Genomic DNA, 57,671 nt, shown 5'->3' with positions numbered 1-57,671 from the left:
AGAGTATGAAGGAGCTCATATAAGTTATTATGATTTAACATATAATTTCGCAAAAATAGTTCAAAATCATACCGATACAAGCCATATGGGCTTTGAAAGTGAATATCACTTCGATAAAGTGAATGATTCAATATTATTACATATATTCCCATTTATATTAATATTATTCGTATTATTCCTTGTATACTTGCTTATAAAAAGAATTAGAAGGTTTAGAAAATAAAAAAATTTTTATTAAATGAATCAAAAAAATAAACTGAGGAATTTTTATGAAGAGATATATATCAGAATTAATTGGAACAATGGTTCTCGTTTTATTCGGTTGTGGAAGTGCAGCTATTGCCGGTTCCGTGCTAGGAACACTCGGTATTGCTCTAGCATTTGGTTTATCAATTGTTGCTATGGCATATGTAATTGGAGACATCTCTGGATGTCACATCAACCCTGCTGTTTCAATCGGTATGTGGATTGATGGAAGATTAAAAACACAAGATTTAGTTATCTACATCATATTCCAATGTATTGGTGCAATTATTGGTATTAGTCTTTTAGCTATCATAATCAACTCTGCTCCAAGCCTTGGAGGATATCTTGCTACAGGACTTGGTCAAAATGGATTTGGAGCTGCATCAAGTGTAGGTTTAAATGTTACTGGTGCATTAATTGTTGAGATAATCTTAACATTTGTATTTGTATTTACCGTCCTTGGTGTTACTAAAAAAACAGAAAACGCTACAGTTGCAGGTATAGTTATTGGTTTAACCCTTGCATTCGTACATATTATGGGAATCCCATTAACTGGAACATCTGTTAACCCAGCACGTAGTATAGCACCTGCTTTATTCATTGGTGGACAAGCACTCCAACAAGTTTGGGTATTTATTGTAGCACCAATAATCGGTGCAATTATTGCAGGTGGAGTTTTCAAAGGATTAAACTCAGAGGATGCATAAATCCTCAATTATCCTTTTCTTTTTTTAAATTTTAATACTTCCAATATAAGTATAACCTTTAAGATCATCAAAACTAGTTTTAATTTTAAATTCAAAAGTATCCATATTAGATAAATACATATGAGCTAAAGCTATTCCCATATCAATCATATTCAATTTTTCAATAATTTGACGTTTTAGAATATTCTGTTTTACTTGATAAACATCAAAACCATCATTTACATGTTTAAAATACCATGGCTGTGAATTAATAGCTGATGGAGCAAGTTGTGCAGGAATTAATTTTTCATCTTCAAAATCAGATATTTCAGATAACTCCTTTCTTTTAAATTTAGATAATTCTCTTGTTATATCATCAGAACGACCAAAAGATATTGGAATCACAAATTCAGAAGTTTTATTCTTAGGAACATCTAATCCAACCCAACAAGTTCCAATACCCCTACTTTGAAGATATAAACAAAGTTGCTGGAAAATAAAACCAACATTCATTAAATAATTCTCTTTTTTCTCAGAATATACTGCTAAATAATAAGGAGCAGACCAACGATTACGAACATTAACTTCATCACGTGTTAAAATTTCATAATGATAATTAATTTCATCAATAAGAGGATTGACAGACTCCATAAAATTATGAATCAAATCCATATCAATAGTTTCATCTAAATAGTCACGACAAGATTTTCTAATGTAAATTTGTTTTTGTAAATTCATTATCAATAGTTATTTATCTAATACTTATTAAAATTTAAATAATAATTAAAAGATACACTATAACTAAGGTGAATATATGAAAATTGTAATTGCAATTGGAGGATCAATTTTACTTAAGGAATATGACTCTGAAAAATTCAAAGAATACAGTGCTATTTTAAAAGATTTAGCAACAGAACATGAATTATTCGTTGTTGTAGGTGGTGGAAAACCTGCTAGAGAATATATTAATATTGTTCGTGATTTAGGTGCTAGTGAAGCACAATGCGACGATATTGGAATTGAAGTAACAAGAGTTAATGCTAAATTAATGTTATCTGCACTTGGTGATACAGCATACCAAAGAGTGCCACACAATTTCCAAGAAGCCTTAGAATTCTCAGCTACTGGAAAAATTATTGTAATGGGTGGAACTGAACCTGCACACAGTACAGATGCAGTATCTGCAATCTTAGCAGAATACATTCAAGCAGATAAACTCATTAACTTAACTTCCGTGGATGGAATGTATACAAAAGATCCTAATAAATTTGATGATGCAGAACTTGTCCCTGAAATTACAGCAACTGATTTACTAGACTTTTTAAGTGGTAAAGATGTTAAAGCTGGAACTTACGAATTTTTTGACACCACAGCTGTTCAAATGATTAAAAGATCTGATTTAGAAACTGTTATTACAAACGGTTTTAAACCAGAAAACTTAATCAAAGCAGTTAACGGAGAAAATGTAGGAACAAGAGTCATTAACGAATAGGTGATTTAGTGGATAATCTTGTTGATATTGGCTTAAACTTAATGCATTCTTCATTTAAAAAAGACAGAATTGAGATTATTGAAGAAGCAAAAAAAGTAGGTGTTAACCAATTCATCATAACAGGAACTAATGTAGATTCAAGCCAAATGGCTGCTCAATATGCTTCAAAATATCCTGGGACTTTATTTTCAACATCAGGCGTTCATCCACATGATGCTAAAACATGCAATGAGAATACAATGTTTGAACTTGAAAAAATAGCTAAAAATGATTGTGTTGTAGCTATTGGTGAATGTGGTCTTGATTATAATAGAAACTTTTCACCACAGGATGTACAAAGAAAATGGTTTGAAGCTCAAATAGAAGTTGCTGAAAAGATAGATTTACCTTTATTTATGCATGAAAGAGAAGCACATGAAGATTTATACAACATATTAAAAAGACATGATAATATTATTGAAAAATCAGTAGTGCACTGTTTTACTGGAACAAAACAAGAAGCAGAAAACTACATTGATTTAGGATGTTATATTGGTGTTACTGGATGGATTTGTGATATGAAAAGAGGAAAAGACCTTCAAGAAGCAGTAAGTGCAATTCCTCCTGAAAAACTAATGATTGAAACAGATGCACCGTTTTTAATACCAAAAAACTTCGAATTTAAACCTAAGAAAAATAGAAATGAACCAAAATATTTACCTCACATCCTCAAAACAATTGCACATTACATGGAAATAGATGCAGAAGAACTTGGAGACCAAGTCAGTAAAAATACTAAAAAATTTTTTAAAATATAAGGAGATGAAAAAAATGGCAGTAGAACCTCATAAACATTGTCCAATATGTGGAACACCAATTCCATTAAATGAACTTGTATGCTCACCAGATTGTCAAAAAGTCTGGGATGCAAGATTAGCACAAACTAAAAGAAGTAGACTTATTTTATACGTAGTAATTGCAATATTCTTAATAGTTTGGGCGATTATGACCTTCATGAAATAGGGATAAAATGATTTTAACATCTTCAAATACTCTCGTCACTAAAAAAGTAGTCGAATATAAAGGATTAGTTACTGGCGAATCTCTCATTGGAGCAAATATTTATAAAGACTTATTTTCAGGTGTTCGTGACGTTGTAGGTGGAAGAACTTCAAAATATGAAGAAGAATTAAAAAAAGCAAGGGATATTGCTCTTAAAAGTATGGAAGAAAAAGCTGAAAATTTAGGTGCAAATGCCATAATTGGACTTAAAATATCTTACGATAATCTCGGTGGTACAATGGGAAATACAATTCTTGTAACCGCTTATGGCACTGCTGTAAAATGTGAATAAAATGAAATTTAAAGTACCAAAAAAACCTGAAAACTTACGAGAGAGAATCATATGCATAACTTTTGGTACTTTAATAGGTATCATAGTTTATATAGTATTCTTATACTTACATATAGAAGTTTTTGGCTGGAATTTCGGATTAGTCTTTGGACCGTTGCTTGCAGGATATGCTGAAACAATGCTTGCACGAAAAATGATTAATACAGACACTGGTGCTATAAGTGCATTTATTATTTTTGCAATTACCACCTTTTACAGCTTTATTTTAGTAAATCCTACATTCGGTCCAAATTTTCTCACATTAGGAATAAGCACTATAATATTACAGGCTGCTTTTCCTACACTAATCAATTATATATTACTTGTTATCTTAATTGGAGCAGTTTTTTACATTTTAAGATTTGTTAAAAATGTAATAACAAATATATATATCAAAATAAAACGTATAGTATACAAATACATTCTCAAAAAACCATTTGTTGAAGAAAAACCTAGAATTATTGGATCTTATGATGAACTTGGAAATAATCAATTAATTAATAGCTTAAATTTTATTTTTATAACTAGTACCGATGTTCCTGATAAGCAAATTATTAATTTAGGTCAATTTCAATCAACCGTAATTTTGGAAAAAGAACCTGAACTATTGGATTTAAATCTAAAAGAGCGAGAAACCCACAAATTAAGAATATTGAAAACTGGAAAAGATGAATGTCTAATTGAATTAACTAATAAAATAAAAGCTGCTGGTGGAAATGGCGTTATTAATTTAGATATTCAGTACAACTTAATTGGACTTGGTGGTGACAGCTACCAAATAAGTGCAATGGGAATGGGAGTGTATATTAAATAAAAGGTGAGCATATGGATAAAGAAATGATTGTATCAATTATTGGATACCTCGTAGCATTAATGATTCCGATAGCAGGTTTAGTATTCGGAGCATTTTTGTTTTACTTTAAAAAAGACAACCCAACATATCGAAAACAAGGAAGATTAATTATTTATTTCTCTATCGTAAGAAATATTCTTAAATTTACTATCCTTTTTAGGTTTTGCCTTGCCTTTTATGTTTTTAAGTTTATCAAAAATATCTTCTGCTTTACCTGCATCAAAATTTTCTCCAATTTTTCTATTATCAGACATAAAATCACCTTAAGGTAATATTCCTAACATCTTTAATGCCATGTATAAAATTACTATTGAAAAGATTATTTTTAACTTTTTTTGAGGAACTTTATGTGCCATTTTAGCACCAATTGATGCCATAGGTACTGAAAAACATCCAATCAAAACTAAGTTAATAATACTTATATAACCTATTGAATATGGAAATGTACTTACTCCCCAACCAGAAATCATGTAAGATAAAAATCCTCCAATTGCAGTTAAGCTAATAAATATTGAAGAAGTTCCTATTGCTTCAATCATTGAAAATCCTAAAAATGCTGTTAAAATAGCTATTAAAAATACTCCTCCTCCAACTCCTAAAAGTCCAGATGAAAATCCAACAAGCAATCCAATAATACCTATATTCACCCAGTTGAATGAAAATTTAGCATTTTGCCTTTCTTTATTAATATTGACAATATTATTGAAAGTAATGAACAACAATAAAATACCGAATATTATCTCTAATACTTTTACAGGAAGTGCAACTGCAACCAATCCTCCTATAAAACCACCAACTATTCCAAAAACACCCAATTGAATCCCTGGTTTTAAAATATTATCCATTGATTGTGTATGCCTATATGCACCACTAATTGATGTTGGAATAATAATTGCAAGGCTTGTCCCAAAAGAAATAAGAATAGCAAGATCAGGTGCAACACCAATATATTTTAATAGGAAATATTGAAGTGGAGTTATTAAGAAACCACCACCAACTCCCAAAAGTCCTGATGCAAAACCCGCACATATCCCGATTAAAATTAAACCTATGAAATATCCAACCGTAAACATAACATCACTTATTTAAAGTATTAATATTAAATTATTGGTAATGAAACTTAATAAAACTATCATAGTTGGATTCCTATTCATATTACTTGGAGGATTCATATTTGTATCCGACATATTAAATCCAATCATACGACCAATAACCTATATCATTTTAATGGGATCCTCAAAAGGAAAAGACATTATGTTATTTTGTCTTTTAGGATTATTTTTAATTTTATCACAAGTAATACCTAAAAAAGTTGATGTAACAAAATATTTAAAAATATCAATAGTTCTTGGATGTATCTTACTCATTTTAGGCAATCTCCTAGAAATTATTTTTAGATTACAAATGGGAATCAAACTTAACAGTGTATTTTGCTCCATGTCAAACACAATGACTTCCACAAGCATTCTACATACTCACTTATTAAAATCCATTTTAGGTGAAGTTTTAACTAAAATTATTGGACCTTTTATCCAAAGTGACATTAATACTGCCGTTGGTTTATATTCATATATTCCAAGTATTAGTTTTTTGATAATTCTAATAATTCCAATATTATTCATTACCCTTGTTTTAGCAAATCAAAAAAGACCCTGGGTTACAAATTTTTTAGTTGCACTATTTTCAAGTAGTCTACTTATTGGATTATTTGATGGTGGGCTTTGGGCAACACCATCCCTTGTTGGAATTCTAGGATTATGGCTTATTTATAGAAATGGTTATTACTTAAACTTACATGTAGGAACCATCATGAAAAATAAAAAATTATTAAAAGATAATGAAGCAATCCAACCTCCCTATCGAAATATTGGATTAAGTGAAGCAAGATACATATTTAATAGAATATTACCCATCTTAGTAATCCTTATTGTAGTAGCTTTAAGATTTAGTGTTGCTTTTGCAGGTGCAGAACCAGATTATTATACTGTAGAAATAGAGGGCATATCAGATAATGTTGATTTTGGAGATATTCCAATTAAAAAAATAAACAATGAAACCTACCACGTAGATTCCAGTTATAATGAAATGGAATTACTCAATGATTTAAAAATACCATTAAATAATTCCTGTGAGTATTATACAGTTTCATGGAACATATATTCCTATTTATAACTTTAAATTATTCCTAAAGCAAATTGAAGTACAATACTTACAATAATAATTGCAATCCAACAGGTAGCTCCGAGAATTATTGGTTTTGTTCCAGATTTAACTAATTTAACAATATCAGTATGTAAACCAATAGCTGCCATAGCTAATATAATAAAGAATTTACTTAACTCTTTAAATGGTAAAAATACATTTGCATCTACACCAAAACTTATAGCAACTGTTGTAATAATTGAAGCTATTACAAAATATAAAATAAACATTGGAAATGCTCTTCTTAATGAAAACTCTCCACCTTTATACTCCTCTTTTTTTGAAGTAAAAATAGATAATGCTAAAGTAATTGGAATAATTGCTAATGTACGTGTTAATTTAACTGTACTTGCTTTATCAAGAGTCTCACTTCCAAGTCCCCACATATTATCCCAAGTAGCAGCAGCTGCAGTTACAGATGAGGTATCATTAATTGCGGTCCCTGCAAACAGTGCAAAAGGTTCTGCATTGACTGTTGAAAATCCAATAATCTTTCCTAAAAAAGGGAAAACAATTGCTGCAATAACATTGAAGAAAAAGATTACTGAAATTGACTGTGCAACTTGCTCTTCATCTGCATTGATTACAGGTGCAGTTGCAGCGATTGCTGATCCTCCACAAATTGATGAACCAACACCAATCAATATTGCAGATTTCTCTTCAATATTCAAGATTTTTTGCATAATGAAAGCAACGACCAAAGCAACAGAAATTGTTGCAATGATAATTGGAAGGGATTGGATTCCAGTTAATAAAATTACATTTAAGTTCAACCCAAATCCTAAAAGAACAACAGCAGCCTGCAAGACATATTTAGATGTGAAACTTATTCCTTCATCACATTTCTCTTTATTATGCCATACAAGTGCAATCAGCATTCCTAATACAATTGCAATAATTGGACCTCCAATAACTGGGAATAAATTCCCCAAAAATAAGGAGGGAATAGCGATAATCAAACAAACTATTATACCCGAAGAATATTTAGAAATTGAATCAAACATGAATACACCGAATAAAATTAATTATATCTAAATTAATATATATTTAAATTGTATTATAAAAAATTTTAGTTTTTAGATAAAGTTTTATATATCTAAATTCAATTAAAATTTATGAAAAAAATCTATTTTATTTTACCAATTCTTGCCGGAGTAATGTTTGGATCCGGTGGAGTATTTGTTCGAACATTAATGGCAAATGGAATTAATTCAACAACACTTCTTTTTTTAAGATTTTCAATAGCAATCATTCCAATAATTATAGCCATTTTATTAACCGATAAGAATTTATTTAAAATAGATTTAAGGGACATCCCACTATTTTTAGTTTGTGGAATATCCATTGTAGGACTTAATTTATGTTATAATGAATCTATGGGAAATATTCCACTTTCATTAGCCGCAGTATTATTATCACTTGCTCCAATTTATGTCATTATAATAGCATATTTTGCATTTAAAGAAAAAATAACAAGTAAAAAATTAATTTGTATGACATTAGCTATTTTTGGATGTATATTAATGACTGGAGTTTTAGAAATAAATTTAAATAATCTTCCAGTTTATGGAATCATCGCAGGTATTGGTTCAGGAATCTTTTGGGCAATTTACTTAATAGCTTCCAAAAAATCAATGAAAAAAGGAAATCATACTTTTACAATTCTCCTTTACTCAATTACATTTATTTCAATAGGATTGCTCCCATTTACAAATTTTGAACAAATTACAAATTTCATTTCAATAAATCCAATTTTAGTTATAATATTCTTAATAATGCACTCAACATTACCATTTGCTCTTCCTTACATTTTCTCAACTCTAAGTTTAGATTATGTGGATTCAGGAATAGTCTCAATATTGTTATCTGGAGTAGAACCAATTGCCGCACTAATATTCGGATTAATATTTTACTCTGAAATTCCAACACTTTTAATGTCTTGTGGATTCATATTAAACATCATTTCAATGATGATGTTAAGTAGAAAAGAAGAGAATGAATAAAGCTCATCAATATAATAATTCCCATTGTAATCCTATTAATATATTGAAAACTCAAAAATAGTGAAGTAATCCTTTTTAAAAGCATTAAATAACTTTTAAAATCTTTAAAAGAAACAAACATTCAATGAATGAAATTTATTTACTAAAAGTTAAAATCTTATTTTTTAATAAAACTTTATTAATTTAAAAAATAAACCTTAACATATGATTTTAAGCATTATTATACCCACTTACAATGAAGAAGAGTACCTCCCAATTCTCTTAGACAGTATAAAAAAACAAAATTTTGATGATTATGAGATTATTGTAGCTGATGCAAATTCAACTGATAGAACAAGAGAAATAGCTGAAGAATATGGTTGTACAATAGTAGATGGAGGAATGCCAGGTGTGGGAAGAAATAGTGGTGCTAATGTTGCAAAAGGAGATATTCTACTCTTTCTCGATTCAGACTTAAAATTAACAGATGATTATCTAAGAGATGTTATTTATGAATTTAAAATGGAAAGACTTGGAATAGCTATAACCCGTATGGAACCCCTTTCAAATAAAGTTGAAGATAAATTGTACCATGATTTTGCAAATTTCTTTATGATTAGTGTTGAAAACATCAAACCCCACGGTGCTGGATGTTACGGAATCATTGCAAAAAAAAAATTACACGAAGAATGCAATGGATTTGATGAATCACTAACATTTGGTGAAGATACTGATTATATTGAAAGATTAGCTAAAAAAGAAAAATTCAAAGTTTTAAGAAAAGCAAAAATTGGCGTTTCAACAAGAAGACTTGAAGAAGAAGGAATTACTACATTAATTAAACAATATGGTAGAAGTACTGTTAATGATTTTTTAGGTAAAAGAACTGATATTAATGAGCTAAATTATACATTCGATCATGGCCATGCTAAAATTAGTGAATCTAAAATGCCAAATCTTGAAAAAAGAATAGAAACTATTAACGACATTAAAGAAACTTATGAAGAATCAAAAGAAAAAGTTAATAAAATTAAATCCCAGTTAAAACCTAAAAGAAATAAAAAAAGAGTATTTTATTGTGTTTGCGGTGAAGGAATGGGTCATGCAATAAGAACTGGAGTAATCGTTGATAGGATTAAAGATGAATATGATGTTTATTTATTCTCAAGTGACCGAGCTTACGAATACTTAAAATCTAAATTTGACAATGTTTATAAAATCGGTGGTTTTAACACAGTCTACATTAACAATAAAGTAAATAATATGAAAACCCTTGCAAATGCTTTAAAAAGAAATCCAAGTAATATAAAAACAGGGTATGACAATTTATATAAAAAAGCAAGAGAACTTAAGCCAGATATTATTGTAACTGATTTTGAAATATATGCAACAATGGTTTCTAAACTCCTTAATATTCCTTTAATTAGTTTAGACAACATTCACATGATTACTCAAACTAAAATTGATTACCCAAAAGACAAATATGTTGAAATGGTTAAAGCAAAAGGAGTAATTAAAACATATGTTGTGAAACCAAAAGTACATATTCTTACAAGCTTCTTTTATCCTAAAATAAGACCTAAAAAGAATGCTATAATTTATCCTCCAATTATACGTGAAGATATTTTAAAATTAACTCCTACCCAAGGAGATCATGTAATCGTTTATCAAACAAGTAAAGAAAGTGGAAAACTCGTTCGTAAATTAAAATCTCTTAATAATGAAAAATTTATTGTTTATGGATTTAATAAAAATGAGACAGAAGGTAACTTAACATATAAAGAGTTTAATGAAGATGTTTTCTACGATGATTTAGCATCATCTAAAGCAGTTATTTGTAATGGTGGATTTACATTTATTTCAGAAGCAATATATCTCAAAAAACCAATTTATTCAGTTCCAGCAATTGGAAACTTTGAACAAACATTAAATGGATTTTACGTTCAAAAATTAGGCTATGGAGAATATCATGAAATCATGAATGCTCCAAAAGTTCAAAAATTCTTATCAAGACTTCCAAAATATCAAGAAAAACTAAAAAATGTCAAAAAGACAAACAATGATGGAATTATACGTGAATTAAAATATAGAATTGAAAAATATTCAAAATAATCATCCCAATACTAATAGTAAAAGAAATAATTCTACTAACCCATCAATACAGATATAACCTAAATATTAAATTAATTTTATATATTAAAAACAAGTTATTAAACTATGTAGAAAACTTTTAAAGGAGGAATAATTATGGATGATGAAACATTGAAAAAATTTGCATATGCGAATATTAGCTCATATCGTTCTAGAACAATGAAAGTTCTTAAAGATGATGTTAAAACACCAACTCAAATTGCGAAAGAAGCTGAAATACTTCCAAATCATATTTCCAAAGTCCTTCGCGAATTAAAAGAAACTGGAATGGCTGAATGCATTAATGAAAAAGCAAGAAAAGGGCGTTTATATCGACTTACAAGTATTGGAGAAGAAATAGTTGATAAATTAGATTAATACTGTGATATTAAGTCTAATGTAAAGTTTTATAATAAATACACTTTGAATGCATTAATTAGACGGTTTGTTCTAATGACTTTGAAATAATATATGTCATAGATATAGATTAAATAATCTAACCATTGAAAATAAATACCCTATCATTTAATCATAAATAAGTCAAATACACTAGGATTAACTAAAAAATCCTACTTTAATAAAAATATACGAAAATAAGAAAAATATATTTTATTATAAACTCTTCTCTTTTTTAATATAACTAACAAAGATATTAAAATTCAATAAAAAAAAGCAAGATTAATAGAGCATTGAATATAACGCTCAAATTAACCTAAATAAATTAGTAAGGTAACTATAAAGTAACACCCATTTCTAATTGTTCTGTAAGCTCTTTATACCTATTTCTGATAGTTACTTCAGTAACACCAGCAATTTCAGCTACATCTCTTTGAGTTTTTCTATCTCCAAGTAAAACTGATGCAATATATAATGCTGCAGCTGCTACACCAGTTGGTCCTCTTCCTGAAGTCAATCCTTTTTCCATTGCTTTTTCAATAATTTCAATAGCTTTAGATTGTGCTTCACCAGAAAGTCCAAGTTCTGATGCAAATCTAGGAACATAATCTACTGGAGAAGTTGGTGGTAATTTAATATTTAACTCACGAGTTAAGAACCTGTATGTACGACCTACTTCTTTTTTAGTTACTCTAGATACTTCAGCAATTTCATCTAAAGTACGTGGAACATTACAACGTCTACATGCAGCATATAATGATGCAGCCACTACTCCTTCAATACTTCTTCCCCTAATCAATTTATTATCTACTGCGCTTCTGTATACTACACTTGCAGCTTCTCTTACACTTCTTGGAAGTCCTAATCTTGAAGAATCACGATCAAGTTCACTTAATGCAAATGCTAAGTTTCTCTCAGTAGCTCCAGAAATTCTAATTTTCCTTTGCCATTTTCTTAATCTGTACCATTGTGCTCTGTTCCTTGCAGGAATGTCACGTCCATAGATGTCTTTGTTTCTCCAATCAATCATGGTACTTAGACCTTTATCGTGAATAGTGTAAGTAATTGGAGCACCAACTCTTGTACGTTTGTCCCTTTGTTCATGGTCAAATGCTCTCCATTCAGGACCCATATCCACAAGATTTTCATCAATAACTAATCCACAATGAGAACATACAACTTCAGCCCTTTCATAATCACCAATTAATTCTGTTGATCCGCATTCAGGACATACTGTTGGTTCTTTAGGTCCATCTTCTTGTGCTTTAGCCATTTGAGCTCTTCTTCCACGTCTTCCTCTTCTTGGAATTTCATCTACTTTTTGTGTTGTGGTTTCTTTTGGCGTGATTTCATCCTCCTTTTTCTATTCTTTTTGGATTTTGGCTTTGATACAAATAATTTTTCGCCACAGTTTTTCTCAATTTCTCCCCTATTTGCCTGTTTAAATAATCTAATTGAAACATAAGGGTTCGCAGTAGGTCCAAAAACATAACCTACTTTACCAATTTTCTTTTTATTACTATCAAATACTATAGCTCCAGGTGACGGTGTCTTAGTTGTTCTAGCTATTAATTTTCCTGAATTTGCAATATGCAAACTTTTACCTAATAATTTCATAAAATCAAATCTGTTTCAGTTATATATAATAAAGAGGTAGTATATAAAGTTATCGATATATTTATATATAAATATTGAATTTTATTTAAATGTTTAACTATTTTTTTCCAAGACCAACGATTTGAGATAAAGTACTACCACTTGTAATTTCATCAATAATCATAGACTCTTTAATTTTAACACCTAATGAAGCTACCATTGTTTTTGCAAACATTTCCTGTGGAATTACAACAATACCGGATTCATCTCCAATGAAAAAATCCCCAGAGTTAATTTTAAATCCATCAATGTCCAATTGTTCATTTAAGCTACCTAAACCTAAAGCAGATCCCGCATTAGGACAATAATTTGATGCGAATACTGGATAATCCATATATAATAAAGCATCTAAATCACGTACAGACCCATAAATTACTGTTGCTTTAATCCCATTGTCACGAGCGCAAGTTGAAGCAAGTTCTCCCCAAATAGCTTTATCTTCACTATCAACTTTAAAGAATAATATATCTCCATCATTAGCAGCGTCAATTGCCATTGCAGAAGTTCCCCAATCATCACTAGTAGTTTCTGCTGTAAAGATTCTACCAAATACTTTCTGATTATTAATTGGTTTTATTTTTTGAATAACTCCAGATCTTCTTGAAATTCCATTATAAGCATCTGAAACTTGACATGCAGATACATTCTCTAAAAGAGAATATAAATTAATATATTCTTCATAGTTGTCTCCAGTAAATTTTAAATCATTAATTGTGACATTATCTAAACAAATTTTACTAATTTCTATACGTTTGTTCAAATTTTTATTTTTATTTAATAAATCATTTGGACTAATTGACATAACTTCACCAATTCCCTTCGATATAATACACTTTATATATTAGTTTTACTAATAAATAATAATGTAGTATTTTTAAGAAATACTTATATTATTATATACTCAATAGAGTTAATTTACATATCATTATTATTAAATTCATTATTAATTTATTACAAAAAAACAGGAGAAACAAGATTATTAAGGAAATATAATATTATATAAAAAAACAATCAAAGATTATTAATTATTTTAGATAGTAAAACCTTAATAATGACTCCACTACGTATATAAACTCTTTTTTAGTGTATAATAGGTCTTTAAGACTGATGAATATAATTATCGTATAATTTATGCAAATTTATCGAATAACTTAGAATTACATAAATTATCCCGAATAATAAGCTCAGGAGGCTTAAGAATGGGAAAAGGTGAAGAATTAACTACAACAAAATATTTAATTCACGCTCAAATTACTGCTAATGGTATTGTTGAAAAACCTGATGTTGTTGGTGCTGTATTTGGGCAAACTGAAGGATTACTCAGTAATGATTTAGATTTAAGAGAATTACAAAGAACTGGAAGAATTGGAAGAATTCAAGTTAACATTCGTTCTAACAGTGGAAGAGCAAAAGGAGAAATTGTAATCCCATCCAGTTTAGATAGAGTTGAAACTGCCATCCTTGCAGCATCTCTCGAAACAATTAATCGTGTAGGTCCTTGTGAAGCTGAAATTCAAACTATTAAAGTTGAAGATGTAAGAGCAGTTAAAAGAGAACAAGTTGTTAACCGTGCAAAAGAAATTTACAAAAACATGGTTGAAAGCGTTGGCCCTACAAGTATTAAAATGATTGAAGAAGTCAGAGAAGCAATGAGAGTTCATGAAATCTCTGAATATGGTGAAGATCGTTTACCTGCTGGACCTGCAATCCATTCATCCGATGCAATTATTGTAGTGGAAGGACGTAGCGATGTTTTAAACTTACTTAAATATGGTATTAAAAACACAGTTGCTGTTGAAGGTGTAAGTGTACCTCAGTCCATTGGAGAATTAAGTAAAAAAAGAACTACCACTGCATTTGTTGATGGTGATAGAGGTGGAGAACTCATCTTAAAAGAACTTTTACAAATTGGTGAAGTCGACTTTATTACTCGTGCTCCTAAAGGAAAAGAAGTTGAAGATTTAGAAAAAGATGAAGTTTTAATTGCACTCAGAGACAAAGTCCCTACTGCACAATTCCTTGCTACTACTAATATTCTAAACGACAATCCTAAAAAAGAAAGTGGTAAGAATCGTAACAATAATAGAAACAATAATAAGCATGATAAAAAACAAAAATACAACAATAACCGTCGTAATGAAGAACCACGCATTGAAGAAGAACCAGTTATTGAAGATGATGAAGTAAGTTTAATGAAAGACATGCTTAGAGAATTTGAAGGAACTGGCGTTGGAGCTATCTTAGATGAAGCATTAAATATGACTAAAGAAGTTGAAGTGGAAAATATCTATGAAGAAATTAAAAACATAGAAGGAACTGCTAATGCTGTAATATTTGATGGTGTTATCAGCCAAAGATTAGTTGATGCAGCTTCAGAAAAAGGCATTGAAAAATTAGTCGCATTTAAATCAGTAAATATAGTTAAAAAACCACATAACGTTAAAATTATAACTATTAACTAAATTGAGAATTAAATAATTCTCTTTTTTTGAATTTGGAGGGATAAAATGAATATTGAAATGCAAAACTATTATAATATTAGAAAAAATGTTTTTGAAAGAATTCAGGATGCTAATACAGCAACTAAATTACTCTTATCATTATTAATGGCATGTTTCACAGGCATAATGGCACAAATTATTATTCCTTTACCATGGACTCCTGTCCCAGTTACTGCTCAAACATTTGCAGTATTATGTTCTGGTCTGTTTTTAGGTAAAAAATATGGATGCTTAAGTCAGATTTTATATATTGTTTTAGGTGCAGCATTTATTCCATGGTTTGGAGGAATGACCGGAGGATTAGACATACTACTTGGATCAACCGGGGGATTCTTTATTGGATTTGTTATTGCATCTTATGTTATTGGAGCAATAACTGAAAAATATGTTGAAGCTCGTAGTTTCAAAAAAATGGCAACTGTAATTGGTGTTATAAACTTCACATTAATTTACATTCCAGGATTATTAGGTCTTGCATTATGGTTAAATTTAACTCAAGGTGCAACCGTTGGTATTTTTGAGCTTTTAATGATGGGTCTTGTACCATTTATCCTTGGAGATATTGTAAAAATCCTAGGTGCAGCATCTGTTTCCAAAGTATTTTTACCAAAAGAATAAAAGGTTATTAAACCTTTCTTTTTTCATTTTTATTGATTATAATGAAACTTATTTTAAGAGGACATCACCTGTTATGCCTTAAAGGTTTTCAGGGCTATGGGTATGATGAAAAATTTACAAAAAATCTAACAAATGTTAATTTAAAAAGAAAATCCCCAGATACAATTATCCAATTAACAAACACCCCTGATGATATTTGTAAAGATTGTCCAAATTTAAAAAACAATGTGTGTATAGATAAAATACAAAATGAAAGAATTGTTTTCATGGACAATGAGGTATTAAAACATTTAGATAAAAAAGAATATAATTCTGTTGAATTGTTTGAAGAAATTAATACTATTTTCAATACAAAAGAATCTATTTCTGAAATTTGTTTTAAATGTATGTGGCATGAAAAATGTTTATTTTATCAAAAATTAACAAATAAATAATCAAGTTATTAATTTTTTAATTTTAGTTTTCATTTTATCGGCATGAAGAAAATGATAAATTTTAAAAAAGGTAAAAGTAACCAAAAGATATAAATATTACTTAATAAAAATATATTAAATGTTGTATATACTACAATATAGTCCCGTAGGGTAGTGGTAATCCTTCTAGGCTTTGGACCCGGAGACGGCGGTTCGACTCCGCTCGGGACTATTACTCTTAAAAAACTTTTTTTTACTTGATATTTTATGGAAAAATTATTACTTATTGGAATTGATACAAGAAGTATGATTAATAGTGCACTCCAACTTAATTTTGAACTATTTTCCACTAGTTATTTTTCAACATCAGATACTCCAACCATTAAAAATCAAAAGATTATTTTAAATGAACAGTCTGGAGAGAGTTGTGGTGTTTTTGAAGATCAATTCAATGAAATGAATATTTTAGAATTCTCAAAAGATTATATTGATGAAGTTGATTATATCATTCCTATTTCTGGTGTATCACCAAATGATTTTCCTAAAAAATATCAAAAGAAAATCTTAGGAACCACAGATGTTTCAGATATTGAAGACAAATTTAAATTCTTTAAAAAAATAAAAAATGAATTCTTAACTCCTATGACTTTTAGATTATCTGATATAGATGAAGCTATTGAAATTAATAAAAATTATCCTAATAATCAATTTATTTTAAAACCTGTTAAAGGAAGTGGAGGATATAACATAACTCTATTAGATAATGCAAGTGATTTGCAATTTAATAGGGGAGAGTTCATGATGCAAGAATATGTTACTGGGATTAATGTGAGTTCATCATTATTATCCACAGGAAATGCTGCAAAAACAATAATAAACTCAAGATTACTTACTATGAATGATTTTGGAAAAAAAGACAATTTCATATATGTTGGAAATATCTTACCATTAACAGATAAGTCAATAATGTCAGATATCAAAGGAATAGATAATATAGTTAAAAATATGAATGAAACTTCAGAGAATTTAGCAGTTAAGTTCAATCTCCTTGGTTCAAACGGTGTTGATTATATCCTTAATGAAAATGGATTATATGTTATTGAAATTAACCCAAGACTCCAAGGTACTTTTGAATGTGTAGAAAAAACTCTTGGAATAAATATGCTTGATGCCCATATTAAATCATGCAAAGGTGAAATCGTTGATATTCCAAAGCCAAAATGTTATTCCTATAAAAAAATTATCTACTCACCAACAAGGATGCAATATCAAAAAATAGATTTAAACAACATTTATGACTTGCCTCACATTGGATCTATAACTGAAAAATCAGAACCTTTACTCACCATAATCGACAGTGACAAAGATTGTGAAAAATTATTTGAAAAAGTAGAATTAGCTAGTGAAATAATAAATAAAAAAGCTAAAATACACCGACTAGATGTATAATAAATAATATAACTCCAATTGTAATCATAAAAGTGGTTATAATCATTGCACGTGTCATCCAAATAAATAACTTAGCTTTATTGTCTGGATCTTTCATAAATTGGTCAATTGGATTTCTTTTCATGGTTACACCGTTTTAAAAAAAAATTGGCTTTGTTAAAAATTATGGAACTTTAATTTTTACTTTTATTATTTTATTTTTAAATTAAAGAGTATAAATTAATATAATCCGTGAATATAATATACTTATATGTCTAAAATAAAAATAAAAGCTCTAAATTATAGTTTTAGCATATAACCAATATAAACTTAACGATTTTTGAAGAATTTTTCACTACATATAGCTAATTTATACTATTAATAATTAAAATATTAATAATAAGATTAGAATCTAATTATAAACTCAAAACAAAAAAATAATAAAAAAAACAATGAGAAAAAATAATCATAATATTAATTTATTCTCACTTTACTAAACTTTAATATCAATTGTACTCTGAAATAGAGACAATTTCCATGTTCATCTAAAATATCCACTGTTGTATGAACAATCATCATTAAAATAATTAATAATTAATAATATAAATATTCTCATAATTATCTTTTTTATTCATGCTCCACTCTATTACCAACCATTCATACTTGTAGAACTTACCTCTTTTGAACTAGTTACATTAGCTTCATAATTTACATGATCCACAACATAATAATTAAACATTTGTCCATTAGTATCTATTATTGTAGAATTCTCAATTACATGAGCAGTTATTTTTAATAAATCTCTAGAAGTAGAGAAATCAGTATATTGTGGTGCATTATCCAATGGTAATTTTTCTGCATCATCAGGACTCATTATAATAAATTCATACCTATCATCCCCGAATATTATATAATCATGATAGTTTTGTGCTAAATTAGATGTAAATGATGTAATTGAAGTATAATTAGCTGAATTATTAACTAAAGATGTATCAACCGAATTATTAAGTAGAGATACATAACTTGTTAACATATTGTTCAATGTGATTACTGTAACTCCATTTTGACCATATATTCTGAATGTTTCTTTCTCTTCAAAACCATCAGTTAAAATGACTGCAGCAATAGATGTCATAACAATTATTATGATTACTCCAATGATTACATATTTTTTATTCATATTATTTCACCTTTTATATACATATATCTTTTTATATTATATATACATATTATATACTTTTTTAAAGTATAATAGCAACATTAAAACTATGAATTATATTATTATAAACATAATCAATATCTTAAAAGTGAAAAATAATAAACAGCCATATTAACTTCCAAACAAGTTAAAACAAATAAATATACTCTTTTTAATGAATATTACTAATCTAAAATCCTTTTTAATTAGTAAAAACAACTTTATTTGAATTATAATTATAAAAAAATAAATTTCTAGTAAAAAAAATTATTACAGTAACTAAATTATAATAGTTTATTTTAAAAATAAATAATATTTTAAACTTTAATTAAAAAAATAATAAAAAATAGAAGAAAATGAAAAGAATAAGAAAAATTATTCTGCATTTTCTGCAGCAGCTGCTTCAGCAGCAGCTTTTTCATTTTTTTCAATAGTAGATCTAATCATTTTCAATCTTACGAAGTTTTCCCTTTCCATTTCTTGGAGTCTCATATCAATATACTTTTCAGTATTTTGGAATCTAGGAATCATAATGTGTTCTAAAGCATTAACCCTACGTTTAGTAGCTTCAATTTCCTCAGCAAGTAAGAAAATAGTTTTTTCCACTTCACCAAGTTCAATTAAAAATTTTAATGATTCCTCGAATTTCTTAGCAGCTTCATCTAATTGGATAGTAGTATCAGAAAATCCATAACCTCTGTCAATAATAGATCTTTCTTCCATTTTAACATTGGTTACAGGTACAGCAACACCCATAACACTTCTTGATGTAATTTCTACATCAATAGATTCTTTAACAGATAATGCTGCTTTTCTAACAGATAAATCACCCATAGCAATTTGAGCTTCAAGTAAAGCATCATTTGCTTCTTTAAGACTTTTTTCTGCGTTTTCACGAATACCTTTGACACGATCCAAGATATCAAAAAACTCTTTAATTAAAGCATCTCTTTTTTCCTTGAGTAAACCATGCCCTTTAACAGCAAGTTTAGTTCTATTTTTAAGAGATAATAATTCCATACGAGTTGGATTAATTCCATCTATAATATCTTGTGCCATTTAATCACCTACATTACTGTAATGAGATTATTCATCTTTAGGAAGGTATTGTTCAATAAATTCTTCTTTAACCCTTTTGAGTTCGGATTTAGGTAAGATTTTAAGTAAACTCCAACCAAGATCTAAAGATTCAAAGATAGATCTATCTTCATCTTTACTTTGAGTAATGAATTGGTTTTCAAATGCTTCAGCAAATTCTAAGAATTTTTGATCTCTTTCAGTAAGTGCTTCTTCCCCTACAACCGCAACTAAGTCTCTTAATTCACGACCTTCTGCATATGCAGAATAGAGTTGGTCAGATACACCACTGTGATCATCCCTAGTTTTTTCTCCACCAATACCACCACTCATCAAACGAGAAAGTGAAGGAAGTACATCTACAGGAGGGTAAATACCTTTCCTTGAGAGTTCCCTACTTAATACAATTTGTCCTTCAGTAATATAACCAGTTAAATCAGGGATTGGGTGAGTAATATCGTCTTGAGGCATAACTAAGATAGGCATTTGAGTAATAGAACCTTCTTTACCATCAATACGTCCTGCTCTTTCATAAATACCTGCGAGGTCAGTGTACATGTAACCAGGATAACCTCTTCTTCCAGGTACTTCTTCTCTTGCTGCAGAAATTTCCCTTAAAGCTTCACAGTAGTTAGTCATATCAGTTAAGATAACTAATACTTGCATACCTAAGGTAAATGCATAATATTCAGCAGTAGTTAAAGCCATTTTAGGAGTTAAAATTCTTTCAATAGCTGGGTCGTCTGCTAAGTTCATGAATACTGTTAATTTTTCTAAAGCTCCAGTACGTTCGAAGTCTCTCATAAAGAAGTTTGCTTCTTCGTTAGTAATACCCATAGCAGCAAAGATTACTGCAAATTCATCATCTGCTCCTAATACTTTAGCTTGTCTAGCAATTTGTACAGCTAAATCATTGTGAGGTAAACCAGATCCTGAGAAAATAGGAAGTTTTTGTCCTCTTACTAATGTGTTCATTCCATCAATGGTAGAGATACCAGTTTGAATAAATTCTTCAGGGAATTCACGAGAAGCAGGGTTCATAGGAGCCCCGTTAATATCTAATTCTTCATCAGGAATAATTTCTGGTCCGCCGTCGATAGGTTTACCAATACCATTAAAGATACGTCCCATCATGTCTCTGGATACACCGATTTTTGCGGTTTGACCAGTGAATCTAGTTTTAGTATCTTTAGTGTTTAAGTCATTGGTTCCTTCAAATACTTGAATAACTGCAACATCTTTAGTTACTTCAAGAACTTGTCCACTTCTTTTTTCACCAGTAGGTGTTTCAATATCTACAATTTCATTGTAACCAACGCCTTCTACTCCTTCAACAACCATTAAAGGACCTGAGACTTCGGATACAGTAGTATATTCTCTAGTTTTAATATTTGTATTCATGTTTAAGCCTCACTGCATTGTTTTACAACTGCAGCTTGAATATCTGCAATTTTTGCATCAAATTCATCTTGTGGTATGTATTTCATTTTACCAATTTCTTCTTTAACAGGTAAAGCTGCAATAGTTGCAATTGGAGCTCCTCTGTTCACAGCTGCAAGAGATTCTTTGTAGAATAAGAGAATGGTTTTTAACATTTGATATTGTTTGGAAGGAGCACAGTAAGTGTCTACATCATCAAATGCATTTTGTTGTAAGAAATCTTCTCTTAACATACGGGTAGTTTCTAAAGTAGCTTGGTCAGCTTCAGGTAAAGCATCAGGACCAACTAATTGTACAATTTCTTGTAACTCGGATTCTTTTTGTAATAAACCCATAGCTTGGTCACGAGTTGCTCTCCAATCTGCAGCTACGTTTTCAGCCCACCAACCTTCAATACTGTCTACATATAATGAATAACTTTGTAACCAGTCAATTGAAGGGAAGTGACGTTTATCTGCAAGAGATGCGTCTAATGCCCAGAACACTTTACAGATACGTAATGTGTTTTGAGTAACAGGTTCGGATAAGTCCCCACCAGGAGGAGATACTGCACCAACTACGGAAATAGATGCTACATGAGGTTCTGAACCGATAGTTTCTACTCTTCCTGCTCTTTCGTAGAATTGAGCTAATCTGGATGCTAAATATGCAGGGTAACCTTCTTCCCCAGGCATTTCTTCTAATCTTCCAGAAATCTCCCTCATAGCTTCAGCCCATCTAGATGTTGAATCAGCCATAAGTGCTACATCGTAACCTTGGTCACGGTAATATTCAGCAATAGTAATACCAGTATATACACATGCTTCACGAGCTGCTACCGGCATGTTAGAAGTGTTTGCAATAAGAACAGTTCTGTCCATTAATGGGTTACCAGTTTTAGGGTCGTCAAGGAATGGGAATTCAGTAAGTACTTCAGTCATTTCGTTACCACGTTCTCCACATCCAATGTATACAACGATATCTGCATCTGCCCATTTAGCTAATTGTTGTTGTGTAACAGTTTTACCAGATCCAAAAGGACCAGGAATAGCTGCTGCCCCACCTTTAGCTACAGAGAAGAAAGTATCTTGTGCTCTTTGACCAGTTACTAAAGGTACATCTGGATCTAATTTCCTTACGTAAGGACGACTTTTTTTAACAGGCCATTTTTGGAGCATTTGTACTTTTTGTCCACCAACTTCAGCAATATCTTCTAAAATTGTGTATTCTCCTTCAGCTACAATTTCAGTAACTTCACCTTCAAGTGCAGGAGGAACCATAATTTTGTGTAATACTGCAGAGGTTTCTTGTACTTCACCAAGTACATCTCCAGCTTTTAAAACATCTCCAACTTTAGCAACAGGTTTGAATTCCCATTTTTTCTCTTTATCAATGGAATCTACATCAATACCTCTAGCAATGAAATCACCAGAAGCTTCTCTGATAATTCTTAAAGGTCTTTGAATACCATCAAAAATAGAACTCATTACACCAGGACCAAGTTCTACGGATAATGCTCCACCAGTACATTCAACTACTTCACCAGGTTGGATACCTGCTGTTTCTTCATATACTTGGATAGTTGCGGTGTCACCTTCAAGCTCGATAATCTCTCCAATAAGCTTTTCGTTACCGACCCTAACCATCTCAAGCATCTGAGCCCCTCTCATACCATCTGCTACAATAACAGGCCCAGCAATCTTAATAATATTTCCTTCAATAATCATTTAACCATCTCTACCCCGATAACTCTTTTAATAAGGTCATTTATTTGATCAGATGATCCTTCAGAGGACCCATCTTTATCAGGTATTTCAATTATCATTGGTAAAACACTTGAACCAATTTTCCTATTAATATGTTCTCTTATTTCATTTGCCATTAATTGAGTAATGATAATAATTGAAATTTCGTCTTCTAAAAATTTATCAAAAGCTGCAATAGCTTCTTCAGAAGTTTTTACAACAACTGATTGTTTGACACCACCAAGTCTAAAACCAGAAACAGTGTCAATATCACCAATAACTGCTACTGAACTCATATTAACATCTCCATGATTTTATCATTAGGGAAGTCTGCTTCTCTTTTTGCTCTTGCAATAATTTTTAAATTTTTAATTTCACTTTCTTTTTGACTTAAATAACCAATAATTGGACCAATACCTAATGGTTTTTTAACTGATAAAGATTTTGAATATTCAGAAGCGTAAACATCTAATGCTTTCTCAAATACTGCAACTGATCCAGTTTCATTATAAACTGGCATTACATCGGTTAATGCACTAGCATATTTGGTACCTTCTAATCCAGATACTACATTTGTAACATCAGGAGATTCCATTAAATCTTTAAGTTTCCATTCACGTAATTGGTATCCTTCATCTAATATATAAGGAGAGATTGCATCATAATCAAGGCCATCTTCTTTAGCCCTTATAATTAGTTTAAGATTAGCTACATCCACTTTAGTTCCAACATATGAGTATAAAATTTGTTTGTTTTCATCAGAAGGAACATCAGTAGAACGTAATAATTTGCCCAAGTAATATTTATCTAAAGCAGATTCTAATGGAAGAATCATGTTAGTATTTTCATATTGTGGAAGAGCATCTTCTAAAACTGTTGCATATTCAGTATTATCCAAACTTGTAATGACATCAGTTACATTATCAGTATCAGCTAAAGATACTAAGTCTTTGTATAAAGCACCGCAAGGAATTAATAATTCTTTGGTTTCATCAGCATCATAGCCAACTTCTTTTGCAGTTAAAATACTTTTGATATTATCAATGTCTGCTTTTTTAGACATGATCACAAAAGGAGCTTTAATATCTTTAGGAGCTAACCTTGCAATAAATTCGTAAGTATTAGCACGTTCAACATCTAATGCTTTATCAAGTGGATATTCATCTAGAACATCAGCATATTCAGGAACACCTTTGAGATAATTTTCAACTTCTTCAACGTCATTAGATTCAACAATCTCAGAAATTTGCTTTTCGTCAAATAATCTTCCTTTTCTAGCTCTTACTCTTGCACTTGGATTAAGATAAGGATAAATGTCCAAAATTGGTCTAGATGTAATGATTACTACTACTGCACCAACAACAAGTAATGAGATTACACAAAATACTAAAAATGTTTCCTGTGTAAGTCCTGCAGAACTTATTAAAGTAGCAATTTGATCTGCCATAATTTATCCTCCTAATTTATTTAAATAATACATTAGCAACTTCACTACGTAAGATACTTTTAAATCTTTCTAATCTTGCTTCAATAGTGTTATTTACTTCAATATCTCCATTACTGGTTTTTAAGATTGCTCCACCAATAACATCGATAGGTTCACCTAATTCGAATTTGATTCCTTCAATTTCGAAAACATTACCTGAAGATAATTCACTTTTAAATTGATTTGTGTCAGCTTCATTTAATTGAATAATTAAATCATTAGTACCGATTTCATCAGCAGCTTCTTTAATCATTTTAACTAATGAATCTTCATAATCTGCACTTTTTGAGGAAGCTTTTTCTTTTAATTCACCAACAGCTTGACTGAAAGCTGCTTCAATTACTTCTTCTTTAGCGCCTAATTTTGCTCTACGAGCATTCATCTTAGCTTCAGAGATAATTTGCTGATATCTCATATCAGATTGTTTTTTACCATTTTCTAAGATTCTTGTTTTTTCAACTTCAGCAGTTTTATCAGCTTTTGATTGAATAGCTGAAACTTCTGCAGTAACCTCTTGAATGATTACATCAGCTTTCTCTTGGGCTTCAGACATAATGCTTAAAACAATTTTATCTGTGCCTGAGCTCATATAAAATGCCTCCTTAACCTAAGATTCCACCGAATACCATAAGTAAAATAGCAATCAAGAAACCGTAAATAGCTTGTGTCTCTGGTAATGCAGAGAAAATAATACCACGAGCAAACATATCATTGTCTTCTACAATAGCTCCAACAGATGATGCTGCTGCCATACCTTGTCCCATACCGGAACCTAAACCAGCGAAACCAATAGATGCACCTACACCGATAGCTACAATACCAGCTTCAGTAGGTAATCCTTGACCTCCACCTAATAATCCTGAAAATACTAATAATAAGATTGCAACCAAGAAACCGTAAATAGCCTGAGTTTCTGGTAATGCAGAGAAAATAATACCTCTTGCAAACATGTCATTGTCTTCTGCTACTGCTCCTACAGAACCAGCAGCTGCCATACCTTGCCCTAAACCGGAACCTAAACCGGCAAATCCAATTGCTACTCCAGCACCAATAGCTGCTAAAGCAGTACCTAAAGCAATTTCTACCATATTTAATTCACCTTTGAAATAATATTGATTTTATAATTTAATTTAAATATAAATGAAAAATTTTTAATTTATTTAAGTTTTGTAAATATTCTATTTGCTTTGAAAGCTTCGAATTTTCCTTTACCACTCATGAAGAATTGTGAAAAGAACTCTACATAGTTAAGACGTAAAGCGTTAATAAATGCACCTAATACTTGGAAAGCGAAGTTTGCAATATGTCCGAATATAAAGATTAGTATCGCAATTACAATACCTACAACTGGAACCATATTATTTAACATTACTGCTAAAATGTTTACTGTCATAGCAATACCACCAGTAGCTAAACATAATGCTAAAAGACGTGCGTAGGATAAAACATCCCCCATGTAACCAAAAATATCCATTACACCATATGCACCATTAGCCCATATTAACATTCCAATAGTTGCAATAATTAAAATTCCTCCTAAAACCATTCCAATCATACCTACTGCAGGCATCATGAAACCTAAAGCGAGGAGAACAATACCAGCTTCGAAAACAAACCAACAAATTTGAGATCCGATAGCCTCTTTCACTTTACCGTATCTTAAGTTGTCGATAGCACCAATAATGAAACCAATGTTGGTGTAAAGAAGACCAAGTCCAATAGCTATTATTAAAATAGTATCAGGGTGTTTGAATGCTTCAACAGGAGCAAATACGGTTGGTAAACGGAATCCTAAAATCCTTTCTGGGAAATCCCCAATAAAACCATTAGTTATCAAACCTAAAACAACTGCCCACAGACCAGACCATACCAAAATCCAACCAAATGAGCGCATAGATTCTTTAACTTTACCTAAACCTTTAATTAATACAACACCAATTAAAGATACAACTAATCCATAAACTGCATCGGTCAAACAAAAACCGAAGAATAATGGAAATGTGATTGCAACAAAGATTGTTGGGTCGATTTCATTGTAACGTACTGGAGAGTACATATCTACAAGGAATTCGAAAGGTTTTGAATACCATCCATTTTGTTGTAAAACAGGAACATCTTCATCGTCAGTACCTTCAATTTCAATAGTTTCAAAGGCACAATGTCCCTCAGAACTTTTTTCAACTAATTGTTCAACTTCTTCAGTGTCTTTTACAGGCACCCATGCTTCAAGAACATAAGCATCTTTAGTTTGAACAAAAGATGAAAGAATTTCGTTCTTATCTTTTTCATTTTCTAATTGTTCTTTGAGAGCTAAAATTTCATCATCCCATTGCTCAGCGACTGCTCTTAATTCAGTTTTAACAGCAGCACGTTCTGATTCAATAGTTAATAAACGAGCATCAGCACTTGAAATAACATGCTGAGGAGTACCTTCAACATTACCTATTTCAATTTTCTCAAAGTCGAATTTACGAAGTGTTGAATAAACATCATCACTAAATTCTTTTAATGTTACTACAGCAATGATTTCACCATCATCATCGTCCATAGGAACAGTAAATAATTCTAATTCATCAGTCAATTTACTTAATTCATTTTTGATTTCTGAAGTAGATTCAGCATTAATCCTTCCAACAGTAGTAGAAGTGTACTTTGAATCTTTTAAAAGCGCTAAATCCATGTCAAAATTAGATAAACGTTTAGCTAAACTTTTATTAGACTTTAGTTCACTTGTTTCTGAGTCAAGTGCAGCAAGTTTGCCTTCAATAACGCTTGTTTTACTTTCCACCTTGGCTAAAGTTTCTTCAGCTTTTTCAATAAAAGCCTCAGTATCTAATCTTTCTACTTCTTTTTGAACTGGTATATCAGGACTAATAAAAGACATCAAAGTGTCTTTTAACCCATGGCCTTCTGATATAGAATTTCCTAACAGTTCAGATATACCATTTGTTTTCATGAGAAGTGAAGATAACTTACCAGTATATGGTGTAGCTTTTGAAGGAGTTACTAATTCTGCTAATTCAGGATCTTGCTGAATGCTTTCAGAAATATCACTGACTTGTATAAGCCCAGATTCGTGGAGAACATCCACTGTAGGTACTACATACTTATCAAGTGTAACAATTCTAATTTTACGCATTCTAGCTGTCTTGAACATAAACTCACACTACAATATATTTTTGACAATAATAGCAGCAGCCTCGTCAACATTGCCCATAGCTTTTTCTTTTAAAGATTTAACTTCATCTTTGGACTGTTCAGCGATAGACTGTGCTTCTTTTTTAGCCTTATCTTCTGCATCAAAAACAGTTTTTTGAGCTTCCTCTTCTGCTGCAATTTTAACTTCTGAAATGGATTCTTCAGCTTTTAATTTAGCATCAGCAATCATATCTTTTGATTGGTCTTTTGAATCCGCAATAAGTTGTTCAGCATCAGATTCTGCTTTTTTTATCATTGCGATTGCGTCTGATATCTCTGCCATAATTAATCACCATGGTGTAATTATTTTTGTTGTGTAATATATATATCTTTTACTATCTAAAATTAAAAAAAATAATTAAAATTGAAAATAATTAAAAAAAAATAATCGAAGTGATAATTTAATATGTAAAAAATTGATAAAAAAAGAATAAAAGATAAATTAATTATCTATAAAACCATCTTAACATTTTAGGAGGTAGTTTCTGTGTATAAGCAAGGATAGCAATTATAATTATAATTACACCTACTATAGCGAATTCTAAATTATATGGGAATTCAAGTAACATGTATCCTGCAACAGCAATAATAATACCTTCAAAAAAGAAAACAGCCTTTGTCCAACTAGGGTTGAACATAATAATCATATAAGCAAAAGCAATCATAATCAATATAATCGCAGTAGCAATGACATCATTTGTTATTGGCTGATGTCTCAAGAATGGTAAAATTCCCCATAGGATTAACAATATAGCCACTAACACTCCAAGTAGTTTAAACATTTTAATATTTGCCATAATAACACTAATTTTTATTTTAATTTCATAATATTTATATCATGCCATATAATATTAATACATGGAACGAGCAGTTTGGATAATATTAAACAATAATTTTTCACTAACATTAGACAGTGAAATAAAAAATGGAAAAATAGTAGATAAAAAATTCTCACCTGGGAGTGATTTATGGACATCAGAACTTCCACAATTGAGTTTTGAGGATAATCATATCCAAAAAGATTATGATACTTTCATCTCTGATATTATGACATTATTCACTGAACCAAGTGTTGATAAAGTATTTATTGATGCAAAATTAGGTGAAGAATCTGAATATATTAATTCTAAAGAACCTTTAGTTATAAGGAAAATAGAAGAATATAGTGTGGATGAAATTATAGAATAGCTGTAGCTTTTTTTAATATTTCATCTTCATTACTAAATTCCAATGGATTACCTTCAGCATCTACCTTCTCAATAGTAATTAACACATTTGGCGAAGCCCATAAATATGAATAAGTAAAATATACAACATTTATTATTAAAACTGGCCAAACATAAAAAAGAGCAATTATTAAACAAATTGCATGAATTAAAACATTACCATATCTTCTTTTATGCATTAAAATAAAATTATTATCAGTTTGAGCTACTTTAAATTTTTTCAAAGATAATTCTTGTGATATTTTTTCCATATCCTTTGAATCATCTGCAGGTAATATAAACAAATTCATTTTAATCCTTATATACTACAAACTCATTTAACTCTTTTCTTGGAGTTTCACGAGGTTCAGCATTACCATATCCAAGAGGAGTGAATAACACTACTTCTTCAGTTTCATCTAACTCTAAAAATTTATGTGCTTCATATTTCTTAAATGCACCAATATAACAAGTTCCAAGCCCTACATCAGTAGCTGCAAGAATCATATAATCCATTACAATAGTAGCATCAATATCTGCAATGTTTTTAGAATCCCATGGTCTTACCCATGCCTCATTTCTTAATGCAACAACAGCTAATACATATGGTGCTTCTACAAACCATTTTGCACCATAAATTTTAGACAATTCATCTTTATATTTTTTAGCATCAATTACATAAACTTTAAAAGGTTGGCTATTAACTCCTGTTGGAGCTATAGTTGCTGCTTTTAAAACATAATCAAGTTTTTCTTGCTCTACTTCTTTATCTAAATATCCTCTTACACTATATCTCTCATTAATCACATCTATAAATTCCATATTATCTTTCTCCTTGTTGATATATTACATCATCAAGATCACAAAATCTTCTAAATTCATCTTCATCCATTTTTTCTTCATGAATATGTGCAATAATACCTGGAATTCTACCAATTATAAATATACCTAATCCTAAATCTGGAGTAAAACCTAAATCTGATAAAATAGCTGCATTTGCACCATCTACATTAAGCCTAATTTGTTTTTTTTGGTATATTAAATCTTCAAGAGCTAATGCTAATTTTATATGAGGACCAATGAACCCTTCTTTAATAACTATTTCCATTAGTTTGTCTGCTCTTGGATCGACATTATGATACCTGTGACCAAAACCTGGTACCTTTTTGTCTTTAAGGATATATTCCTGATAAATTTCAATAGCTAAACTAGCAATTTGTTTATTATCAATTTCACTATCCTCAGTTAAATATAGAGAACTTATTTTTGATTGATATAATTCCATTGTCTTTTCAATAGCTCCAGCATGCTTATGTCCAAACGACAGTAATGCTCCAGCTACTGCTGAATTAACTGGTGAACCTGAAGAAGTAACAATACGTGCTGTCTGAGTACTTGGTGGAGTTACACCATGATCACAAAATGAAACAAGGACATGATTAAAAATTTTTCCTTCTATAATAGAAGGTAATCGTCCTTTTAAAAGTAAGAAAATCATATCACTATATCTTATTTTTTCAATTAAATCTCTTTGATTATACCCTCTTGTTACAATTTTATCTGTTTCAACACGTGAAATTGCTGTTTTCAAAGAATGTCTATCAATCTTAAAATTATTTTCTTGCATTTTACGTTACCTATTTTATCAATTATATTAAAAGTAATATTAAATTATATATAAATATTCACAATTTTAATGTCGCCACTCTTGGCTCAACAAAACAAGATGGTCTGATTGAAACTATTCTAACTCCACTTGCTCTTTGATTTCCAATATTCAAGTAAGTACCTAAAACTGTGGTTTTTCCACCAAATCCCATAGGTCCAATACCTGTTTCATTCAATCTTTGAGTTATCTTTTGTTCATACTCATTTTGATTATCTAAATTTCCATAAGCAATTGATTTTAATAGAAGAGAAGTTGCTTCATAATGTGTTCTACCTATACCAATTGATGGAATTGATGGAGTACAACCTAACATTTTTAGGGATTCTTCAAGCCATTCACATGCTGTGTTAATTACATTATCAAAAGATCTTTTATGATAAACTCTAAGTGTTTTTGCTCTGATTTCTGGACCTCCCCCCTCAAGCAAAAAATGAACATTTAATGTATCAGGAGAAATGTCCCTTTTATATGTGGATTCATCATTTACATTATCTATTAATATAGATGCTGGGCGAAGCATTCCAGGTCTTTCAAATAAACCTTCACTTTGCTCAATTCTTTGAATTTCATTCCCAATAACTGCCATTGGTCTTGCTGGAAGATTATTTAATCCTAATTCTATACCCTTATGAATCTGATTTATTAATTTTCCTGAAATCTCTCTATCTTCACCAATTTCAATAATTACATGAGGAATACCTGTATCATCACATAATGGGAACTTAATATCTTGAGCCACCTCGTAGTTTTTTAAAATTTGCTTCAATACCCATTCAGCATTCTCATTATCTTCCATACAAATAGCTCTTTTTAATGCATGAAATTTATCCTGAGAAAGAGTAGTAGATGCATCAATTATTGTTTTTGAAATATCTTCTAAAATACCCATATAATCACTCTGGAATAGATAAATCCTCAGATTTAACCGGAGATGCAATTGCATCTGGACAATATTCATTAATTATTCTTTTTACTAATGCCACTTGTTTAATACGTGCTATTGCTTCTTTTTCTGTTGTATCCCAATTATGAGTTGTAGCAACTGAACCACCAGTTTTTAAATAAACAGGAGATGCAACCTTAATAAATTTCGGAACTTCATAATGTCTAATAAATCCACCTGTAGATTTAGGATTTTCAGTATGTAAATCAATTGCCATATCACATGCATCTCTAATAGCTGCAATCATTGGAATTTGTAAATCTCTTACAGGATTAAGTGAATTAAGTCCTTGAGCTTCAAGTAGTTTTGCAGAAGCAGGATTAGAGTGACCTGCATGAGCAGATAATTTGAAATGAACATTCTCTGGGAGTTCACCATTATTTCTCATCTGATTTAATACCCATAGTAATCCTTCATCATATAATAATATCCCACGAACACCCAAGTTACAAGCTCTTTTAACATCTTCAATTGCATAAACTAAATTATCATAACCTCTAAGACGATACCCAATTCTACTTCCTTCCTTAGTGTGAACCGTTGCAGAAGTATCATAGGTTGCTCTTGGACCTACTGACAAAAATAATTCACATCCATAATCAATAGCTAAATCAACCATTTCTTTAATCTCTTCATTAGTCAACATCATTATTCCTTTTGTTTGAGTTATCCTATGAATAAAAATGTCCTGTTTGACTGATTCCTTTAGTAGAGCTTCCATTGTCTTTGGAGATTGGATTCCTGGAACTTCAAAGCGATACTGTCCACCATCACCAAAACGATTATCTGATTTAAAATCATCAAAAACTTCATTTATACCAATTTTTTTAAGGAATTCTTTTGTCTTTTCCATATTACCTACCCATTCAACTTACGAACAACATATCTCATATTATAATCTTCAAGAGAATCAATAATAGTTAACTTTTTAATGTCATAATGAGGATTTAACCCTTTAAATTTGTCAATTAGCTCTCTTAATTGTAGAGGATTTTCAAAATCTCCTTTTGGAAGGAATGTGATATTTTGAAAAATTCCATTTCTGAAAACATCATCCAACTTAATAATAACATTTGAAGGCCTTTTAGCAGGATATAACTCATTTAATTTATCATCTGATATAATGACCATTCCATTTACTATATTCTTAATAGCATTTACATCATCAACAGTAGAATAATTCTCTAAAAGCCCAAATTCTATTAGCTGATTAATTTTATCAATACTAACCTCGCCAACAACAAGAGAAATAGCAATTGCATATGGAAGACTCTGTTTTAGTTCCTCAATATTTTTAGGATGATAATTATTGTGCTCAGCTGCGATTTCATATGTTTTAACCGCAACATTTTGAATGTGATTATATTCATCACCAATACTTGCTTTAAGCTTCAGTGCAGTATCTATTGATGAATGCAAATGTCTACAGAAGGGATATTTTTTAAAGTAAATATCTCTAACTCTCACTTTCCCAATGTTTTTTAATGCATTTTCGAATGAAAATTCCCCCATATCCTGATTATCATCATCTAAAACCATTGTTTTTAAAAAACCTTCATCTCCTTCAAAAATAGTTCCACTACCAGTAAAACCATTTCTTGCAAGATATGCTGATAAAATACCATTATATGCTGCTTTACCAACATGAAGAACCTTACCCATAGATCCACCATGATCAGATTCTAGGAGACCTGCTGCTTGAGTTCCACATAAACCTAATGCATTTAGAGTTTGTTCTTCATCAAGTTTTAATAGTTTAGAAGCAACCACACCAGAAATAAATGTTCCAATTGTCCCTGTTGTATGAAATCCCCTATTTCTATGTTTAGGATTTACAAGTTGACCAAGTAAAATTCCAACTTCATAACCTACAATAACCCCTTCTAAAAATTCCTTACCAGTCAAATCATAAGCTTCTGAAATTGCAAGAGCAGTTGGAAATATTATAGCACCTAAATGAAGCTGAGCACCTCTATGACCATCATCCAACTCCAATACATGTGCAGCAATACCATTCACAAAAGCAACGCTTAAAATATCTGTTTTAAAGTCCTGACCAATGATAGATGCAGTTAAATTTGAATCAAATTTTGCTTGAAATATCTCCCCAATAGTATTTAAAGCAATAATTGGTGCTTCTTCACTCATCCCTCTATATGTTACTCCAAAAAAATCTAAAAAAGCAGCTTTTACAGTAGTTAGTGACTCCACAGTTGCTTGCTCATAGCGATAGTTTGATATAAATTTAGAAATATTTCGTAAAAACATAAAACACCTATCATAAATATATGTAAAAAGTAGTATTAAAATAGATAAGTTATGATTTTAACATGAAAAAATAGCTTCCACATATAATAAAAACATCAGATTTATACATTTAATCCATTTAACAATAGAATGTTAATATAAAAAAAGTTTAAATTGGAACACCTGTTAACACTAATATAATATGTGCTACAAATGCTGAACCTAAATATGTAGATGCAATAACAAGAATTGTAATAATAACTGCTCTTGAACCTAATGCTTTAAATTCATCCCAACTTTTACCCATACCAATACCTACATATGCTAAAAATACAGTAACGATAGATATTAATTCAACTTTAGAAACATAGTAAAGCAAAATTTCAGATGTAGGCATTCCAGGAAATGCAAGAACAATACCTATTATACTGATATAGATAATTGAGGAAATATCTAATGGTAAATATCTCTCCATCCAAACACCAATGAGAGTAATTAATGATAATATAAACATACCAATTAATGAATCACCAATAGGATGATGATATCCAATATAATTTCCAATGACAGTAATAATTGAAAATATAGTTAAAAGTAAAACCCAGTTCAAAATACCATGAACAGATATGTTTTCTGATTCATCAATAATATCAACCATTTATTCCTCCTCCTTTTCTACAACATGTTCTCTTCCGATTCTAGGCTCTAAAATAGCATATAATTTTTCTGTTAAAGGAATCGCAATAAACATTATAATATAAATACCAATAGAGAAAGAAAGCAAATTACTAAATCCTGCAAATGCTTCAATTTGTGTTGCTAATTGTGGAAATGCTGCAATAGTTGGAGCTAGTGAAGCAGCATTCATACTTGCACTACCCACACCACAAGCCATAGCAAATGCATATGGATGTAATGGTATGATTGAAACACAAATACTAGTTAAAAAACTAATGAATACTGTTCCAATAATTGTTCCAACAATAAAAAGTGCAAAAATACCTCTTGATTCAGGTGAATTAAATCCATATTTATCAACAATGACTGCAACTTCCGGTTCACGACCAATAGATGAAGTCATACCAATAGATTCTCTTTTAAATCCAAGTAATAATGCAACCGGAAGTGCAATTAAAATTGTAGCCAAATGTCCTAATTCTTGTAATATTAAAGCTGGACCCATTTCAAAAATTAAATGAATGGATTGACCACTGGAAACTGCTAATTTTGCAATTAAAACTCCAATAAATAGCATCATTGCTCCTTCAGCAACTCTAGATTGTTTTCTTTGAATCCAAAAAATAGGCTTTGCTAAATAAAATACCAAACCTAAAATCATTGTATATAATAAAGGCATTATTGAAACGGATACCCCATCAGATATAGTAATTTTCTGTGGCCCAATAAATTCAGCAATGATAACTAAAAATAACACACTAAAGTGCAACCCATAATCCTTCCATGGATTCTTCTTTAAAATACGCCTATCTGTCTTATCACGATAGATATGCTTAATATCTTCCACGTTATTATCTTTCTCTGATATTATTGCCAACCCCTAAAAACAAAGTATACTTTTAAACTTAAATTATACTCTTAAAATTATCATATATAAATTAATAGGAAATATTTTTCAAGAGTTCTAAAAAATAGAATAAAACTAATGGAAAACACTTAATTATTTCACTAAAAGTGAATTAAATAAAAAATATTATAATCCATTAATACCATTTATAAGAAAGCACCACCATTATTTAATTAAAATCCATTCTACAAAGAGGTTTTGAAAGATGTCTTCTTGCTGAAACGGGTGTTTCATAAAATTGAGCATTTTTTAAAAAACGAGGTATATTAATAGGAACTTTTTTATTTGACTGAATTTTATTACCACATTTTTTGCATTTAAATCCCTTATTTTTACCAGCAGAAGTCATTCTTTTTCCACATTCACAGATTGGATTTTTATATTCGATATCATTTAATTTGATAACTTGAAACTTCTCAATATTAAATGTATTCTGTTTTCCAATTCCCCCATAAACTTTTATGATATCACCGGGACGTAGATTAGAAACTACTTTTCTAAAATTTTTAGTTGGTTCATAAGCACCACATTCAATCTCACCAGTTTCATCAAAGATATAAAAGAACATATGACCCCCATCGATTATTGTTGGTTTATTTTTAACTTCCCCTATGACTTCATAACATCCAAATTGTTTCATAGATGAAATATTATCTGCTTTTTGGATATGCATATCAGTATGTTGATTTGTTTTAAAAATACACCAATCCACAATAGGTTCTGAAACTTTAACTATATTTTTCGCCTTTATGAGTGACTCAACAGTGTTTGATCTAATCCCATATAATACAGGGCAAGGTGTTTTAGGTTCAATTGCAATATAATCTTCTGAATAGTCAATGTTTTCAAAAGTATCTGGAAATGTTTGCTTATCCATTTCATAAACAGATTCATAATCAATTTGCCTTTTGGTTCCATAATTCTCAGATGCACGATAAGCTAATAATTCAAAAGTATAATCTTTTAAAGGTAGACTAATAGCTGCAATGGAGCCAATAATTCCTCTTCCTTTTTTAAATTTATGAATTTCACATTCAATAGAGCGACCAAACTCCTCAGCTTCCTCAATTGTAATAAATTCATAAATTGCCTTAAATGCATAATCTTCCATTTCCTTTGTAATTTCCCCATCATAGAAAATTACTCCAGGATTTGTATTATCACAATCAAACATGGATAATTTTTCAACTTCATCTAAAACAATTTTTTTGGCTAAATTCACATTATTGTCATTTGGAATCCTTAAACTAACTCCACCATTTCCACGAGTTTTAAAACGAGCAAAAGGATTTAACCTTATCAAACGTGGATAATCAACTAGTTTAATTCCATTTTCCTCAAATTTATTAATAATTTGACTTGCTAAATATGTAGTACACATCCCATCAGGGGAGTCTGTATCATCTATTCCAATATGTAAAATATTAATTATAATCACCTTAAATATACAAATATATTAGAGTTAAAACAATATATAGTTTAAACAGAGGAATCACTATGTTAACTAGAGGAAACTTGTTACAACAAACTGAAAAATTATTAAAATCACAGGGTTTTAAAACTTCAGATATATATGAACAAGGGTCATTTGATCTTGTAGCAAGAAAAAACTTGTTAATTTTGCTTTTAAAAACATTTTTAAATATTGATAGTATTAACGAACAGAACGCTCATGAAATGAAGCAATTAGCAAATATATTCTTTGCTTCTCCAATAATTATTGGAGAAAAATCAAGAAATGGTATTCTTGAAGAAGGAGTAATTTATGAGAGATATGATATTCCAACAATAGGATTTGATACTTTTAAAAACATGATTTTATACAATGAATTTCCTGAAATTTTAGCAGATCGTGGTGGTTATTTTGTTAAAATTGATGGTAATGTTATAAAACAATATCGTGAAGAATATTCAATGTCCCTTAAAGATTTAGCAAGTCTTGCACATGTATCTCGAGCAACAATGTACAAATACGAAAATGGTATTGTTCGTGCAAATACTGAAACTGCAATGATTTTAGAAGAAATATTGAATACAAAAGTTACTCTAGATATTGATTTATTAAAGCAACCTAAAAAAGACAATATTGAATATAGTGATGATGTTAATGACTTATCAAAGTTAGGTTATGGTGTTTTATCAACTAATAAAAGTCCATTTGATGCCGTTGCAAAAATGAAAACTTCAGATAAACATTCACCATTAATGGCAAATGTTGAAAAAAATAGAAGTGAAAAAACATTGAAAAGAATGGCAATTCCTCTAAAAGATTTATCATTAGTTACAACATCAGAACCTGTTTTTATAATAAATAACGATAAAATTAAAGAATCTATTGGTACAATCCCAGTTATTAAATCCTGGGAGTTAAAAGAATTTGAAAACCCAAAAGAGTTATTAAAAATGATTAGAGAAAGAAAAGACAGTTAGCGTGATTATATGGAAAATTTACAAATTACTGATATGGAAAATCATCCAATAAAATGGGTATGCAACTTTAAAGGACAAACAGCTATTGGAATTTGTGGTAAAACCCAAAAAATAGCCATGTTTGCATCAGATGATAGAGTTTCAAAAATACTAGATGATATTGTAATTGGAACTGATGAAGCACAAGAAGGTTATGGCTGTGAAGAAAAAGATAGGTGCTGTAATTTTGAATGTGAACATTGCGAAATTTCACCAAGACAATATTTACAAATCACAGGTAAAAAACCATCTAACAAAAATATAAAAGATTTAATCAATGGTTTAGCTGATTTAAATAAATCACTTGAAGAAGAAAACCTCGTTCCTTTTGAAGAATACGAAATTGTTAAATTTTAGTATTCTTTTAAAAGAGTAAAATCTTCACGAGCTTCTTCAACCTTAGCCACACCAATTGAAATTAAATCAATATAATCTATTTTTTTATAGAATTCAAATGCTTCTTTAGGTTTTAAAACACCACATGCTAAAATCCTAGAAGCAATTACTTTTTTATTTAAACTAATTAATTTTTGCTTAAATTCTTCCCTTTGAGCTACATTAAATGCAGTTATATCCATCATATAAGAAATAGCATTAAAGGGAACCATATAAAAGTCAAATAAATCCATCTCCAAATTTTCAGGAATTAACTCTGTTGTTCTAAGTGGAAATGAAGTAATCAATCCTGAAATAGAATCTGTGTCATTAATACTTGACAAGATCTTTGAGGTTAATCTCCAGTCATATGCATCAACAATAAATTCATCAACTAACATCAATGGACAATCATAATTACTGAATAAATCAATGTCTCCTTCCCAATCTGCCTCCTTTGCAATTTCATAATTTGGATTTAAATAATCAACATCACTTTTACCTATAGTTGCTATTACTTTCATCTCACAACCTTGCTCACATGCAATATCATAAGCTTTTAACAATTGAGCATCATTGAAAAGATTAATGGCTCTAACCCCTTGATTATAAGATTCTACAATAACCTCAGCAATAGCTTGGGGATTATCATACAAATCCCTTTTATATAACATTGATCTATGCCCCAAAAATGGTTCAGCCACAAATGGAGAATATCCAAGAATTGTTTTTGGGATTATTTTATCTTTATGAAGTAATTCATCAAAAAACATTAAAAACACTATTCTTTTTCAATTACAACTGCAGTTCCATATGTTAAAACTTCTTGCATATTTTCAGAAATACTATCAGAATCCATTCTAACAGAAATAATAGCATTTGCTCCTAATTCTTTTGCATGTTCAATGCATCTATCAATTGATTCCTCTCTTGACTCTTCCATCATTTTAACATACTGTTTAACTTCCCCACCAAGAAGTCCTTTGAGACTAGCACCTATATCTCCACCGAGACCTCTTGCACGTACTGTTAATCCATACACAAACCCTTTACATTCAACAACCTTATAACCTGAAATATAATTTGCACTTGACATTGGGAAATCTTCAATTTTTACCATAATATCACCATTATAACTATGTTACTCGTCAAATACATATATAATTTTTTATAAACAAAAAATGTTTATTTTAAAAAATAATAGACTATCAATTGGAAAATTGAAACCTTTTAAATAATATAAAATACATAATTTATTAATGAATATTTATTAAATTATGGTGAAAAAAATGAAAGTACTTATCGCTGATGCTATTAACGAAAAGGGTATTGAAAATTTGAAAGAAGTTGCTGATGTTGTCGTTGACACTAGCATTACTCCTGAAGAATTAGCAAATACCATTCATGAATACAATGGAATTGTAGTAAGAAGTCGTACAAAATTAACTGCAGATATTATCGAAAAAGCAGACAATTTACAAATTATCGCAAGAGCAGGTGTTGGAGTAGACAACATAGACCTCAATGCTGCAACTGAAAAAGGTATTATGGTTGTAAATTCCCCAGAATCAACTTCAGTTACTGTAGCTGAACATACTATGGGATTAATTTTAAGTATGGCACGTAAAATCTCCATTGCTGATAAATCTGTTAAAGAAGGAAAATGGGAAAAGAAAAAATTCATGGGTGTAGAACTTAGAAACAAAACCCTCGGTGTAATCGGAATGGGAAGAATTGGATCTCAAGTAGTAAACAGATGCAAAGCATTTGGAATGGATGCAATGGCATACGATCCATATTTACCAGAAGAAGTTGCAAAACAAATGTGTGTAAAATTAACTGATTTAGAAACTGTTCTTAAAAATGCAGACTTTATCACAATTCATGTACCACTCACCCCTGAAACCAAACACTCAATTTCCACAGAACAATTTGAAATAATGAAAGATACTGCGTTTATCGTAAATTGTGCTCGTGGTGGAATCATTGATGAAGACGCTTTATACGATGCATTAATTAATGATAAAATCGGTGGTGCAGCTCTTGATGTATATGAAGAAGAACCACCTGCTGAAGATTCAAAATTATTTGAACTTGACAACATTGTTTTAACTCCTCACATTGCTGCTTCAACTAAAGAAGCTCAAAGAGATGCAGCTATTATTGTAGCTGATGAAATTATTGATTTAGCAAAAGGAAACACTCCTAAAAATGTATTAAACCTTCCTCGTATCGATAAAAATACTTACAATGAATTAGCTCAATACATGGAATTATGTGAAAAATTAGGTAGTTTCGTATCTCAAGGAATTAACGGAAAAGTTAAAGAAATCGAAATTATTTATAGTGGAGAACTTTCTGAAATTGATAACCTCGAAATATTATCCAGAACTGTTATTCAAGGTGTTGTAAACCCATTCTTAAGCTCCCCAGTAAATACAGTTAATGCTGCATTAGTTGCTAAAGACAGAGGAATTAGCATCACTGAAGGTAGAAATAATAACTCCAAAGGATATGACTCCTTAATTAAAGTTATTGCTAAAAACGGAACTGAAACTTTCACCGTCGAAGGAACTCAATTACATGAATCCAGAATTTTAAAAGTAAATGATTATTGGGTTGACGTTATTCCTAAAGGACATATGTTCATTGCTAAATATGAAGATGTTCCTGGAAGTATTGGTAAAATTGGCACCAAATTAGGTGAACATAATATAAATATTGGAATTATGCAAGTTGGAAGAGATGAAAAAGGTGGAAAAGCCATCATGGTTTTAACTTTAGATAAAGAAGTTCCAAAAGAAGTAATTAGTGAACTCCAAGCTTTAGATAACATATATGAAGCTACTGGAATTGAATTATAAAAAACAATTTTCACCATAATTGTTTTTTATTTTTTTATTAAAATTTTCTAAAAAATAACCTGCCATTTAAAAAAAAAAATTAGTCTTTGGGTTCTCTTGAAATTTTTTTGACACTACCATCTTCATATAATTCTATTCTTATTATATTATTTTGCAGATTATCATTTGTTTGATTTCTTTTCTCAAATTCATCATACTGATTAACTTTTTCTTCATCAATATTTTGGAAAAATTCATCATCATCTTCATCAAAGAATCCAGGATGAAACTCATCATTATCAGTTAATACATCCTCTTCATCAAAGAATCCCTCAATATCCTCATTAATTAAATAACTATAATCACCAACACTGTATTCAATAGGGTTTCCATGCCCATCATATGCTCTGAATGTTTCATAAGAATAAGGTAAACATACAATCATATGAAAATATCCATTTTTAGAAAAAGTCATTAAATCAGCACTGGATGGACTCGCACTTGGTCCGGGATGAGAATGAACTGATCCAAAGTATTTTGTGTTCATTGGAAGAATTTCAGTATGAACTACTGCTCCAGTTTCGCAAGTTTCACCTGGGATAAATATCAAACTAGTAATGTACAATATTTTATTTCTAATTTTACCATCAAAAAATGCTAGAAATTCATTGGGATAAGCCTGTTTTGAATAATAGATTACAGAATCTAAAACTTCCTTATCAACTCTAACTTCTTGGAATTCATCATCATTATTGCCAAATAATCTTGAAATAAAACTCACTTTAAAACACCTATTTTACTAAAGAAATCTCTGCTAAACTTTTCAAGATTCCAATCAGTGCATACATAACTTCTATATGATACCTGTTCTTTATTTTCTTTTTTATTAAATCCCACTATTTTTTTATTCTTCCTATATACTGCTATTCCTCTTTTTTTATAAGTATCAATATTGTTTAAATTGATTCCATTTTTAAACAATAATTCATGTATATCACTCAAACTCATACCATTTATTTTATCGTTTGATACATTATTTGGATACTTAGACTTTAAGTAACATATACCATGAGAATTAACACAATTTCTCCAAGATTCATCTTGTCTCCATTTGAAATATTCTAAAATGTTATCATCTAAAATTGGGATAACTCGTGAGTCAAAAGCAGGAGGTTTTCTAAATTTTGTATTATAGTTAATAGCAAAAGAACTAGCTGCAAAACTAGCCATCACAGAATCAATTTTTTCAATTCTACCATTAAATGGGACATTGTCAAAAAGCATACTTATTTCATCTGAAAAAGCATAAACAAAAATAGGTGAAAACTCTTTAAATAAATCTTCACAAACACAAGAAAAAACATTATAGAAATTATCATCATATGGTTTAATTAAATCTAAATCACGAGCTAATTGATGAAAATTCCTACCATCTAAACGAACAATAATTTTAGAGTTTTTTGGAACTTTTAGTGAAGAATAAACTTCGTATTCTTTCATTACATACCCACACTAATGGTTTCATTGAAACTTTTAAGTAATCTAATTGCTGAAAGTGCAGCAAGCATACTTGTTTTAGGATTAGTTTCACAAGGGAAGTTCATAGTGGTTGTTTTAAATTCTCCAAAGTCCCCTTTAGCAGTGATTTCATGAACATTTCTATCCACTTTAGGATCAACAATGATTTTTACATCAATATCTTTATTACATGCCATACTAATTGTTGCTGCAACATTAATGTTTAATGGGAATTGCTTAACCGCTTCAGAAGCTTTTCCTTCAAATAACACTTCCTCAGAATCAATATCCTTCCCAAGTGATCTTGGAGACTTACGAGTTACAAGACTAATCTCTTTAAGACCAAATTTAGCTACTGCTTTAATTCCATCTAAACCAACAACAGCCCCTGAAGGCAAATGTACTTTAGCATTGTTCTCCCTAGCTATTTTTGAAACATTATTATGGAAATCTAAATCCATGAACGCACCAATACTCATAATAATCATGTCAATTCCTTTTTTAAGAACTATTGGAGCATATTCTTTAACTGAATCAGGTGAAGCACATTCTAAAACTAAATCCACATTGTTTAACATGTCATTGAAATCAAGTACTGCTACACCACCAGCTAAACTTGCTAAATTTTCTGCTCTTTCAACATCTTTATCAAAAAAGTACGCAATTTCAATTCCATTATTTTCAGGAGCAATACTACTTGTAATAATATTAGCAATAGCTCCACAACCTATAATGCCAACTTTCATGAACAACACCATTAAAAAAAAAAATTAAAAAAATAGATAAAAGACATTATGGTCTTTCATTGTTAAATTGGATTTGTGTTTCTTGTGGTTGAGTTTCAGCTTGTTTTGGAACTACAGCATCAGGAACTTGTGGATCATTATTAACTTTTTTAATGTCTCTTGGGTTAATTAACATAATATCCCCAATAGCTTGGACTTTATCAAAATCAACTGTTAATAAATCATTTTGGAAAGATTTCATGTCATTTTCCTCTGGAATTTCTCCACGAATAGTACCTAAAAATGAATTAAGAACTCCAGCAGGTTTTCTTTCATGTTCAATAGCTCTAACTTGTAATTTTGAAATAGTTCCTAACCTAATATTAAGAACAACATCTTCAACACGACCAACATAATGTCCTGTGTTAGTATAAATATCTAAACTGCGTAATTTTGAAACTTCTACCATTTTTACACCACAATAATTTTGAATAAATATGTATAAATTTATTTTATTGTTAATATAAATAGTTTTTTATTTTTAAATAAGTTAAATAAGTCTTATTTTACAAAAAAATTTATTAAATTATAAATTTAAAGTATAATCTAGATAAAAAGGAGACTTGAAATGTGGGATACAACAAAAGATTATAGAATTTTAGTAGCAAGTAAAGCAAGGGAAAATTATCTAAATCTCATTCCAACAGCATCTTTTAGAGGAAGTTGGAATAAAAAACAAGCTATTGACCTTGGAAAAGAAATGAATAGTGACTTCCAATCATTAATTTATTCTTACTTAGAAGGAGATGAATTAGTAAACTCTCCAGACGTTACATCATTAAAAGAAAAAGGAGAAAAAATTATTGAATATTTAGGAGGACCAGAATGGAATAAAAAGTTCTTAAGCAATGCTCCTAAAGAAGATAGAGAAAAAACCCAAGAAAATATTGCAAAAGTGAGATTTTTCTTAGATACTGTTATTGGTCTAAAAGATAGATTAGCTCTTGGCCCAATTAATGATCCAATTATCGGAGTTGATATTAAAGTTGGAGAAGTAATGAGTGTTACAAAGCATCCTAAAAATGATAAATTATTAATTTGTAATGTAAATCTTGGTAAACGTGCAATTACTGTCCTTACTAATGATTTGAATGTTAAAGATAATAACCGAGTTGGTGTCTCATTACTCCCACCACAGTCATTTAGTGATATCGTAAGTGAAGGAATGTTTCTTGGAATGAACGGAAATATCCTTAAAGATGTTGAAGGAGAACTTGGTCAAATGCCAAAAGGAATCCCAATGGAATCCCTTAATGAAACACGTAACCTTATTGAAAACTATTTAAAATAAGTTTAATTACTTATTTTTTATCTTAAATTTAATCCAATTAATTTTATTTTTGTCATTTCTTCAACAGCATATTTAATACCTTCTTTTCCAACACCACTATTTTTAAATCCCCCAAATGGCATATTATCTGTTCTAAATGTTGATTGTTTATTAACAAAAACTGTTCCAGCTTCAATTTCATTTGCACATCTCATTGCAGATGCATAATCACTAGTAAACACACCTGCTTGAAGACCATAATCCGTATCATTAGCAACCTCAATAGCTTCATCTAAATTTTTAACACGAATAATAGGCGCTATTGGACCAAATGTTTCGTTTGAAACTAAATCCATCTCTGGCGTAACATTATCAATCACAGTAGCCTCATAAAATGATCCATCTCGAGTACCTCCAGTCAATACTTTAGCACCCATATCCACAGCATTATTAACTGCTTCTTCCACTTGTATTGCTGCTTTTTTAGATATTAAAGTTCCTAATGTAGTTTTAGGATCTAGTGGATTACCCATTACTAATTTTTCAGTTTCACTAACCAATTTTTCACAAAATTCACAAGCAATACTATCTTCAATTATTATTCTTTTTACACCCATACAAACTTGACCTGCATTTAAAAATGCACCATTAATAACACCTTTTACAGCTTTATCAATATCTGCATCATTTAAAACAATCATAGGATCATTTCCACCGAGTTCCAAAGTAACTCTTTTCATACCTGCTTTTTGGGAAATCATCAATCCTGTTGTAACACTTCCAGTAAATGAAATTTTATTAACATCCTGAGAGGTAACTAAGTAATCTCCAACCTCAGAACCATATCCAGTGACTGTATTTACAACACCATCCGGAAACTCCTCATTTAATAATTCAGCAAATTTCATTACTGCTAATGGAGCTTCAGTTGGTGGTTTTATTATTGTTGTATTTTTGCAAGCAATAGCTGGTGCTATTTTATGGATTGTTAAATTAAGCGGATAATTGAAAGGAGTTATTGCTGCAACAACACCCAATGGTAAACGTTGGGTAAATGCAAAAAAACCTTTACCATTAAGACCTGCATCAAGAGGTACACTTTCACCATAAATTCTTTTTGCTTCTTCAGCTGCTAGTTTTAATGTTTCAATAGATCTATCAACTTCCACTAAAGACTCATTAATCGGTTTTCCAATCTCTAAAGATAATATTTTTGCAAATTCCTCACGTTTTTCTTTTAATTTATTAACAACATTAAATAATTTATTTGATATTTTAAATGCAGACATTTCAGATAATTCATCTTTAGCATTATTTGCTTCAGCAATTGCTAGTTTTACAGTTTGTATATGAGCAATTGGAATAGTATCAATTACTTCACCATTATATGGGTTGATTACATCTTCTAAATCATCACTTGAAATGTGTTTACCACCAATTAACATATCCATCATATCACCTTAATTAATATTTTATATGAGAAATATTAAATATCCTCCTATGGAAACTACTAGATTTGAAACATTTTTTGATGCAATTTTAGCAATTATTATAACAATATTAGTTTTAAAAATTCCACAGCCATCATCACCTACTCCAGAAGCGTTATTTTCATTAAAAACTAATTATATTGCTTATCTAATTAGTTTTTTAACATTATTTAACATTTGGCATTCAAATCATAAATTATTACATGAGATAGATATAATCGACAATATGACACTTTGGATTTATGGAACTATGATTTTTGTTATTACATTATTACCTTACTTTACAAAATGGATTGCATCTAACATTTATTCCATACCTTCTCAAACAATGTTCGGATTAATATTTATAATCACACATGTTTTAATTTCATTAGCTACAAGAAATATTTATAAAAGTAATCCATATAACCCTAAATTGCTTGAATTGAATAATCAATCCAAATATGAACATTTTCCAATAATCATTTTAATTATTGGATTCATATTAACTTACACAGTATATACTCCAGGAATTTATTTATGTTGTTTAATAACAGTTATTTTATGGATTCTCATTGATATATTGATAAAGAGGGATTATAATGGAAACTGATAGGTTCGAAGCATTGATTGATGCTATTTTAGCTATAATTATTACAATTCTTGTCTTAGAATTACCATTTGCAAGTACAGGAACTTGGGATGCTCTTTATGAATTAAGATACGACTTCTTACTTTATGCTATGAGTTTCATTGTTTGTTTTGATTTTTGGAACTATAACAACAATTTATTTAGTATAGTGAATAAAATAGATTCAAAGGTAGTTTGGAGCATGGGAATAACATTATTTGTATTTTCATTCCTCCCTTACATTACATTATTTGTCGGTGAGCATTTCTTCTTATTCTTCCCACAATTTGTATATGGATTATATTTCATTACAATTGTAATTCTGTTGATTATAAATAGTAAACTCTTAAAAAAAACCGATCCCGCAAATATTGCATTATATATCATATTAAATAAACAATACTCACTATATGGAACTATACCTTTAATTTTAATTGGTATATTTATTGGATACTTTATTTATCCTCCTGCTATTACAGTATGCTGTTTTATTTCACTTTTTGGAGTTTGGATTATACCAAAAATTCAATACCATTTGAAATAATAATACTAAACATGACTTGTTTACTTTCTTTAAATATTATTTCCTTATTTTTTTATTTTAGAATTATTCTCTAATAAAATCACTAAACAATTGAATAAAATCCTTGAATGTAAAAAATAAATAAAAATATAGATTTACTATCCATCACATCTTTTACAATAACTAACAAACAAGACTTTAAATCCAATTTCCACACAAAAATAGATTTAATATAACTTATACAGTTATTTAAATGAACTTTAAAATAAAATTAACAGGTAACATAATTATTATTAGAAAAAAATTTTATTCTAGAAAAAATCCATAATTGGTTAAAAATTAAAAATAAACTTTTACCACATTATTTTAAAAAACTAATTTAATATAACTCCTCTTAAATAGAAATAACATTATTTACTTAAAACATTGAACCTACTCAGAATTATAATATCTATTCAATACATAAGTCATAATTGACCCAGCAAAGTTTTGCCATATGGAATATAATGCTCCTGGGACTGTTGCAGATACCAAATTTGGAAAATGAGTTTTAGCAAGCCCAGTTGATAAACCAGAATTTTGAAAAGAAAGTTCAATAGCTATAGTAATAATAGTTTTACGATTCATACCTGATAAATAACCAATAATAAAACCTGAAGCCATCGCTAAGAAATATTGGATAATAATTACCATCATTATAGTAAAAGATGATGTTAAAATAGCTTGTTTATTTACACTAATTACTCCTGCAACAATTACACAAACAACAATTGCAGAAATAGCTGGTAAATACTCTTTTAATCTTGTACAAAATGCAGGAAATTTATAATTAAGCATTAAACCTATTAATATTGGGATAATTACAATTTGAAGAATTGATAAGAACATGTCAATAGGACTAAAAGAAATTTGATTTCCAACCAAAATTAAAGTCAATATAGGAGTTAAAATTGGTGAAAGCAGAGTAGAAACTGCAGTTAAAGATACTGATAATGCTACATCCCCATTTGCAAGGAACGCCATAAGATCAGATGCAGTACCTCCAGGAACAGTACCAACTAAAATGACACCCACCATTAATGCCATATCCAATGAGAATAGACTTGCAAGAGCAAATGCTAAAATAGGCATTATAATATACTGTGCTGAAATTCCAAGAACAATTTCCTTAGGATTTTTAAATATACTTATAAAATCATCTACTTTAAGAGTAGTTCCCATAGTAAAAAGAACAATACTTAAAAGTAAATTTAAAATATCAATATTGGCATAATTACTTAAAACCCAAGTAAATGAACTTGGATAAATTAATGCAATACAAACAAAAAGTAAAATAATAATACAATAATATTTTTCTATAAATCTAAAAATCCCTTCCATATATTATTTATATTCCTGTTTAGATTAAATAAATTTATCTTAACTATTTAAAATATTCATTAAGTGTTTTTAATTGATTATTAAATTCAACAACCTCTTTTGATTGGACTTGACCACCCAAATCATTTAAATAATTATTATACATATAAATAACCAATAAAACCACAACAAATATTCCTCCAAACAATAAAATAAATTCTGCAGATGTTTGAGCCTGATTATCCATTAAAATCCCCCAGTTAATAATGTTGCACCAAATGTAGACATTAAATAAAATATTCCAAAAGATACTCCTACAAGAGGTATAGAAAACTTGATTCCCTTTTTAACCTCCCCATACATTATAATACTAATAATAAAACCTACCAAAAGAGAGTGAATTATTAAATATATTTCACCTACAATTGGAGCTGACAAAATAATTTCAGATTCCATTCCATAGCTTTGCATAAAACTAGAATAAACACTAACCATACCCATTGCAAAAGGTGTTGCTACAATAGATGAAATTAACAAAAACATAACTGACATCATAACCGAAGACTTTCTCTCACGCTTAAGAGCCATCAAATCTCTTAAATCATTGGAAACATCAAACAAAACAGTAGAAATACTAGATCCACTTCTCCTACCATCAAGAATAATTCCAAATATCCTCTCTAATTCTTTTGATTTTAAACGTTTACTCATTGCCCTCCATGCTTCATCAAAATTACGACCCATTCTAATTTCAACAATTGATCTTCTCACTTCATCATATAATGGTCCTTCACTATACTGAGACATGTCCTCCATTGAATTTTCAAAGCTCTATAATAAACTATACACTATTTTTACGATAAATAATAATAATGTACCATAAAAGTATTACAAAAATAAAATTAAAAGTAGTAAATCATTTCAGTTTAATAGAGGTTTAGCTATTGCTATTGCATGACTATGCTATTACAATACTATAAACAGATTTTTATTTGAATATAAGTCTTTTACCACTAATATCAATCTCTACTGTGTCATCGATTGGAGCAATAGTTACTTCTTTATTATATTCAACAGTATAATCATCAGGTATGTTCTCTATTAGGTTCTTCAAGACATCAATAGTTAAAATTGCCATAACAAACACCTACTTATGTAATTAATTGATTAATTAATTATTTAAGTCTTTACATATGAATCCAAGTGATTATTGCTTTTTGTTTGTAATTTTATAAGCTTAAAACAATATTAATACAACATGAAAATATATTTCTTATGAAAAACAACATTATAATTAAGGGTGAGAATAATGGGCAAAAATTTGGATGATTGTTATAACCGTAGAAGAATTATAGAAAGTGCTGGAATTCCCAAAAAAGAAAATTTAAAATTGCCGTTTCTATCTTACGGTTTTTTTAAACCACACCAATTAGCATATTCACAAATTGAAGAGTATGTTAAAGGAACCCCTGAAGATATTGAAATAAATTATGAATTAGGTAATGTAAATGGAGTACCTGTTTTACTAAATAAATCTTCACATAGCCCTATTAAAGCAAATATTATTAAATTTAAATATCCTGAAAGAGAAGCTTATAAAACCATTGGATACAGTAAAAACATGCATCTTTATTGTTGGAAAGTAATCACAGTGGACGGCCAGAAAGTAAATGTTTTAATGTACCCTGAAAATAAACCTTTTCCAGAAAGATCACATGGTTTTGGCCCAAATGGTTATGATTGGCGAGTAGACCCCGTTTTTAAAAATATATTAGATTACGTGGATTTTAATATTAAAGGAATAAAACAACATCCTTTTAATTATCAGTGGGATGATTTAAAACCATTTGTATATGTCCAATCATTGTATATAACATTGTGGTCTGCAATCGATCGATTTTTAACATTCAGATACGGACACACAAAAACTATGAATGTTAAAAAATTTTCAATAGAACCTTCATTTAAAAAATCATTACAAAAAAATTACAATGCTATTGGAGATAACGGATTCTATTTAAGCCATCAAAAAGTATGGCAAGATGAAATTTTTTCAGCAGAGGATTTAGAAAGTTATAAACTAAACCCCAAAAATTCTACTTGTTCAGCTCTTTATTATTATACTTTAAGAAATAATGTTGTTCATTCAAGTAAAGTTATGCATGACGAAATAGACACAGTTTGGAATGCATTACTTGGTTTAAAGGAAATATTCCAAGATGTCTTAGAAGAAGTAAAAAAAGAATAATCCTTATAAAATTTTTTTAAAATATTTAAAAACAGAAACTTTATTAATAACCTGATTATAATATTAGTAATACCAACAAAAATCGGAGGACAACCATCATGAATATAAGTGATTTAATAATTGGAGAAGGTTACAGCAACGACGAACTTATGGACGCTTTTAAATGCGGTAAATCTGGAGGCATGCGCCGTTCAAAAACAACAAACACTCTCGTAATAGTTTTTGACCATAATAAAATGTATGATGATGCATGGAAAGGAGATATTCTTCATTATACTGGAATGGGTAGAATTGGAGACCAAGACATTAATTACATGCAAAACAAAACATTAAATGAATCCGCAACTAATGGTGTTGACCTTCATTTATTCGAAGTTTTCGAAGAAGGAAGGTATACTTATCATGGCCTTGTAGAATTAGCTGGTGAACCATATCAAGAAATTCAACCAGACGCTGAGGGAGACAATAGAAACGTTTGGATGTTCCCTTTAAGAAGAAAATAAAATGGATATAATTTTATTTTTTTAAATCCTTTTTTTAATTTAATTCTTTTATTCCAACAGACAATAATAACTCATAAACAGAATCCAACTTATCAACAGGAGGGACAAATACAATAAATCCATCACGTCCCCTAGTTAATAATACTCTATAACTATTTCTTCTATATGTATTGGCATCACTATTTTCATCTTCATTTTTTCTAAATTTTTCCCATTCAGAGCCATTCCAAATCATATCAGTTTCCCAACCAATTATAGGCATATCTAATTCTAATCCTTGTATAGCAAATTCAGTTACTACATCTTTTAAAGCACAACAAGATTGAGGGTCATTAGATGGTGCATTAAACCATTTAGCAACATTAACTTTTCTTGTTGATTTGAAATCATTATACATACCATAATTTTTAAGAACAGAACTTTTTGAAGACGCAATCAAACCATATTGTTTATTTGGTTCTTCAGAATATCTTTTACAATAATCCTTAGCTTTATCTAAGTTTCGAGTGCAATACATATCATAATCTTCAGCATAAATTTCATCAGTAAGTTGAGATGCTTTTTCAATTTCACCCGCCATAAGATAATTAACAAATTCACTAACAGTGCCTGATAAGTGTGAACGTAGAGAAACAGTTAAATCAAAGGAGTCTTTTTCTATGTTGTCAAGAAGTAAATGGTCTTCAAAATATGAATCTAATTTAGCTGGACAAGCAATTTCCCAATCAAATTTACTATTTTTAAGAGCAATATCCCATAATGCCATACCAGAATTTTCACCATTATATATTTCTTGACCTTCGCCCACCAATATTAAAAGAACACACCAATCTAAACGGTTTTCACAAAGTTCAATCATTATATCTGGTTCGGAACGATCATCATTACGTTTAGCAGCCATTTGCTCGGAATCCCAAGCACGCTGCCCTTCATCAAAAACAATAATATTTTTATCAAAATCAGGAGCGCCAGTACGTCTATATTCATTAATAACAGTATGCAAATTTCTTACAAAGTTTTTACTTTTCAAAGCGTCAGTTAAAACTTCAACTAACGGCCCATTACCGGATAAATAAACTGAACCAACTTTTTCAATATCATAAACATATTGCAATCCAAGATAAGTTTTTCCAGCACCTGGAACACCAGTGACCAATGCAATAATATGTTTTTGATTGTCTCTTGCATATTCTGTTAAATTTTCAAGATTTTCAATTGCTTGAGGAATTCCAGCACTATTTACTCGCCTTATATTTGGTAAAGGTTCATTTTTCATAAAAGTTCTTGCAGCCTCTACAATGGTAGGTAATGGTTCATATTTAGATGCAATCCAATAATTAGCATCACAATCGGTAATTTCATAAGTGAAAATATTATCTAAAACTCCTTGAAGCATGTCTCCAGAAACACAGGTTATATTATTTATTTCTTCATTTAGTCCACTAGTTCTTGTTAAAACCAGCAAAGGAACAACTTCTTTATCACGTGATTCATAATGATATTCTCTTATATCCCTAGCATAGGCTTTTACTTGGTCAATATCTTCATATTTAACCTCATGTTTCATTTTAAATTCTAAAATTACTACATGATCATTTGAAATTAAAATTATATCTGGACGCCTACCAGATTCGTAAGGTAAAACATATTCAAAAATAATATTGAGATTAGGGTTCAAATTAAGATTTTGCATTACTCTAAATGAATCAACCCAAGCATTAATTTGAGAATCACTTAAATCAACTAAATGTTCTTCTAAAAATGTTGATTTGATTTTGTTGATAAAATCATTCTCATTTTCCTTATTAAAATTAAATATTGTATCTACATAACAGCAACGGCCTTTTATCATTTTATCGAAGGTTATTGTTTTATCAGCATTGTCTTCAGTACTTTTGGCACAATAATCTTTAATGAATTTGACTCCTTCAACATTTGATTGATAAGTCCACCAACACTTTTTGCTGGGGTTCCAACGTAGTTTATGACTTTTCATTTCATTTATTAATGGATAACCTGGAAACCCATCAAAATATAATTCAATACCATTTTGCTGCTCATTTAGTTCGTAATGCACCATAATTATCACTAGTTAATAATTTTATTAAATTTTTATAAAAATATTTTGATAATAATGAATTAGATGAAAAAGAATTATTTTGGATTAATTATTTTGATTCTACGAACCATCATAAAGGTTACAATATAAAAATGGAAAACAGATTGCTATAACAAGTGTTGATATAAACAAACTCAAAGAAAAAATCATTTTAAATGGTTTGGAATGGAAAATTACTGACAAAAATAAAGTAAAAAAAATTATTGATGAAAATAATAAATACCCTCCAAAGTTTAAATTAAACCACATATTAATTTATATTTTTAATCTCCTAATTCAATAATAAATAACCACAAATAATAACCATTATAAAATGTGTCTAATAAAAATATGATACAAATTAAAATAATTTTTTTATAAGGGTGATATGTTTGGCAAAAAAACAAATCTCAATTGAAGAATCATTGTGGAATGCTGCAGATAAACTGAGGGGGTCAGTAGAAACATCACAATATAAACACGTAGTACTCAGTTTAATATTTTTAAAAAATATAAGTGATAAATTTAAAAAACAAAGACAAAAGTTAATTGATGAAGGTAGAAAAAAATACATTGATAAACCCGTATTTTATAATAAAGATAATGTATTTTATTTGGATGAAGAGTCTCGTTGGGAATATTTAATTGAAAATGCAAAACAACCAGATATTGCTTTAAAGATAGATACTGCATTAAGCAATATTGAAAAACTAAATGATGATTTAAAAGGAGCGCTACCTAACAACTATTTCACAAGTTTAGAATTAGAAAGCAATAATATAGCAAGTTTATTAGATGAAATAAATAATATTAGAATTCCTGAAGATGATAACGATTTCTTTGGTAGAATATATGAATATTTTTTAAGTAAATTTGCTATTAAAGAAGCATCAAGTAAAGGAGAGTTCTATACTCCAAAATCTATTGTAAATCTAATTGCTGAAATATTAGAACCTCACGATGGAATATTATATGACCCCTGTTGTGGATCTGGAGGTATGTTTGTACAATCATATAAGCTTTTGGAAAGTCATCATGGAGATACAAATGAACTTTCAATATATGGTCAAGAATACACTTCAACAACACTAAAATTAGCAAAAATGAATTTAGCAATAAGGGGTATTAAAGGAAACTTAGGAGATAAAGCGGCGAATACATTTTTCAATGATCAACATCCTGATTTAAAAGCGGATTATATCATGGCGAATCCACCATTCAACCAGAAAAAATGGAGGGCAAGTGAAGAATTAACAAAAGACCCTCGATGGGATGGATATGAAGTACCCCCAACAAGTAATGCAAACTATGGATGGATTCTTCATATGGTATCTAAACTATCAGTAGAGGGTATTGCAGGATTTTTATTATCAAATGGATCTTTAAGTGATAAAGGTGCCGAATACAAAATTAGAAAACAATTAATAGAAAATGATCTTGTAGAAGCTATATTAATATTACCTAGAAAATTATTTTATACAACTGACATTTCTGTATCCCTTTGGATTATTAATAAAAACAAAAAAGAAAAAAATAACTTTAGAGATAGAACAAATGAAATCTTATTCTTAGATTTAAGACAAATGGGCGCTCCATTTGATAAAAAATATGTTCAATTAACACAAGAAGATAGGGATAAAGTAGTTTCTACAATTAATACATGGCGTTCAAATATATATAATTATGAAGACATTTCTGAATTTTGTTATTCTGCTGAATTAGATGAGATTAAAGAGAAAGATTATGTTTTAGTTCCAAGTAGATATATTGAATTTGTTGATGCTGTTGAAACATTAAATTTTGATGAGAAAATGTCCGAATTGAAAAATGAATTTGTAGAATTGTATAAAGAAGAGCAAGACTCTAAAGATAAGATACTGAAACTATTTGAGGAGTTAGGGCATGAAATCAAATTATAGTAAATTAGGTAACTATATTACTGAGTCTAAACTTAAGAACAAAGATTCTTCTGAAACTAATTTAGTAGGTTTAAGTAATGAAAAACAATTCACAGACTCAAAAGCAAATATTATTGGTGCTGATTTAAGTAAATATAAATTAATTGCATACAATCAATTTGTTTACATGCCTACAACATCAAGAAATGGGGATAAGATATCTGTAGCTTTATTCAAAGAAAAAGGAGGTATAATCTCATCATCATATACAGTATTTGATGTTGATGCAGATTTATTAAATCCAGATTATCTTATGTTATGGTTTGAACGTCCAGAATTTGATAGATATGCAAGATATCACTCACATGGATCAGTACGTGAAATATTTTCATGGGAAGATATGGAAAACACAGAACTCTTTGTTCCACCATTAGAACATCAAAACAAAGTAGTTGAAATTAAAAACCTTATCGATGATAGAATAACAATACTCAAAAATTTAAGTAAGAATTTAGATGAAACATGTCATACTATATTTAAGTATTATTTCATTGATTTCACTCCTTTCATTAATGAGAAATTTATCGATTCTAAAATTGGAAAAATACCAAAAGGATGGAATATTACCTCCGTGGGAGATATTTTAGATTGTAAATTAGGTGGAACCCCAAGTAGGTCTAATGAATCATATTGGGGAGGAAATATTGCATGGATAAATTCTGGGAAAGTTAATGAATTTAGGATAATTGAACCTTCCGAATATATTACTGAAGAAGGTTTAAAAAAATCTGCTACAAAATTATTGCCTGCCAAAACTACAGTTATAGCTATTACTGGTGCTACTTTAGGTCAAATTAGTTTATTGGAAATAGATTCATGTGCGAATCAATCAGTGATTGGTGTTGTTCCCAATAAAAAGTACCCATATGAATTTATATATCCATTAATTTCAAGCATTCTTTTTGAATTATTAAAACATCAAACAGGCGGGGCCCAACAACATATTAATAAAGAGAATTTAGAATCATTTAATATTATATGCCCTCCAGAAGACATTATTTCAGAATATAAAAATATTGTACATCCTTTATATTCTCAGATATCTGCAAATTGTTTTGAAATAGAAAAATTACAAAAATTAAGAGACACATTAATAGCTAAACTAATGACTGGTGAAATTGATGTCTCTAAGATAAATGTGAGTTAGAGGTTTAATCAGGAGGGGTATGGATGTCATTTGATGAATATGAATTAGAACAATCATTTAAAGATTTATTTGGTAAAAACGGCTATGATTGTTATCATGGTGATGAAATTAATAGAAATAAAAATAATGTCCTTATTGAAGATGACTTAATTACATATTTAAAAAGAATGTACGATATTACTGATTCTGAAATAAAAAATATTATTCAACGTTTGAAAAACATTTCTGTATCTTCTGTTTACGATGCAAACAAAGAATTTTTTTCATTATTAACAAATGGGTTTTTATTTAAACGTGAAAATATTGATGACAAAGACATATTTATTCATTTAATAGATTTTGAAGACAGGACTAATAATATATTTAAATTTGTAAATCAAGTTGAGATTGAAGGTTCTGTTAAACGTATTCCCGATGGCATTGTTTTCATTAATGGACTTCCAATTGTAGTATTAGAATTTAAAAGTGCTGTTCGAGGAGAAGAGGCTACAATTTATGATGCTTATGAACAGTTAACTATTAGATATCAAAGAGATATTCCTGAATTGTTTAAGTATAATGCATTTGTCGTGATTAGTGATGGTGTAAATAATAAATATGGTACTTTATTTACAGATTATGAATATTTTTATGCTTGGAAAAAACTAAAAGAAGAAGATATTGAAAAAGAGGGTATAAATTCATTGTATACTATGATGTATGGTTTATTCAATAAAGAGATTCTCTTA

The 57,671-nt window shown here is 29.7% G+C and carries 67 protein-coding genes and 1 tRNA gene (2 of these 68 cut by a window edge); 28 read left to right on the top strand and 40 right to left on the bottom strand.

Annotated features, from left to right (window positions below; translation table 11 throughout):
* Positions 1-223, top strand: partial view of an adhesin gene (locus tag ACI389_RS06545; RefSeq protein WP_439780729.1) — the 3' portion only. Its footprint begins 920 nt before the window's first position; 223 of the gene's 1,143 nt are visible here — the last part of the coding sequence; the start codon falls outside the window, past its left edge; its stop codon occupies positions 221-223.
* A gap of 46 nt (positions 224-269) precedes the next feature.
* Positions 270-953 carry an MIP family channel protein gene (locus ACI389_RS06540; RefSeq protein WP_439780728.1) on the top strand — a complete coding sequence of 228 codons (684 nt, stop codon included), beginning with the start codon at positions 270-272 and terminating at the stop codon, positions 951-953.
* A 24-nt stretch (positions 954-977) separates the two neighbouring features.
* On the opposite strand, the gene ACI389_RS06535 is transcribed toward ACI389_RS06540, so the two are convergent.
* Positions 978-1,670 (bottom strand): nitroreductase family protein, encoded by a 693-nt coding sequence (locus ACI389_RS06535; RefSeq protein ID WP_439780727.1) that lies wholly within the window; start codon positions 1,668-1,670, stop codon positions 978-980.
* A 76-nt stretch (positions 1,671-1,746) separates the two neighbouring features.
* On the opposite strand from ACI389_RS06535, the gene pyrH reads away from it, so the two are divergent.
* Genes pyrH through ACI389_RS06510 form a run of 5 tightly spaced genes read left to right on the top strand, consistent with a single transcriptional unit; the run spans position 1,747 to position 4,610 of the window.
* Positions 1,747-2,424 (top strand): UMP kinase, encoded by a 678-nt coding sequence (gene pyrH, locus ACI389_RS06530; RefSeq protein WP_439780726.1) that lies wholly within the window; start codon positions 1,747-1,749, stop codon positions 2,422-2,424.
* 8 nt (positions 2,425-2,432) lie between these two features.
* The gene (locus tag ACI389_RS06525) at positions 2,433-3,221 is read left to right on the top strand and encodes a TatD family hydrolase (RefSeq protein ID WP_439780725.1); all 789 of its coding nucleotides are present in this window, start codon (positions 2,433-2,435) and stop codon (positions 3,219-3,221) included.
* Positions 3,222-3,234: 13 nt separating this feature from the next.
* Positions 3,235-3,426, top strand: coding sequence for a DUF2116 family Zn-ribbon domain-containing protein (locus tag ACI389_RS06520; RefSeq protein WP_439780724.1), 192 nt, complete (start codon positions 3,235-3,237; stop codon positions 3,424-3,426).
* 7 nt (positions 3,427-3,433) lie between these two features.
* The gene (locus ACI389_RS06515; protein ID WP_439780723.1) at positions 3,434-3,757 is read left to right on the top strand and encodes a heavy metal-binding domain-containing protein; all 324 of its coding nucleotides are present in this window, start codon (positions 3,434-3,436) and stop codon (positions 3,755-3,757) included.
* A 1-nt stretch (position 3,758) separates the two neighbouring features.
* Positions 3,759-4,610, top strand: a complete 852-nt coding sequence (locus ACI389_RS06510; protein WP_439780722.1) for a hypothetical protein — start codon at positions 3,759-3,761, stop codon at positions 4,608-4,610.
* Between the two features lie 143 nt (positions 4,611-4,753).
* On the opposite strand, the gene ACI389_RS06505 is transcribed toward ACI389_RS06510, so the two are convergent.
* Both ACI389_RS06505 and ACI389_RS06500 read right to left on the bottom strand, forming a co-directional pair.
* Positions 4,754-4,903 carry a hypothetical protein gene (locus tag ACI389_RS06505; RefSeq protein ID WP_439780721.1) on the bottom strand — a complete coding sequence of 50 codons (150 nt, stop codon included), beginning with the start codon at positions 4,901-4,903 and terminating at the stop codon, positions 4,754-4,756.
* A gap of 9 nt (positions 4,904-4,912) precedes the next feature.
* On the bottom strand, positions 4,913-5,722 hold the full coding sequence (locus tag ACI389_RS06500) for a sulfite exporter TauE/SafE family protein (protein ID WP_439780720.1): 810 nt from the start codon (positions 5,720-5,722) through the stop codon (positions 4,913-4,915).
* A 40-nt stretch (positions 5,723-5,762) separates the two neighbouring features.
* On the opposite strand from ACI389_RS06500, the gene ACI389_RS06495 reads away from it, so the two are divergent.
* Positions 5,763-6,821, top strand: a complete 1,059-nt coding sequence (locus ACI389_RS06495; protein WP_439780719.1) for a hypothetical protein — start codon at positions 5,763-5,765, stop codon at positions 6,819-6,821.
* 2 nt (positions 6,822-6,823) lie between these two features.
* Here the strand turns inward: ACI389_RS06495 and ACI389_RS06490 are convergent, their stop codons facing one another.
* On the bottom strand, positions 6,824-7,855 hold the full coding sequence (locus tag ACI389_RS06490) for a YeiH family protein (RefSeq protein WP_439780718.1): 1,032 nt from the start codon (positions 7,853-7,855) through the stop codon (positions 6,824-6,826).
* Between the two features lie 111 nt (positions 7,856-7,966).
* On the opposite strand from ACI389_RS06490, the gene ACI389_RS06485 reads away from it, so the two are divergent.
* The 3 genes from ACI389_RS06485 to ACI389_RS06475 all read left to right on the top strand — a co-directional run bounded on the left by ACI389_RS06485 (position 7,967) and on the right by ACI389_RS06475 (position 11,341).
* A complete protein-coding gene (locus tag ACI389_RS06485; protein ID WP_439780717.1) occupies positions 7,967-8,854 on the top strand; it encodes a DMT family transporter in 888 nt (295 codons plus the stop codon).
* Between the two features lie 204 nt (positions 8,855-9,058).
* The gene (locus ACI389_RS06480; protein WP_439780716.1) at positions 9,059-10,945 is read left to right on the top strand and encodes an MJ1255/VC2487 family glycosyltransferase; all 1,887 of its coding nucleotides are present in this window, start codon (positions 9,059-9,061) and stop codon (positions 10,943-10,945) included.
* A 135-nt stretch (positions 10,946-11,080) separates the two neighbouring features.
* Positions 11,081-11,341 carry a transcriptional regulator gene (locus ACI389_RS06475; RefSeq protein WP_439780715.1) on the top strand — a complete coding sequence of 87 codons (261 nt, stop codon included), beginning with the start codon at positions 11,081-11,083 and terminating at the stop codon, positions 11,339-11,341.
* Positions 11,342-11,696: 355 nt separating this feature from the next.
* On the opposite strand, the gene ACI389_RS06470 is transcribed toward ACI389_RS06475, so the two are convergent.
* The 3 genes from ACI389_RS06470 to ACI389_RS06460 all read right to left on the bottom strand — a co-directional run bounded on the left by ACI389_RS06470 (position 11,697) and on the right by ACI389_RS06460 (position 13,817).
* On the bottom strand, positions 11,697-12,632 hold the full coding sequence (locus tag ACI389_RS06470; RefSeq protein WP_439780714.1) for a transcription initiation factor IIB: 936 nt from the start codon (positions 12,630-12,632) through the stop codon (positions 11,697-11,699).
* Between the two features lie 41 nt (positions 12,633-12,673).
* The gene (locus tag ACI389_RS06465) at positions 12,674-12,976 is read right to left on the bottom strand and encodes a Gar1/Naf1 family protein (protein ID WP_439780713.1); all 303 of its coding nucleotides are present in this window, start codon (positions 12,974-12,976) and stop codon (positions 12,674-12,676) included.
* A gap of 97 nt (positions 12,977-13,073) precedes the next feature.
* Complete coding sequence (locus ACI389_RS06460) at positions 13,074-13,817, bottom strand: RraA family protein (RefSeq protein ID WP_439780712.1); 744 nt, start codon at positions 13,815-13,817, stop codon at positions 13,074-13,076.
* A gap of 397 nt (positions 13,818-14,214) precedes the next feature.
* Between ACI389_RS06460 and dnaG the strand changes: the two genes are divergently transcribed.
* The 5 genes from dnaG to ACI389_RS06435 all read left to right on the top strand — a co-directional run bounded on the left by dnaG (position 14,215) and on the right by ACI389_RS06435 (position 17,996).
* Positions 14,215-15,477, top strand: a complete 1,263-nt coding sequence (gene dnaG, locus ACI389_RS06455; protein WP_432645821.1) for a DNA primase DnaG — start codon at positions 14,215-14,217, stop codon at positions 15,475-15,477.
* A gap of 51 nt (positions 15,478-15,528) precedes the next feature.
* Positions 15,529-16,134: a biotin transporter BioY gene (locus ACI389_RS06450; RefSeq protein ID WP_439780745.1), complete on the top strand. Its 606-nt coding sequence runs from the start codon at positions 15,529-15,531 to the stop codon at positions 16,132-16,134.
* 41 nt (positions 16,135-16,175) lie between these two features.
* Positions 16,176-16,568 carry a DUF1284 domain-containing protein gene (locus ACI389_RS06445; protein WP_432645820.1) on the top strand — a complete coding sequence of 131 codons (393 nt, stop codon included), beginning with the start codon at positions 16,176-16,178 and terminating at the stop codon, positions 16,566-16,568.
* A 139-nt stretch (positions 16,569-16,707) separates the two neighbouring features.
* Positions 16,708-16,779 (top strand) — tRNA-Gln (locus ACI389_RS06440).
* Between the two features lie 35 nt (positions 16,780-16,814).
* Positions 16,815-17,996, top strand: coding sequence for an ATP-grasp domain-containing protein (locus tag ACI389_RS06435; RefSeq protein WP_439780711.1), 1,182 nt, complete (start codon positions 16,815-16,817; stop codon positions 17,994-17,996).
* Here ACI389_RS06435 and ACI389_RS06430 read toward each other — a convergent pair.
* From ACI389_RS06430 to ACI389_RS06375, 12 genes are all read right to left on the bottom strand, one after another.
* Positions 17,971-18,120, bottom strand: a complete 150-nt coding sequence (locus ACI389_RS06430; protein ID WP_439780710.1) for a hypothetical protein — start codon at positions 18,118-18,120, stop codon at positions 17,971-17,973. The genes ACI389_RS06435 and ACI389_RS06430 overlap by 26 nt on opposite strands.
* 501 nt (positions 18,121-18,621) lie before the next feature.
* Positions 18,622-19,155 (bottom strand): hypothetical protein, encoded by a 534-nt coding sequence (locus tag ACI389_RS06425; RefSeq protein ID WP_439780709.1) that lies wholly within the window; start codon positions 19,153-19,155, stop codon positions 18,622-18,624.
* A 393-nt stretch (positions 19,156-19,548) separates the two neighbouring features.
* A complete protein-coding gene (locus ACI389_RS06420) occupies positions 19,549-20,232 on the bottom strand; it encodes a V-type ATP synthase subunit D (RefSeq protein ID WP_439780708.1) in 684 nt (227 codons plus the stop codon).
* A gap of 27 nt (positions 20,233-20,259) precedes the next feature.
* Positions 20,260-21,651: a V-type ATP synthase subunit B gene (locus ACI389_RS06415; RefSeq protein ID WP_439780707.1), complete on the bottom strand. Its 1,392-nt coding sequence runs from the start codon at positions 21,649-21,651 to the stop codon at positions 20,260-20,262.
* Between the two features lie 2 nt (positions 21,652-21,653).
* Entirely contained in the window at positions 21,654-23,396 is a 1,743-nt protein-coding gene (locus ACI389_RS06410; RefSeq protein WP_439780706.1) for an ATP synthase subunit A, read from the bottom strand.
* Positions 23,393-23,710, bottom strand: coding sequence for a V-type ATP synthase subunit F (locus ACI389_RS06405; protein ID WP_439780705.1), 318 nt, complete (start codon positions 23,708-23,710; stop codon positions 23,393-23,395). The genes ACI389_RS06410 and ACI389_RS06405 overlap by 4 nt, the downstream gene beginning before the upstream one ends.
* On the bottom strand, positions 23,707-24,861 hold the full coding sequence (locus tag ACI389_RS06400; protein ID WP_439780704.1) for a V-type ATP synthase subunit C: 1,155 nt from the start codon (positions 24,859-24,861) through the stop codon (positions 23,707-23,709). Before ACI389_RS06400 ends, ACI389_RS06405 begins: the two co-directional genes overlap by 4 nt.
* A 16-nt stretch (positions 24,862-24,877) precedes the next feature.
* On the bottom strand, positions 24,878-25,489 hold the full coding sequence (locus ACI389_RS06395) for a V-type ATP synthase subunit E (protein ID WP_439780703.1): 612 nt from the start codon (positions 25,487-25,489) through the stop codon (positions 24,878-24,880).
* Between the two features lie 13 nt (positions 25,490-25,502).
* Positions 25,503-25,988: a V-type ATP synthase subunit K gene (locus tag ACI389_RS06390; protein WP_069573492.1), complete on the bottom strand. Its 486-nt coding sequence runs from the start codon at positions 25,986-25,988 to the stop codon at positions 25,503-25,505.
* Positions 25,989-26,056: 68 nt separating this feature from the next.
* On the bottom strand, positions 26,057-28,057 hold the full coding sequence (locus tag ACI389_RS06385; RefSeq protein ID WP_439780702.1) for a V-type ATP synthase subunit I: 2,001 nt from the start codon (positions 28,055-28,057) through the stop codon (positions 26,057-26,059).
* Between the two features lie 9 nt (positions 28,058-28,066).
* On the bottom strand, positions 28,067-28,381 hold the full coding sequence (locus ACI389_RS06380; protein ID WP_439780701.1) for a V-type ATP synthase subunit H: 315 nt from the start codon (positions 28,379-28,381) through the stop codon (positions 28,067-28,069).
* Between the two features lie 163 nt (positions 28,382-28,544).
* The gene (locus ACI389_RS06375) at positions 28,545-28,895 is read right to left on the bottom strand and encodes a hypothetical protein (RefSeq protein ID WP_439780700.1); all 351 of its coding nucleotides are present in this window, start codon (positions 28,893-28,895) and stop codon (positions 28,545-28,547) included.
* 61 nt (positions 28,896-28,956) lie between these two features.
* On the opposite strand from ACI389_RS06375, the gene ACI389_RS06370 reads away from it, so the two are divergent.
* Positions 28,957-29,286: a hypothetical protein gene (locus ACI389_RS06370; protein WP_439780699.1), complete on the top strand. Its 330-nt coding sequence runs from the start codon at positions 28,957-28,959 to the stop codon at positions 29,284-29,286.
* Here the strand turns inward: ACI389_RS06370 and ACI389_RS06365 are convergent.
* The 9 genes from ACI389_RS06365 to ACI389_RS06325 all read right to left on the bottom strand — a co-directional run bounded on the left by ACI389_RS06365 (position 29,276) and on the right by ACI389_RS06325 (position 37,185).
* A complete protein-coding gene (locus ACI389_RS06365) occupies positions 29,276-29,614 on the bottom strand; it encodes a hypothetical protein (protein ID WP_439780698.1) in 339 nt (112 codons plus the stop codon). The two genes, ACI389_RS06370 and ACI389_RS06365, sit on opposite strands and share 11 nt — an antisense overlap.
* A 1-nt stretch (position 29,615) precedes the next feature.
* Positions 29,616-30,125, bottom strand: coding sequence for a nitroreductase family protein (locus tag ACI389_RS06360; RefSeq protein ID WP_439780697.1), 510 nt, complete (start codon positions 30,123-30,125; stop codon positions 29,616-29,618).
* A gap of 1 nt (position 30,126) precedes the next feature.
* On the bottom strand, positions 30,127-30,930 hold the full coding sequence (locus ACI389_RS06355; RefSeq protein ID WP_439780696.1) for a citryl-CoA lyase: 804 nt from the start codon (positions 30,928-30,930) through the stop codon (positions 30,127-30,129).
* Positions 30,931-30,988: 58 nt separating this feature from the next.
* Entirely contained in the window at positions 30,989-31,861 is an 873-nt protein-coding gene (locus ACI389_RS06350) for a fumarate hydratase (protein WP_439780695.1), read from the bottom strand.
* A gap of 4 nt (positions 31,862-31,865) precedes the next feature.
* The gene (locus ACI389_RS06345; RefSeq protein WP_439780694.1) at positions 31,866-32,768 is read right to left on the bottom strand and encodes a peptidase; all 903 of its coding nucleotides are present in this window, start codon (positions 32,766-32,768) and stop codon (positions 31,866-31,868) included.
* A gap of 5 nt (positions 32,769-32,773) precedes the next feature.
* A complete protein-coding gene (locus tag ACI389_RS06340) occupies positions 32,774-34,183 on the bottom strand; it encodes an MmgE/PrpD family protein (RefSeq protein ID WP_439780693.1) in 1,410 nt (469 codons plus the stop codon).
* A gap of 148 nt (positions 34,184-34,331) precedes the next feature.
* A complete protein-coding gene (locus ACI389_RS06335) occupies positions 34,332-34,820 on the bottom strand; it encodes a hypothetical protein (protein ID WP_439780692.1) in 489 nt (162 codons plus the stop codon).
* Positions 34,821-35,717: a DUF3100 domain-containing protein gene (locus ACI389_RS06330; protein WP_439780691.1), complete on the bottom strand. Its 897-nt coding sequence runs from the start codon at positions 35,715-35,717 to the stop codon at positions 34,821-34,823.
* A 199-nt stretch (positions 35,718-35,916) separates the two neighbouring features.
* Positions 35,917-37,185, bottom strand: coding sequence for a TiaS agmantine-binding domain-containing protein (locus tag ACI389_RS06325; RefSeq protein ID WP_439780690.1), 1,269 nt, complete (start codon positions 37,183-37,185; stop codon positions 35,917-35,919).
* A gap of 59 nt (positions 37,186-37,244) precedes the next feature.
* Between ACI389_RS06325 and ACI389_RS06320 the strand changes: the two genes are divergently transcribed.
* A complete protein-coding gene (locus ACI389_RS06320; RefSeq protein ID WP_439780689.1) occupies positions 37,245-38,177 on the top strand; it encodes a transcriptional regulator in 933 nt (310 codons plus the stop codon).
* Positions 38,178-38,186: 9 nt separating this feature from the next.
* Positions 38,187-38,573, top strand: a complete 387-nt coding sequence (locus ACI389_RS06315) for a hypothetical protein (protein WP_439780688.1) — start codon at positions 38,187-38,189, stop codon at positions 38,571-38,573.
* On the opposite strand, the gene ACI389_RS06310 is transcribed toward ACI389_RS06315, so the two are convergent.
* Positions 38,570-39,265: a hypothetical protein gene (locus tag ACI389_RS06310; protein WP_439780744.1), complete on the bottom strand. Its 696-nt coding sequence runs from the start codon at positions 39,263-39,265 to the stop codon at positions 38,570-38,572. The genes ACI389_RS06315 and ACI389_RS06310 overlap by 4 nt on opposite strands.
* 107 nt (positions 39,266-39,372) lie before the next feature.
* Positions 39,373-39,711: a heavy metal-binding domain-containing protein gene (locus ACI389_RS06305; protein WP_439780687.1), complete on the bottom strand. Its 339-nt coding sequence runs from the start codon at positions 39,709-39,711 to the stop codon at positions 39,373-39,375.
* A gap of 169 nt (positions 39,712-39,880) precedes the next feature.
* Between ACI389_RS06305 and serA the strand changes: the two genes are divergently transcribed.
* The gene (gene serA / locus ACI389_RS06300) at positions 39,881-41,455 is read left to right on the top strand and encodes a phosphoglycerate dehydrogenase (protein ID WP_439780686.1); all 1,575 of its coding nucleotides are present in this window, start codon (positions 39,881-39,883) and stop codon (positions 41,453-41,455) included.
* A gap of 79 nt (positions 41,456-41,534) precedes the next feature.
* Here serA and ACI389_RS06295 read toward each other — a convergent pair whose 3' ends face one another.
* Genes ACI389_RS06295 through ACI389_RS06280 form a run of 4 tightly spaced genes read right to left on the bottom strand, consistent with a single transcriptional unit; the run spans position 41,535 to position 44,146 of the window.
* Positions 41,535-42,215: a Mov34/MPN/PAD-1 family protein gene (locus tag ACI389_RS06295; protein WP_439780685.1), complete on the bottom strand. Its 681-nt coding sequence runs from the start codon at positions 42,213-42,215 to the stop codon at positions 41,535-41,537.
* Complete coding sequence (locus tag ACI389_RS06290; protein ID WP_439780684.1) at positions 42,212-42,934, bottom strand: tRNA(His) guanylyltransferase Thg1 family protein; 723 nt, start codon at positions 42,932-42,934, stop codon at positions 42,212-42,214. The genes ACI389_RS06295 and ACI389_RS06290 overlap by 4 nt, the downstream gene beginning before the upstream one ends.
* Positions 42,934-43,698, bottom strand: a complete 765-nt coding sequence (locus ACI389_RS06285) for an aspartate dehydrogenase (protein ID WP_439780683.1) — start codon at positions 43,696-43,698, stop codon at positions 42,934-42,936. The genes ACI389_RS06290 and ACI389_RS06285 overlap by 1 nt, the downstream gene beginning before the upstream one ends.
* 46 nt (positions 43,699-43,744) lie before the next feature.
* The gene (locus ACI389_RS06280) at positions 43,745-44,146 is read right to left on the bottom strand and encodes a PRC-barrel domain-containing protein (protein ID WP_439780682.1); all 402 of its coding nucleotides are present in this window, start codon (positions 44,144-44,146) and stop codon (positions 43,745-43,747) included.
* Positions 44,147-44,305: 159 nt separating this feature from the next.
* On the opposite strand from ACI389_RS06280, the gene ACI389_RS06275 reads away from it, so the two are divergent.
* Entirely contained in the window at positions 44,306-45,028 is a 723-nt protein-coding gene (locus tag ACI389_RS06275; protein WP_439780681.1) for a tRNA-binding protein, read from the top strand.
* A gap of 17 nt (positions 45,029-45,045) precedes the next feature.
* On the opposite strand, the gene ACI389_RS06270 is transcribed toward ACI389_RS06275, so the two are convergent.
* Positions 45,046-46,458 (bottom strand): lactaldehyde dehydrogenase, encoded by a 1,413-nt coding sequence (locus ACI389_RS06270; protein WP_439780743.1) that lies wholly within the window; start codon positions 46,456-46,458, stop codon positions 45,046-45,048.
* 25 nt (positions 46,459-46,483) lie between these two features.
* Between ACI389_RS06270 and ACI389_RS06265 the strand changes: the two genes are divergently transcribed.
* Both ACI389_RS06265 and ACI389_RS06260 read left to right on the top strand, forming a co-directional pair.
* Positions 46,484-47,089 carry a TMEM175 family protein gene (locus tag ACI389_RS06265; RefSeq protein ID WP_439780680.1) on the top strand — a complete coding sequence of 202 codons (606 nt, stop codon included), beginning with the start codon at positions 46,484-46,486 and terminating at the stop codon, positions 47,087-47,089.
* Entirely contained in the window at positions 47,079-47,651 is a 573-nt protein-coding gene (locus ACI389_RS06260; protein ID WP_439780679.1) for a TMEM175 family protein, read from the top strand. The genes ACI389_RS06265 and ACI389_RS06260 overlap by 11 nt, the downstream gene beginning before the upstream one ends.
* Positions 47,652-48,062: 411 nt before the next feature.
* On the opposite strand, the gene ACI389_RS06255 is transcribed toward ACI389_RS06260, so the two are convergent.
* The 4 genes from ACI389_RS06255 to ACI389_RS06240 all read right to left on the bottom strand — a co-directional run bounded on the left by ACI389_RS06255 (position 48,063) and on the right by ACI389_RS06240 (position 50,136).
* Entirely contained in the window at positions 48,063-49,010 is a 948-nt protein-coding gene (locus tag ACI389_RS06255) for a bile acid:sodium symporter family protein (RefSeq protein WP_439780678.1), read from the bottom strand.
* A gap of 43 nt (positions 49,011-49,053) precedes the next feature.
* Positions 49,054-49,236: a class III signal peptide-containing protein gene (locus tag ACI389_RS06250; RefSeq protein WP_439780677.1), complete on the bottom strand. Its 183-nt coding sequence runs from the start codon at positions 49,234-49,236 to the stop codon at positions 49,054-49,056.
* Entirely contained in the window at positions 49,236-49,805 is a 570-nt protein-coding gene (locus ACI389_RS06245; RefSeq protein WP_439780676.1) for a type II secretion system F family protein, read from the bottom strand. The genes ACI389_RS06250 and ACI389_RS06245 overlap by 1 nt, the downstream gene beginning before the upstream one ends.
* Positions 49,806-49,977: 172 nt before the next feature.
* Positions 49,978-50,136, bottom strand: a complete 159-nt coding sequence (locus ACI389_RS06240; RefSeq protein WP_439780675.1) for a hypothetical protein — start codon at positions 50,134-50,136, stop codon at positions 49,978-49,980.
* Positions 50,137-50,298: 162 nt separating this feature from the next.
* Between ACI389_RS06240 and ACI389_RS06235 the strand changes: the two genes are divergently transcribed.
* The gene (locus ACI389_RS06235; RefSeq protein ID WP_439780674.1) at positions 50,299-51,237 is read left to right on the top strand and encodes a hypothetical protein; all 939 of its coding nucleotides are present in this window, start codon (positions 50,299-50,301) and stop codon (positions 51,235-51,237) included.
* Positions 51,238-51,335: 98 nt separating this feature from the next.
* Positions 51,336-51,740 carry a hypothetical protein gene (locus ACI389_RS06230; protein ID WP_439780673.1) on the top strand — a complete coding sequence of 135 codons (405 nt, stop codon included), beginning with the start codon at positions 51,336-51,338 and terminating at the stop codon, positions 51,738-51,740.
* A gap of 34 nt (positions 51,741-51,774) precedes the next feature.
* Here ACI389_RS06230 and ACI389_RS06225 read toward each other — a convergent pair whose 3' ends face one another.
* Entirely contained in the window at positions 51,775-53,820 is a 2,046-nt protein-coding gene (locus ACI389_RS06225) for a DNA/RNA helicase domain-containing protein (protein WP_439780672.1), read from the bottom strand.
* Positions 53,821-54,230: 410 nt separating this feature from the next.
* Here ACI389_RS06225 and ACI389_RS06220 point away from each other — a divergent pair, with 410 nt between their 5' ends.
* The 3 genes in view from ACI389_RS06220 to ACI389_RS06210 are tightly spaced (at most 23 nt apart) and all read left to right on the top strand, a layout consistent with a single transcriptional unit that may run on beyond the window.
* Positions 54,231-55,757, top strand: a complete 1,527-nt coding sequence (locus ACI389_RS06220; RefSeq protein WP_439780671.1) for an N-6 DNA methylase — start codon at positions 54,231-54,233, stop codon at positions 55,755-55,757.
* Positions 55,741-56,943, top strand: a complete 1,203-nt coding sequence (locus ACI389_RS06215) for a restriction endonuclease subunit S (RefSeq protein ID WP_439780670.1) — start codon at positions 55,741-55,743, stop codon at positions 56,941-56,943. The genes ACI389_RS06220 and ACI389_RS06215 overlap by 17 nt, the downstream gene beginning before the upstream one ends.
* 23 nt (positions 56,944-56,966) lie before the next feature.
* Positions 56,967-57,671: the start of a type I restriction endonuclease subunit R gene (locus ACI389_RS06210; RefSeq protein WP_439780669.1), read on the top strand. Its footprint extends 2,433 nt past the window's final position; only the first 705 of its 3,138 coding nucleotides appear in the window; the start codon lies at positions 56,967-56,969; its stop codon lies off the right edge, out of view.

It is taken from the genome of Methanobrevibacter sp. (genome assembly GCF_051877095.1).
Classification (GTDB): Archaea; Methanobacteriota; Methanobacteria; order Methanobacteriales; family Methanobacteriaceae; genus Methanocatella.
The sequence above is the reverse complement of the archived record's forward strand: the minus strand, read 5'-3'. Positions and strand labels throughout refer to the sequence as shown.

Bases quoted from the DNA above. Each gene is read 5' to 3' on its own strand.
- ACI389_RS06540 (WP_439780728.1), top strand. From the start codon at position 270: ATGAAGAGATATATATCAGAATTAATTGGAACAATGGTTCTCGTTTTA.
- ACI389_RS06535 (WP_439780727.1), bottom strand. From the start codon at position 1,670: ATGAATTTACAAAAACAAATTTACATTAGAAAATCTTGTCGTGACTAT.
- pyrH (WP_439780726.1), top strand. From the start codon at position 1,747: ATGAAAATTGTAATTGCAATTGGAGGATCAATTTTACTTAAGGAATAT.
- ACI389_RS06520 (WP_439780724.1), top strand. From the start codon at position 3,235: ATGGCAGTAGAACCTCATAAACATTGTCCAATATGTGGAACACCAATT.
- ACI389_RS06515 (WP_439780723.1), top strand. From the start codon at position 3,434: ATGATTTTAACATCTTCAAATACTCTCGTCACTAAAAAAGTAGTCGAA.
- ACI389_RS06510 (WP_439780722.1), top strand. From the start codon at position 3,759: ATGAAATTTAAAGTACCAAAAAAACCTGAAAACTTACGAGAGAGAATC.
- ACI389_RS06505 (WP_439780721.1), bottom strand. From the start codon at position 4,903: ATGTCTGATAATAGAAAAATTGGAGAAAATTTTGATGCAGGTAAAGCA.
- ACI389_RS06500 (WP_439780720.1), bottom strand. From the start codon at position 5,722: ATGTTTACGGTTGGATATTTCATAGGTTTAATTTTAATCGGGATATGT.
- ACI389_RS06495 (WP_439780719.1), top strand. From the start codon at position 5,763: ATGAAACTTAATAAAACTATCATAGTTGGATTCCTATTCATATTACTT.
- ACI389_RS06490 (WP_439780718.1), bottom strand. From the start codon at position 7,855: ATGTTTGATTCAATTTCTAAATATTCTTCGGGTATAATAGTTTGTTTG.
- ACI389_RS06485 (WP_439780717.1), top strand. From the start codon at position 7,967: ATGAAAAAAATCTATTTTATTTTACCAATTCTTGCCGGAGTAATGTTT.
- ACI389_RS06480 (WP_439780716.1), top strand. From the start codon at position 9,059: ATGATTTTAAGCATTATTATACCCACTTACAATGAAGAAGAGTACCTC.
- ACI389_RS06475 (WP_439780715.1), top strand. From the start codon at position 11,081: ATGGATGATGAAACATTGAAAAAATTTGCATATGCGAATATTAGCTCA.
- ACI389_RS06470 (WP_439780714.1), bottom strand. From the start codon at position 12,632: ATGGCTAAAGCACAAGAAGATGGACCTAAAGAACCAACAGTATGTCCT.
- ACI389_RS06465 (WP_439780713.1), bottom strand. From the start codon at position 12,976: ATGAAATTATTAGGTAAAAGTTTGCATATTGCAAATTCAGGAAAATTA.
- ACI389_RS06460 (WP_439780712.1), bottom strand. From the start codon at position 13,817: ATGTCAATTAGTCCAAATGATTTATTAAATAAAAATAAAAATTTGAAC.
- dnaG (WP_432645821.1), top strand. From the start codon at position 14,215: ATGGGAAAAGGTGAAGAATTAACTACAACAAAATATTTAATTCACGCT.
- ACI389_RS06445 (WP_432645820.1), top strand. From the start codon at position 16,176: ATGAAACTTATTTTAAGAGGACATCACCTGTTATGCCTTAAAGGTTTT.
- ACI389_RS06435 (WP_439780711.1), top strand. From the start codon at position 16,815: ATGGAAAAATTATTACTTATTGGAATTGATACAAGAAGTATGATTAAT.
- ACI389_RS06430 (WP_439780710.1), bottom strand. From the start codon at position 18,120: ATGAAAAGAAATCCAATTGACCAATTTATGAAAGATCCAGACAATAAA.
- ACI389_RS06425 (WP_439780709.1), bottom strand. From the start codon at position 19,155: ATGAATAAAAAATATGTAATCATTGGAGTAATCATAATAATTGTTATG.
- ACI389_RS06420 (WP_439780708.1), bottom strand. From the start codon at position 20,232: ATGGCACAAGATATTATAGATGGAATTAATCCAACTCGTATGGAATTA.
- ACI389_RS06415 (WP_439780707.1), bottom strand. From the start codon at position 21,651: ATGAATACAAATATTAAAACTAGAGAATATACTACTGTATCCGAAGTC.
- ACI389_RS06410 (WP_439780706.1), bottom strand. From the start codon at position 23,396: ATGATTATTGAAGGAAATATTATTAAGATTGCTGGGCCTGTTATTGTA.
- ACI389_RS06405 (WP_439780705.1), bottom strand. From the start codon at position 23,710: ATGAGTTCAGTAGCAGTTATTGGTGATATTGACACTGTTTCTGGTTTT.
- ACI389_RS06400 (WP_439780704.1), bottom strand. From the start codon at position 24,861: ATGGCAGATCAAATTGCTACTTTAATAAGTTCTGCAGGACTTACACAG.
- ACI389_RS06395 (WP_439780703.1), bottom strand. From the start codon at position 25,489: ATGAGCTCAGGCACAGATAAAATTGTTTTAAGCATTATGTCTGAAGCC.
- ACI389_RS06390 (WP_069573492.1), bottom strand. From the start codon at position 25,988: ATGGTAGAAATTGCTTTAGGTACTGCTTTAGCAGCTATTGGTGCTGGA.
- ACI389_RS06385 (WP_439780702.1), bottom strand. From the start codon at position 28,057: ATGTTCAAGACAGCTAGAATGCGTAAAATTAGAATTGTTACACTTGAT.
- ACI389_RS06380 (WP_439780701.1), bottom strand. From the start codon at position 28,381: ATGGCAGAGATATCAGACGCAATCGCAATGATAAAAAAAGCAGAATCT.
- ACI389_RS06375 (WP_439780700.1), bottom strand. From the start codon at position 28,895: ATGGCAAATATTAAAATGTTTAAACTACTTGGAGTGTTAGTGGCTATA.
- ACI389_RS06370 (WP_439780699.1), top strand. From the start codon at position 28,957: ATGGAACGAGCAGTTTGGATAATATTAAACAATAATTTTTCACTAACA.
- ACI389_RS06365 (WP_439780698.1), bottom strand. From the start codon at position 29,614: ATGAATTTGTTTATATTACCTGCAGATGATTCAAAGGATATGGAAAAA.
- ACI389_RS06360 (WP_439780697.1), bottom strand. From the start codon at position 30,125: ATGGAATTTATAGATGTGATTAATGAGAGATATAGTGTAAGAGGATAT.
- ACI389_RS06355 (WP_439780696.1), bottom strand. From the start codon at position 30,930: ATGCAAGAAAATAATTTTAAGATTGATAGACATTCTTTGAAAACAGCA.
- ACI389_RS06350 (WP_439780695.1), bottom strand. From the start codon at position 31,861: ATGGGTATTTTAGAAGATATTTCAAAAACAATAATTGATGCATCTACT.
- ACI389_RS06345 (WP_439780694.1), bottom strand. From the start codon at position 32,768: ATGGAAAAGACAAAAGAATTCCTTAAAAAAATTGGTATAAATGAAGTT.
- ACI389_RS06340 (WP_439780693.1), bottom strand. From the start codon at position 34,183: ATGTTTTTACGAAATATTTCTAAATTTATATCAAACTATCGCTATGAG.
- ACI389_RS06335 (WP_439780692.1), bottom strand. From the start codon at position 34,820: ATGGTTGATATTATTGATGAATCAGAAAACATATCTGTTCATGGTATT.
- ACI389_RS06320 (WP_439780689.1), top strand. From the start codon at position 37,245: ATGTTAACTAGAGGAAACTTGTTACAACAAACTGAAAAATTATTAAAA.
- ACI389_RS06315 (WP_439780688.1), top strand. From the start codon at position 38,187: ATGGAAAATTTACAAATTACTGATATGGAAAATCATCCAATAAAATGG.
- ACI389_RS06310 (WP_439780744.1), bottom strand. From the start codon at position 39,265: ATGTTATATAAAAGGGATTTGTATGATAATCCCCAAGCTATTGCTGAG.
- ACI389_RS06305 (WP_439780687.1), bottom strand. From the start codon at position 39,711: ATGGTAAAAATTGAAGATTTCCCAATGTCAAGTGCAAATTATATTTCA.
- serA (WP_439780686.1), top strand. From the start codon at position 39,881: ATGAAAGTACTTATCGCTGATGCTATTAACGAAAAGGGTATTGAAAAT.
- ACI389_RS06290 (WP_439780684.1), bottom strand. From the start codon at position 42,934: ATGAAAGAATACGAAGTTTATTCTTCACTAAAAGTTCCAAAAAACTCT.
- ACI389_RS06285 (WP_439780683.1), bottom strand. From the start codon at position 43,698: ATGAAAGTTGGCATTATAGGTTGTGGAGCTATTGCTAATATTATTACA.
- ACI389_RS06280 (WP_439780682.1), bottom strand. From the start codon at position 44,146: ATGGTAGAAGTTTCAAAATTACGCAGTTTAGATATTTATACTAACACA.
- ACI389_RS06275 (WP_439780681.1), top strand. From the start codon at position 44,306: ATGTGGGATACAACAAAAGATTATAGAATTTTAGTAGCAAGTAAAGCA.
- ACI389_RS06270 (WP_439780743.1), bottom strand. From the start codon at position 46,458: ATGGATATGTTAATTGGTGGTAAACACATTTCAAGTGATGATTTAGAA.
- ACI389_RS06265 (WP_439780680.1), top strand. From the start codon at position 46,484: ATGAGAAATATTAAATATCCTCCTATGGAAACTACTAGATTTGAAACA.
- ACI389_RS06260 (WP_439780679.1), top strand. From the start codon at position 47,079: ATGGAAACTGATAGGTTCGAAGCATTGATTGATGCTATTTTAGCTATA.
- ACI389_RS06255 (WP_439780678.1), bottom strand. From the start codon at position 49,010: ATGGAAGGGATTTTTAGATTTATAGAAAAATATTATTGTATTATTATT.
- ACI389_RS06250 (WP_439780677.1), bottom strand. From the start codon at position 49,236: ATGGATAATCAGGCTCAAACATCTGCAGAATTTATTTTATTGTTTGGA.
- ACI389_RS06245 (WP_439780676.1), bottom strand. From the start codon at position 49,805: ATGGAGGACATGTCTCAGTATAGTGAAGGACCATTATATGATGAAGTG.
- ACI389_RS06235 (WP_439780674.1), top strand. From the start codon at position 50,299: ATGGGCAAAAATTTGGATGATTGTTATAACCGTAGAAGAATTATAGAA.
- ACI389_RS06230 (WP_439780673.1), top strand. From the start codon at position 51,336: ATGAATATAAGTGATTTAATAATTGGAGAAGGTTACAGCAACGACGAA.
- ACI389_RS06225 (WP_439780672.1), bottom strand. From the start codon at position 53,820: ATGGTGCATTACGAACTAAATGAGCAGCAAAATGGTATTGAATTATAT.
- ACI389_RS06215 (WP_439780670.1), top strand. From the start codon at position 55,741: ATGAAATCAAATTATAGTAAATTAGGTAACTATATTACTGAGTCTAAA.